Below are 57,671 nucleotides of genomic sequence, written 5' to 3'. Positions count from 1 at the left end.
GTATGTATTCAGTTAGTGGTGAATATGCTTATGATAGACCATTTTTATGGGGTTCAAAAAGAACTGGACCTGATTTATTGCGTATAGGTAATTTTAGAACTACAGATTGGCATGAAAATCACATGTGGGATCCAGTTTCAGTTGTTCCTGGTTCTATTATGCCAGCTTACAAACATATGTTTAGCAATAATGCAAATATAGAAACAGCTTATGCAGAAGCACTAACTGTAAAAAAAGTTTTCAATGTTCCTTATGATGTTGAAAATGGTACAAAACTTGGTACTTGGGAAGAAGCTCAAGCAGAAGTTAAAGCAGAAGCCCAAGCTATAGTAGATCAAATGAAAAATCAAGATGTTAAAGATGCGTTTGCTAGAGGTGAAATTAGAGAAATTGTCGCTTTGATTGCGTATCTTAATAGCTTGAAATAGGAAAAACTATGGATTTAGAACTAATAAGAGAGTTGCAAGCTTATGGCTTTTTTGCTCTTGTAGTATTCTTAGTGGTAGTTTTGTATTCTTATTGGTTTCATTTGTATAGATCTGAAAAAACAGGTAGAAGAAACTATGAAAAATATGCTGATTTAGCATTACATGATGAAATTGGCGATCGTGTTTTAGAGCAAAATAAAAGGAGTGCTTAATGCAATGGTTGAACTTACAAGATAATGTTAATTTATTATCTTTTATTGGGGCAATTCTTATCATATTGATTACGCTTGTTGTGGTAGGAAAATTGTTTAAAAGTATGAAAGAAGAAAAAAGTCAGGGTGAGCTAAGTGAACATAGTTGGGATGGTATAGGTGAATATAAAAATCCTATACCATTTGGCTGGGCTGTGGTATTTTTCTTAGCTATAGTATGGTGTATATGGTATTTTCTTTGGGGGTATCCTTTAAATAGTTATTCTCAAATTGGTCAATATAATAAAGAAGTGCAAGCGCATAATGAGAAATTTGCACAAAAATTTGCAAATTTAAGCAATGAAGATAAGCAAGAAATGGGTAAAAATATCTTTTTAGTTCAATGCTCTTCTTGTCATGGTATTACAGGCGATGGTATCAATGGAAAAGCTCAAAATCTTAATGTTTGGGGTTCAGAAGAGGGACTTATAGAAGTAATTACTAAAGGTTCTAAGGGCTTAAATTATCCTATGGGTGAGATGTTAAGTGCAGCAGATAATGGTATAGATGAAGCTGATATTCCTGCAATTGCTGCTTATGTTGCTTTTGAAATTTCAGCAATTAAAAAAACTGAAAATCCTCAACTTGTAGCAAAAGGAAAAGAATTATTTGTCACTTGTACAGTATGCCATGGTGAAGATGGAAAAGGAACTATTGATGGTCAATTAGTGGCTCCAGATTTAACAAAATATGGTAGTGCAGAATTTGTAGTAGATGTTTTAAATCGTGGTAAAGCAGGTAGTATAGGTGTAATGCCTCATTTTAACAATGGCTTGTTAAATGAGCTTCAAAAAGAAGCAGTTGGCGAATATGTGATTTCTCTTTCAAGGGGCGAATAATGGAAAATTCAAACAGATGTGTATTTTCACTTTCAGGCGTTAGCGGAATGTTAATAGCAACTATTTTATTATTATCGATTTTAGCAGGATTAACTATTTTGGGTCTAAAAACACAACAAGATGTTATGCAAAAACCTTATAAAATAGAAAATGCAGAACAAATTAAAATGTTTGACTCTAAAAGAGAAGAACATATCATTATAAAGGAATGATTATGGCAAAAGTTCTTGAGTATTTAATCATAGCCGGTTTAGTTGTAGCGGCTGGAATCACTGCTTGGTCGGTTTTAACTGCAAATCATCTTTTTATAGGATGAAAAATATATTTAAAGGCGGTTTTTTAGCCGCCATTTTTATTTGTTTTGCTAATTTTTTACATGCTGAAATATTGTTAAATGATAATATCTTAAACACTGCGATAGAACAAAATATCACTACAAGTTCTAGACAAATTTATGAATTAACTGGAGTAAATATCGCTTTAGCATTAAGTAATAAAAAAGATTTTGAAAGTTTAAAAAATTATGAAGCTAATTTAAGTAAACCATATATTTTACTTGTATTTTCTAAAGCTTCACATAAGGTAGATATACTTGCAAGCGATGATGCTTTGGCTTTTTTTGATAAAGAAGGTGTTTTGAGTCCTTATCCTGAAAAAGGAACAATTCTACCTATACTTGCAAATCCTAAACAAAAAGATATTTATAATGCAGCTATTTTAAATGGTTATGCAGATATAGCCGATCAAGTAGCAAATTATTTTAATATAAAACCTTTTTATGGAAATTCAAATCGTGATACTTTAAATATCATGAGAATTTTAATCTATGGATTTTTATGTGTTGCAATTTTAATGCTAGTTCAAAGAAAAATCAAAAGGAGAAAATAAAAATGGAAAATAAGAAAACATTTTGGCCTTATGGTATTTTGATTTCTTTGGGGCTTATTGTTATAGCTTGTATTGTTACGATTTTTATTGCAAGTAAGGCTCCTGTGTATGAAGATAATTTTTATTTTGATTCTTATCAAAATGTAGAGTTAAATTATAATGAAATTCAAAACAGACAAAAGACTTTTGATAAAAATTTTAAGCTAAGCATTAAAGACAAAGAAAGCTTTATGCATAAGAAAAATCAAGTTTATTATATCAATGAAGGGCAAAATGAGCTTAGGATTGCAATTGAAAATTTAAAAGATTATGATTTAAGTAAGCTTCAAATCCAAACTTTACTTTCGCGTCCACATACAAATGTAAATGATGAGAATTTGCAAGTAAGATTAGAAGGAAGTGATTTGGTGTTTGATTTTAATATCAAAGAAAAAGGTGTTTGGCAAATACTTTTAAAAATCACTCAAGATGAAAATAGTGTAGGGTTTTTTAAATTCTTTTTGCAGACTAAATAATGAAACTTTTTGTATTTAGCTCACTAAGAGCTTTAAGAAAGTATTATGAGAAAAAACTACAGGTTGATAGTTTAGTAGAACCGGCTATGAGTATAGCCGAATTTATACAAAAGTTAGTTTTTTCTCCGCATTTTCAAGCAACACACTATGAGTGTTTACTTTTGATGAAAAAGGCTTGTGAGCAAACTAAAAATTTAGAGCAAAGCTTAAAAATACCGAGTAATTTTTTTGCTTTCTTAAAAAATAATGCTTATTTATTTAGTTTCTTTAAAGAGCTTAGTTTGGAAAAAAAAGATATCAACTCATTAAAATTTCATGATGCTTACGCTCAGTATGATGAACATTTGCAAATTTTAGAAGAACTTTTTAAAAATTATCTTACCTTGTTAAAAGAGCAAAATCTATATGATGATATTTCTTTGCCGCTAGATTATGAAATTAATAGTGATTTTTTAAAAAATTATGATGAGATTATTTTTGATTTTCAAGGTTTTTTAAATGCCTTTGAAGTAGAGCTTTTGTTAAAAGTTAAGGAAATACTTCCTCTTAAAGTGCAGTTTAATTGCACTAAATTTAATAAAGATTTTTTAAATACTCTTAGCTTTTTACAAGGACTTTCTCTTAAGGCAAATTATGCTTATTTGTTTGATTTAAATCAAAAAACAATTTTAAAAGAAGAGTGCTTTTTTAAAGAAAGTAAAATTAGTTATAAAAGTTTTCATTTAAGATCTTTGCAAGCTGCTTTTGTTTTTGAAAAAATTAATTCTTTTTTAAAATCCGGTATAAGCGCAAAAGATATTGTAGTGATTACACCTGATGAGAATTTTGTAGATATTTTAAGACTTTATGATAAAAACAATGTTTTAAATTATGCAAGTGGAGAAAGTATTAAAAATACACTTTTTTATCATAGATTAAAGTCTTTGTATGAAAGTGCTAAAGATGATGAGTTTGAGTATGAAGAAAATGAAGAATTTTATGAAAGGTGTAATTTAAACAAACATTTGTGTAATTTACATTTTTTTTCTTCTAGTGTTGATTTTACAGAGTTTAAAAAGCTTTTTGATGAAAATATTTCTTATGATTTTTTTGAGAATTTTATTTTTAATTTGCTAGAAGATAGTGATGAGGAGTTAAAAAATTATATACATCAAGAGCTTATTTTTATCAAAGAGCTTGTAAAAACACACGAGTTAAGCTTTGTGCAAATTTTAGAATTATTTTTCATGCAAATTGATGGTATAAAATTAAGCAGTGTTGGTGGTGGTGAAGTTACTGTAATGGGACTTTTAGAAAGTAGGGGACTTAGATATGACGGGGTAATTATAGTTGATTTTAATGATGAATTTATCCCAAAAAGAGTTTCAAGCGAGTTATTTTTAAACAATGAAATTCGCAAAAAAGCAGGACTTATCACTCATGCTCAAAGAGAAAATTTACAAAGACATTATTATTATACTTTAATAGCCAAGGCAAAATTAGTTGGAATTTCTTATGTGGAAAATGAAGAAAAAATCAAATCAAGATTTTTAAATGAACTTGAATTTCCACTTTATGAAGACAAGACTTATAGTAATAATGCTTATGTGAAATATTTCCAAACTTATCCATGTACTTTTAATCTTGAGCCTATTGTAAGTATTAAAGCAAAACACGATTATTTTCAAAGCGATCTTTCTTTTTCAAGATTTCATCTTCTTGTGCATTATGGTTTGGATTATTATTATAAGTATGTTTTAAGATTAAAAGAGCCAAAGACTTTAGATGATACACTTAGAGCAAATGAGTTGGGGAGTTTTATCCATAAGGCTTTAGAGCTTTATTATACACAAAAATCTAAAAATCATTTTGATTATGAAGTTTTTATGCAGGTGGTAAAAAGCATTAAGCAATACCGAGTTGATGTACTAAATTTAGCTTTAATACAAACTATATTTAAAGAATTCCAAACACTTGAAAATGAGCATTTTAAGCAAGGTTATGTGGTAGAAAAATGTGAATTTAATCCACCAAGAAAAGAATTTATTGCAGAAAATGGAGTGAAAATTCACGCCATAGGCTTTTTAGATAGAGTAGATAATAATGGTAATGAAAGATTGATTATAGATTATAAAAGTGGTAAGGCAGATGAAAAATCTTATCAACTTGCTTTTTATAAGTTTTTATTAGAAAATCAAAATACCTTATTAAATACAAAAGCTTGCTTTTATGATCTAAAAAATATCAAAATCATACATGAAAATGCTAAAAGTAAGAGCGTACAAGAACTTAAAGATTTGCTTAATGAGCTTGCTAAAGAACCTTTGGAAAAAGAATTTTTTAATCAAAAAAACGACAATACTTACAGCCCTTATACCATGCTTTATAAAAAGGAGTTTAAGCTTTGAGTTATCATTTTGAGCCTTTTTTAGCTTTGGAAGCTAGCGCAGGAAGTGGAAAAACTTTTGCATTAAGTGTGCGTTTTGTAGCTTTGGTTTTAATGGGAGCTAAGATTAATGAAATTTTAGCCCTTACTTTTACTAATAAAGCTACAAGCGAAATGAAAGAAAGAGTTTTTAAAACCTTTTTAGAATTTGATGTGCTTGAAAATGGGGAGAATAAAGCAGAGTGTAATGAGCTTATGAAAATGCTAGGTAAAAGTAAAAATGAGCTTATAGCTTTAAGAGAAAAATACAAAGATGAGTTTTTAAGATCTAAGCTTAATATCTACACTTTTGACAGCTTTTTTTCACAAATCATTCGTTCTTTTGCTTTAAATTTAGGTTTTATGAGTGATTTTGACATTATAGAAAGTCAAGATAGTTATAAAAATTTCATTTCTAAATTAGACGAAGAAGAATTAAGAGCTTTAGCTTATTACATTGTCCAAACAAAAAGTAAAAGTGATTTTTTGCAAAATCTTGAAAGCTTGTATGAAAGATCTTGTGAGATAAATTCTATACAAAATGCACATTTTCCAAATAAAACTTTTTTGGAAAAAAGCTTGAGTGAGTTTATAGCTTATGCAAGAAATTTAAGCACAGATAAAAACTATCAAAAAAATTTCGAATTTGAAAACATAGAAGATTTCTTTACTAAACCTATTATTTGTGATTTAGATAAAAAATATTTTGTAAAAGTCATCGATAGTGAATTTTTACAAAAAAGAGCAGAGTTTTTACAAAGCGCAAAAGAGTATTTTACTCAAATGGAAAATTATCGCATTAGTATGCTTGCAAAGCTTTTGAAGCATTTTAAAGAAGCAAGAAATGAAAACAATGCCAAGCAAAATGCACTGACTTTTTCAGATATAGCTTTAAAAACTCATGAGTTAATTAGTGATGAAACTAATAAAGATTTGATTTATTTTAGACTCGATGGTTATATTTCGCATTTATTAATCGATGAATTTCAAGATACTAATGTTTTGCAGTATCAAATTTTAAAACCCATCATTGCTGAGCTTGTTTCAGGCGAGGGAGTGAAAAAAAATAGAAGCTTTTTTTATGTGGGGGATAAAAAGCAAAGCATATATGGTTTTAGAGGGGGTAAAAAAGAGCTTTTTGATAAGCTTTTAAAAGATTTTCCACAAATTAAATTAGAGCATTTAGATACTAATTATCGTAGTAAAAAGATTATTGTTGATTATGTAAATGAAGTCTTTAAAGATAAATTTTTTGATAGCTTTTTAAATCCTAGCTTTACTTTGCAAAAAAGCATTAAAGAAGGTGGATATGTGGAAGTTTTACAAAACCATATCCCACCAAAAAGTTCTTTACATGAAGCAAGTGGCAAAGAAGTTTTAAAGATCATCCAAAAGCTTTTAGAAAAAGGCGTAAAGCTCAGTGAAATTTGTATTTTGGTATGGATTAACAAAGACGCTACTTTAATGAAAGAATTTCTTGAAGAAAATGACGTTAAAGCTTATACGCAAAGCAATGTAGCTTTGATGGATTGTATTAGCGTAAGAGTGCTTTTTGAGTATGCAAAGGCTTGTGTGCTTAAAGATGAGTTTAGCTTGTACTTTGCAAGTAGTATTTTAGAAAAAGAGCTTGAGTTTATCACGCTTGATTTAAACCGCAGTGTAGGTGAGATTTTAAAATACCTAGTACATGTTTTAAAACTTGACTTAAGCGATGTTAATCTCATCGCATATTTAGAGTATGCAAGTGCTTTTGATAATTTCTTTGATTTTTTATTTACTCCATGTGAGTTAAAGTCTTTACAAGTTCAAGATGATGGAGTAAGCATTATGACCGTGCATAAATCTAAGGGGCTTGAATTTGAAAATTTAATCGTACTTGATAGACTTAGTAAAAAAGCTCCGGATAATGAAACTTTAATGTTTGAGTATGATTTAGAGCAAGGTTGGGAAGTAAAATACAGGCATAGTGCTAGAAAATATCTTGAAGATCAAAATTACAATGCCTTTTTAGCTAAAAGAGAAAAACTTCAAGTAGAAGATGAGATAAATTGTCTATATGTAGCACTTACTAGAGCTAAAAATTCTCTTTTTATCATAAAAAACGATGAGAGTTTTAAAACCTTTAAGAGTTATTTTCAAGACTATGAAGAAAAACAAATAGGCATTATAGAAGAACAGCTTGTTAAAACAAAAGAGCCTTTAGAAAATTTAGAACAAATAGAAAACTTTGAAGAATTTCAAAAGGTAAATTTACAAGAAGTTAAAGTAAAAAGTCATCTTTCAAGCACGCAAATACACTTTGGTTTGGCTTTGCATGAGTTTTTGCAATATTTTGATTTTAACACTAAAAGCAATTTTGAATTTTGCAAGCAAATGGTGTATAAAAAATATCGTTTTTACTTAGATGATGAAAGTTTTAATGAGCTTTTTAAAAGACTTACTATGCTTTTAAAAGATGAGAGCTTTAACGCGCTTTTAGCGGGTAAAAAGCTACTAAAAGAGCAAATCATCACTTATAAAGGTGAGCAAAAACAGCTTGATATGCTTGCATTTGATGATAATGAAGCTATCATTATAGACTATAAAACGGGTTTAAATTTAAACGAGCATAAAAAGCAAGTTTTATTTTACAAAGAAGCCATAGAAAAAATCTTAGCCAAGACTTCCACTAAGGCTTTTTTGGTATATGTTTTAAAGGATAAAGTGGAAATAGTGGAGGTTTAATAATAATCTATATCATCAAATATAGGTTCTACTATAAAATTTCCATTTTTATCTATAAGTCCCCATTTTTCATTTAACTTGACTTTTGCAATTCCTTGGTTGAAACTATAAACTTTATCAAAAATAGGTTTTATTGCAAATTTTCCATTTTTATCTATAAAGCCATATTTTCCATTTAGTCTAACACTTGCCAAATCTTCTTTAAAATCCCAAGCCCAATCAAAATTAGCTTCTATTGCAAATTTTCCATTTTTATCTATAAAACCCCATTTTCCGTTTAAATTAACACTTGCTAGATTTTCCTTAAAATTAGAAATATTGTCAAATATAGGATTTATTATTATTTCCCCGTTTTTATCTATAAATCCCCATTTTCCATTTAATTTAGCTTGTATGGGCTTTTTATATTTAAGAGGATAGGAATCTAAGCACGCCTTAATATCCCCACTGTTGCACTTTTCTTTTAAAATTTCATATTTGTTATTTTGTTTGTTTGGGTTAGTTGTATGAATTTCACTTTTATTTGTATTATAATAAATATTAAAACCAAAAGCTAAAATAGGTAGTACAAAAGCAATAGCAAATTTTATTTTATGTTTAGCAAATAAATTTAACATTATTTCGCCTTATAAAGTAGTTTATATTACAATTGTAATATAAACTATTTAAGAATAAGTTACAATATAAAAAAGATATCATTTAAACTTTAAGTATTCTTAAATTAAGTACTAATTAAGCTAAAATAATTATAATCTCATTTTTAAAAAAATTTTTGGCAAAGGTAAGATGATGACAAAGATAACAAAGCCAAACGAAGTAAAACGCGAATGGATCGTTTTAGACGCTGAAGGAAAGCGTTTTGGTCGTCTTTTAACAGAAGTAGCGACTATTTTACGAGGTAAAAATAAACCTTGCTATACTCCAAATGTTGACTGTGGAGATTATGTAATCATTATCAATGCTTCTAAAGCAGTTTTCACAGGTGCAAATAAAGCAGAAGATAAACTATATCACAGACATTCAGGGTATTTTGGAAGCGTAAAAAGTGAAAAATTTGGTGATTTATTAGAAAAAAATCCAGTTAAATTATATAAATTAGCAGTTCGTGGTATGCTACCTAAAACAAACCTAGGTAGAGCTATGCTTAAAAAATTAAAAATTTATGCAGGTAGCGAACATCCTCATACTGCTCAAATTGCTAATAAAGGAAAATAATCATGGCAACAACATACGCAACAGGTAAAAGAAAAACCGCTGTAGCTAAAGTTTGGGTAAAAGCTGGTAGTGGTAAAATCATCGTTAATGGTATGGATTTAAATACTTGGCTTGGCGGACATGAAGCTATAAAATTAAAAGTAGTTCAGCCTTTATTAGTAACTAAACAAGAAACTTCTATGGACATTAAAGCAACAACTTTAGGCGGTGGTTACAGTGCTCAAGCTGAAGCTTTAAGACATGGTATTTCAAGAGCTTTAGCTGCTATGGATGCAGATTTTAGAGCATTATTAAAACCAAAAGGACTTCTTACTAGAGATAGTAGAACTGTTGAGCGTAAAAAATACGGTCGCAGAAAAGCAAGAAGAAGCCCACAATTCTCTAAACGCTAGTATTTTTTGGATCCATTTTGGATCCATTTTCTCTATTTTTTTAAAAAAAATCATATTTTTTCATATATTTTTATTTTATTTAAAATCAAAGGATTTTTTGTTTAGAATAAATATTTATAATTCCAAGGTCCGATCAGGGAAACCTCCTTTTTGTAGTAAATTTAAGCCCCTTACCCAAAGGGGCTTATTTTATTTTAATCTTCTTTTTTATATAATCGCTCAATTTATTTTATAAGGATTGTTATGAAAAAAATTATAAGCTTAGTTAGTTTAGCTAGTGTTTTATTTGCTTTTGATGCTAGCAAAATAGAAATAACCCCGACCTTTAACTATACAACACCAGAAGGAAATTTAGATCTTAAAAATTATGGTGGAGTTGGCTTAAGATTTGGCTATCACTATGATGATTTATGGATAGATCAAGCTGAACTTGGTTTAGAGTATTATGATAATGCAAAATATAATAATCCAAATGATAATACACATACAGATACTAGTGTTTCAAGATTTTATGTGAATGCTATTAAAGGAATTGATTTAGCTAATCATGTGTATTTATATGGATTATTAGGAACAGGTTATGAGTATTTAAGTCATGGGGCTTATGAAAATAAAAGTGGTATGTTTGCTCAATATGGTGCAGGTTTTAAATTCGCGCTTGGAGAAGATTTAGCTTTAAGACTTGAAGCAAGAGATCAAATTAAATTCAACAATGGCGAACATAATTTAATTTCTAGTGTTGGTTTAAGTTTTTATTTTGGCAATAAAGCTCCAAAAACTCCTAATGTTGAAACAAAACAAATTGAAGAAAAGCCACAAGTAAAACAAATCGATAAAACATGTTCAGAACCAAGAAAAGGTGCTTTGCTTGATCATATAGGTTGTGAAAAAACAATAGCCCTTGAGGGACATTTTGGTTTTGATCAGACTAATATAAATCCAGAATTTGCTCAAAAAATTCAAGAAGTAGGTAAGATCTTAGAAGAAAATCCTCAATACTATACTATTTTAGAAGGCCATACAGATAGTACAGGTCCTAAGGCTTATAATCAAAAATTATCATTAGAGCGTGCTAATGCCGTAGCGAAGGAACTTGAAAAAACAGGTGTTGCTAAAGAAAAAATTGTAACTAAAGGCTATGGTTTTGAAAAGCCAAAAGCAAGCAATGATACCAAAGAAGGTCGTGCGCAAAATAGACGCGTTGAAGCAAAATTTTTTATTAAAGAATAAACTTTGCTAAAAAAGACAATTTTATTTGATTTAGATGGCACTTTGATAGATTCTACAAGTGCCATTTTAGATGGATTTGATGCTGCTTTTAAAGCTTTTAATGAGCCTTTAAGAGATCATGAAGCTATTAAGGCTTTGATAGGTTTTCCTTTGGATGTAGCTTTTGAAAAGCTTGGTGTGGCAAAAGAGAAAACAAGTGAATATATTAATGCTTATAGAAATGTATATCAAAAAATCTATATAGAACAAACTTCTTTACTTCCTTTTGCAAAAGAAAGTGTATATGAGGCTAGTTTATTTGCTGATTTAGCTGTTGTTACGACTAAAAGTTCTAAATTTTCTAAACCTTTACTTGATCATTTAGGTATAGGAGAGCATTTTAAAGTTATTATAGGTAGAGACGATGTGACTTGTCCAAAGCCAGATGCTGAGCCTATTTTATTAGCTTTGAAGAAACTTTCTAAAAACAAAGAAAATGCTTTTATGGTAGGTGATACTCATTTAGATATAAAAGCTGCTCAAAATGCCAATATTATTCCTGTGGCTGTAAGTAGTGGTTATGAAAGTAAAGAAAGTTTAGCTAAATTTGAAATTCCGCTTTTTAAAAATACCTATGAAGCCATAAAATATATAAGAAATATCCGATAATTTCCCATTTAAACTCTATACCTATAAATAATAAAAAATTTTTATTATTGTTTAAGACAATTAAAGATAAAGTAGTTATTGACTTTAAGTAATTATTTAATTATTAAGGATAGATTAAATGAGTAAAATAATGAAAACGATGGATGGTAATGAAGCAGCAGCTTACGCTGCTTATGCATTTACAGAGGTTGCTGGAATTTATCCTATCACTCCAAGCTCTCCTATGGCTGATTATACTGATATATGGGCTTCTCAAGGCAAAAAAAATCTTTTTGGAGTGCCAGTTAAAGTTGTAGAAATGCAAAGTGAAGCAGGTGCAGCAGGGACAGTTCATGGGTCTTTGCAAGCAGGTTCTTTAACCACGACTTATACCGCTTCTCAAGGACTTTTGTTAAAAATACCAAATATGTATAAAATTGCAGGTCAACTTTTACCTGGAGTAATTCATGTGGCAGCTAGAGCTTTAGCATCTCAAGCGCTATCTATTTTTGGAGATCATCAAGATATTTATGCTGCAAGACAAACAGGTTTTGCTATGCTTTGTTCGCATTCTGTGCAAGAAAGTATGGATTTAGCAGGTGTTGCACACCTAGCAGCTATCAAAGGTAGAGTGCCTTTTATGCATTTTTTTGATGGTTTTAGAACCTCTCATGAAATCCAAAAAATTGAAGTAATAGATTATGCACATTTTGATCGCTTGCTGGATCGTAAGGCTTTATTGGAATTTAGAAATTCCTGTCTAAATCCAGAAAATCCAAAAACAAGAGGTACGGCTCAAAATGATGATATTTATTTTCAAACAAGAGAGTTGGCAAATAAATATTACGAAGCTGTTCCTGATATTGTTAATGAATATATGCAAGAAATTTCAAAAATTACAGGAAGAGAATACAGACCTTTTGTGTATTATGGGGATAAAAATGCAACGCGTGTTGTTGTAGCAATGGGTTCAGTGACTGAAGCTTTAAAAGAAGTTGTAGATTATTTGAATAGCAAAGGTGAAAAAGTAGGGGTTTTAAAAGTTCATTTATATAGACCATTTAGTTTAAAATATTTATTTGATGTAATGCCTCAAAGTGTTGAAAAAATAGCTGTTTTAGATAGAACTAAAGAGCCAGGAAGTTTAGGAGAGCCACTTTATTTAGATTTAAAAAGCGCATACTATGGAAAGGAAAAAGCACCTTTAATCGTTGGTGGTAGATATGGACTTTCTTCAAAAGATGTTGATCCTGCCCAACTTTTAGCTGTATTTGAAAATCTAAATCAAGCAAATCCAAAAGATGGTTTTACCATAGGAATTAATGATGATGTAACCTTTACCTCATTGCCTGTGGGAGAGAAAATTTCTTTGGGTGATGAAAGTACTATAGAGTGTTTATTTTATGGACTTGGTGCCGATGGCACTGTAGGTGCAAATAAAAACTCTATTAAAATTATAGGAGATAAAACAGATTTTTACGCGCAAGCTTATTTTGCTTATGATTCTAAAAAATCAGGTGGTTATACAAGAAGCCATTTAAGATTTTCTAAAAAACCTATTACTTCAACTTATTTAGTTTCTACGCCACATTTCGTAGCATGCTCAGTGGCTGCGTATTTAGAAATTTATGATGTTTTAGCAGGTATTAGAAAAGGAGGAACTTTCCTTTTAAATAGTATTTGGAGTGCGCAAGAAACTATTGAAAAAATTCCAAATGCAGTAAAAAGAGTTTTAGCACAAAAGGAAATTAATTTTTATATCATTAATGCTACAAAACTTGCTAGAGAGATAGGACTAGGTAGTAGAACAAACACGATTATGCAATCAGCATTTTTCAAACTTGCTAATATCATTCCTTTTGAAGATGCGCAAAAATATATGAAAGAATTAGCTTATAAATCATATAGTAAAAAAGGTGATGCTATAGTTGAAATGAATTATAAAGCTATTGATGTAGGTGCAGATGGACTTGTAAAAGTTGATATTGATCCTTCTTGGGTAAATTTAGCTAATGAAGCAAAAGAAGAAACTATAGCTTATAAAGGTACTGAGTTTGTTGAAAAAATCGCAAAACCTATGAATGCAGCTAAGGGTGATGATTTACCAGTTTCGGCATTTTTGGGCTATGAAGATGGTAGTTTTGAGCATGGTACTACTGAGTATGAAAAAAGAGGCGTTGGTGTTATGGTGCCAAGATGGATAGAAACTAATTGTATTCAGTGTAATCAATGTGCTTCAGTATGCCCTCATGCAGTTATCAGACCTTTCTTGATTGATGAAGAAGAATTAAACAATGCTCCATCAGGTGTAAAAGAGCACAGCTTAAATGCAAAAGGCGTGAAAGAACAAAAATTAAATTTCAAAATTCAAGTTTCGCCGCTTGATTGTACAGGTTGTGAGCTTTGTGTGCATGAGTGTCCTACCAAAGAAAAATCTTTAGTGATGGTACCACTAGGTGAAGAGCTTGATCATGGTGAGCAAGAAAATGCAGATTATTTATTCAAAAAAGTAAGTTATAAAGATAATATTTTAAATAGAGAAAATACCAAAGGCATCCAATTTGCTCAACCTTTATTTGAATTTCATGGAGCATGTCCAGGGTGTGGAGAAACTCCTTATATTACTTTAATTACTAGATTATTTGGTGAAAGAATGATTGTTGCTAATGCAACTGGTTGTAGTTCTATTTATGGTGGCTCAGCTCCTTCAACTCCATATAGAAAAAGCAATAAAAATGGTCATGGACCTGCTTGGGGCAATTCTTTATTTGAAGATAATGCTGAATTTGGTCTTGGTATGAAAATAGCAACTGAAACTACAAGACATAAAATAGAACACATAATGAATGAAAGTATGCAAGAAGTACCTAACGCACTTTCTGCATTATATAAAGAGTGGATTGCAAATAAAGAAGATTCTAAAGTTTCTTTGGAATTAAGAGATAAATTAGTTCCATTGTTAGAAGAAAATAAGCAAATCAAAGCAGTTAATGATATTTTAGAACTTAAAAGCTATTTAAGTAAAAAATCACATTGGATTTTTGGTGGTGATGGCTGGGCTTATGATATAGGTTATGGTGGACTTGATCATGTTTTGGCAAGCGGTGAGAATGTAAATATTTTAGTGCTTGATACTGAAGTGTATTCTAACACAGGCGGTCAGAGCTCAAAATCTTCAAGAACAGGTTCAGTAGCACAGTTTGCTGCAGCAGGTAAGCCAGTACAGAAAAAAGATCTTGGTCAAATTGCTATGACTTATGGTTATATTTTTGTGGCTCAAGTAAATTCTAATGCAAATTATGCACAATTGTTAAAAGCTGTAATGGCGGCAGAAGCTTATGATGGACCTTCTTTGATTATTGCTTATTCTCCTTGTATAGCTCATGGTATTAAAGGTGGACTTGGAAATTCAGGAAATCAAGCAGAGTTAGCTACAAAATGTGGATATTGGCCAACTTATATTTATGATCCGCGTTTAGAAGCTGAAGGTAAAAATCCTTTAACAATTTCTTCAAAAGAACCTGATTGGGATTTATATGAAAGCTTTTTAATGAATGAAGTTCGTTATAATTCTTTGAAAAAATCAAATCCTGAGCAAGCAAAAGAATTATTTGAAAAAAATAAAGCAGAGGCACAACGTCGTTACAGACAGCTTAAGCGTTTAGCAAGTGCTGATTTTAGCAATGAAAATTAATTTTGTTTCGAATTTTTATTCTTGTTTTATGGGTAATTAATGCTTTTGGTGTTAATTATCCATTTTTAAATCAAAATTGTTATGTTGATAATTTAATTTCAATTCAAGATCCTTTTTTTAAAAAGACTACAAATATAAAATCTAATTTTTCTTTGCAAGCTATTGTTTCAAATAAGATTAAGATTAATGATAAGTGGTATGCTTTAAATGATTATATTGATGGTTTTAAAATAGTTGAAATTAGAAATTCTCAAGTTGTATTGAAAAAGGAAGAAAAAATAATGGTTGTAAATTTGTATGAAAAAAATAGTATTTTTATGTATTAATTTTTTGTTTTTTACAAATGTATTTGCCATGCAGTGTAATCAGCATTTTTTTAATATAAGAGTAGAAAACAAAACTTCTTTGCTTGAAATTTTAAATGAACTCGGAAGAGAGTGTGATTTTAGTATTATTATCAAAGATATTTTTGCGCAAGAAAAATTAATGCATGCTCAAAATTATTTACATATAAAGAAAATGTCTTTAAGAGAGATTTTTAAGCTTTTATTGGTGGAAAACAATCTTGCTTATGAATACGATAAAAATGCTTTAAAAATTTATGGAAAACAAGTTAAAACTTTTAAAGTGCATTATATAAGTTCTATTAGAGAAGGACAAAGTATTACTAAAGCTTCAGTGGATTCTAGACCAAAACAAGGAGATTATGATAATTATAAAGAAGTAGATAATTTAGTTATTAGTACTGATAAATTTGATTTTTGGGAGAAAATTTCAGAAGAAATTCAAGCTTTGTTGGATGAAAATACAACTAAACCTATTGTCAATACTAATGCAGGAATTATTACTTTAAATGCAACTCCATATGAACTTGCAAGAGTTGGAAAATATTTAGATGACTTAAATAAAAGACTTAAAAAACAAGTTTTAATTGATGTAAGTATTGTTGCTGTGCATTTAAACAAAAATCATTCAAGTGGAATTAATTGGCAAGAACTTGCTTTTAAACTTAATGGTGATGATAATGATTTTATAATTAATAAAGATGGTATTAGAAATATTAACTTAAAAGCAAATATTGAAACTAAAGCTATTTTAAATTTATTACAAGAAAATGGTAAAACAACTATACTTTCTAACCCAAAACTTATGGCTTTAAACAATCAGCAAGCTATTATTTCTATAGGCGATACAATAAATTATCAAGTAAAAGAAAGTTCTAAAGGAACAGAAAATGGTACAATAGTTAGTGAAATATATAATAATTATTCTATTTTTGTAGGAATTTTACTTAATATATTGCCTGAGATTTCAGATGATCATAAAATTATGCTTAGGATTAATCCAAGCTTGAGTGATTTTAAATATAGTTTTGATAATCATAGACAAAGCAAACCAAGAAATATAGCGCCAGATACTATACAAAAAAAGCTTTCTACTGTAGTTGAGGTTGATGATGGACAAACTTTAATTTTAGGCGGATTGATTAGTAAAAATACCATTAATAATCATAATGAAATAAGCATTTTATCTAAAATTCCACTTTTTGGAGCTTTATTTCAAGGAAAACAAAATTATGAAGATATTAGCGAAATAGTTTTTATTATCAAACCAAGTTTAGTAAAAACTAATAATAAAATTTTAAGTTTAAAAGACCTAGGTTTTCAGCATGAAGATGATATGTTTTAAAATCTTAATATGTTTTTCTTTTTTAAATGCTATAGAAATTCAAAACAATAGTTTCGATCAAAACATATTTTATGAAAAATTCATTAATCAACCAAACTATGAAAATGCTTTAAATTTAGCAAAATATTTTTATCAAAATAAAGAATACAAACAAGCAGTTTTTTGGGCTATAGAAGCTAATGATTTTGATTTATTGCAAAAAGAAGCTTGGCTTGTTTTTATTAATGCTAAAATAAAACTCGGAAGATATGAAGATGCTTTAATAGCTAAAAAAGAATACGAAAAGCTTTTGGAGATTTATTTTGAGTGATACACATCAAAAATTAAAAAACTTAAGTGAGTATTCTTTAAAAGAAATTGCTTCTCAATATAAAATGGAATTTTTAAATTTAAATCAAACTTTTGATTTTGAAAAATATCTTCACATTTTGCCTTTTTCTTTAATAGAACAACATGATATTTTTTGTTTTTATGAAGATGATGAAAAAATCCATATAGCTTCCTTTAAACCATTAGAAGAGAATGTTTTGGAAAAAATACAAAATTTATATCGTTTTAAAACTATCAAGATTTTTCTTTGTGTTTTTACACAATTTGAATTTTTGCTAGAAAGAGTTAAATTTTTAATTAAATTTCAAAATCATCTTAATAGATTAGAGCTTAGTTTGAAAAGTGATGAAAATAAAGATGAATTTTTATTAGAGCAGTTTTTGAATTTAATTTTAACTTATGCTTGTTTTTTAAGAGCAAGTGATATCCATTTAGAGCCTTTAGAAAATGAAGTATATATAAGATTTAGAATAGATGGGGAGTTAAAATATATATATAGTTTTGATGCAAAATCATACCAAGCCTTATTGTTGCATGTAAAAATTATTGCTTTGCTTAATGTAGCTGAACAAAGACAAGCTCAAGATGGGAGTTTTTCTAAAATCATTTTAGAACAAAAATATGATTTTAGAGTTTCAATTATGCCTTTATTATTTGGACAAAGCGTAGTGTTTAGAATTTTAAAACAAGATGGATATGTTTTAAAACTTGATAAACTTTTTATCAAAGAAGAAAATTTAATTCAGCTGAAAAAACACACGAATGCACCTTATGGTCTGATTTTGTTTTGTGGGCCAACAGGGAGTGGTAAAAGTACTTTTATGCATGCTATTTTAAATGAAATTGAACAAAGTAAAAAAATCATCACTCTAGAAGATCCTATAGAATATAAACTTAAATATGCTCAACAAATTCTTTTAAATTCTAAAGCCGGATTTGATTTTCACAAAGCTTTAAGAGCAGTTTTAAGACACGATCCTGATGTGATTATGATAGGTGAAATTAGAGATGAGGATAGTTTGGATATAGTTTTAAAAGCTTCTTTAAGCGGACATTTAGTTTTAAGTACCCTACACACTAATGGCGCTATAGAAGCTATTTTTAGAATGAAGCATATGGGTGCAAGAGAATACTTAATAGCTCATTCTCTTAATTTAATTATAGCTCAACGATTAGTAAGAAAACTATGTGAATGTAAAGAACCTAACAAGGAAAAATTTTACTTTCAAAATCAAGTTTTTGAAGGAAAATTTTACAAAGCAAAAGGTTGTGTTGAGTGTATGTATAGTGGATATAAAGGGCGTTTGATGGTAGCTGAATTTTTGTTTTTAGATCATAATTTAAAAAATATGATAGAAAATAATGCAAATTATGAAAATATTTTAACATACGCTTTAAAAAAAGGTTTTTTGACTTTAGGTATGGATGCTTTAGAAAAGGCAAAACTTGGCTTAACAAGTATAGATGAGTTAAGAAAGATTAGTTTTTGAAAAAATTTGTTATTTTTTATGTATTAAATAAAGAGCAAAAACAATATATAATAAGGGCTAGAAATTTATATGAAGCTAGAAATTTTGCGTTAAAGTCATTTGTAAATATTATTAGTGTTGAAGAATATTTCAAACCGATAAAACATAAAATCAAAGAAGAAGAGCTTATTTTCATTCTTAAGGATTTAAATATGATCTTAAAGGCAGGATTAAGCTTACAGGAAGCAATTTTAGAATTTTTAAAATCAAGCTATGAAAAACAAAATATTAAAATTTTTAATACAATTTATAATAAACTCAATAATGGAAGTTCTTATAATGAAGCCTTTAAAGATATTTTAAATTCTAGAGAATGTGCTATTTTAAAAATTTGTGATGGCAGAGAAGATTTACATAGGGCTCTTGATATTATTATTAGTTTAAAAGAAAAAAATCTTCATAGTTTTAAGCAGTTAAAAAAGGCTATAGCTTATCCACTTTTCGTTTTTATGTGTATTATTTTTGCTTTTTTTATTCTTATAACTTTAGTTTTGCCTGAATTTAAAACTTTATTTTTACAACTTGAATTGGATTTGCCAAAAATCACTCAAATTTTTTTTATTATAGCTGATTTTTTTAGTCATTTTTATATGATTATTTTATTAAATATAGGATTTTTTATAATACTTACTTATTCTTTTAGGAAGTCTTTGTTTTTTCATAGAATTCTTTTTTATTTTCCCATTTTTGGAAAAATAATATTTTATCAAGATAAATTTTGTTTTTTCTTAATTTTTTCATATTTATTAAAAGCAGGGGTGGATATAAAAAGAGCTTTTGAACTTGCTTGTGAAGGTATAGAAAATCAATTCTTTAAAAACAAAATGTTTATTATAAAGACTTCATTTGAATCAGGACTTGATTTAGCTCAAGCTTTTTCTAACACAAAGCTTTTTGAGCCTTTTGTGATAAGAATGTTAAATTTAGCTTTAAAAAGTTCTAAATTAGATGAAAGTACTTATGAGCTTGCTTTGTTTTATGAGTATAAAAAAGAAAATTATACTCAAAAGCTTTTGAGTGTTTTGGAGCCTTTGATGACAATTTTTATGGCGAGTTTGATTTTAGTTTTAGCCTTGGGTGTATTTTTACCTATGTGGCAAATTAGTCAAGAAATTTAAGCAAGATAATCATAAGCAACCTTAGCTATAGTTAAAGCAACCATAATCAAAAAGAGTTTTTTGATAAAAGTTCCTTGTGTTTTTAAGACTAGTTTTGATCCTATAAAAGCACCTAAAATTTGGCCTATACCCATTAAAATACCAACTTTCCAAAGCACCTCATAAGAGTATAAAAATACCCCTAAAGCTACTACATTGCTAGTAAAATTTAAGATTTTAGTATTAATGCTTGCATTTTTCATGCTAAAACCAAGAAATATCACGCAAGCAAAAATCCAAAAAGATCCAGTACCAGGTCCTAAAAAACCATCATAAAAACCAAGTAGCAAGCCAAAGATAATTTGAAAGCTTGTAGTGCGCATTTTAGCTTTATTATGTACATGGCCTAAATCAGGCTTGAAAATAGTGTAAAAAAAGATTAAAACAAGGCAAATTAATACAATGATTTTAACAGCATTTTGATCTATTAGTAAGACTGCATAAGTTCCAATGGCAGCTCCAATAGCAGTAAATAAAATTCCCAAAGCTATCTTTTCTATATGCATAGATTTTCTATAAGCTAAAACCGCAGTGAGTGATCCAAAGGTGCTTTGAAGTTTATTAGTAGCTAGGGCTAAATGAGGAGGAATACCACAAGCAAATAAAGCAGGTATGGTAATAAGCCCACCACCACCTACAATCGCATCAACACAACCTGCAAAAGCAGCAACAAAGAATAAAATCACATAATAAGTTAATTCAAGCTCCATAAGCTTTCCTTGTTTTGTCCGATTCTATATAGAGCAAAATCATATTTTATAGGATCAGTAGGATCGAATTTTTTAAGACTTTGCGTAAGTTCTAAAACACTTTTAAAATCATAAATCTTACGCTTTAAAAGCTTAAGTTTTAATGAAACTTTATGAGTATGAGTATCTAAGGGTATGAGTAAGTCTTTTTTATCGATATTTTTAAACAAACCTAAATCTAATTCATCTTTTCTTACCATCCACCTAAGATACATATTGTATCTTTTTAAAGGACCTTTTGGAATGTTAAATTCTTTTGAAAAGAAAAATTCATAACCATAACTTTTATAAGGATTAAGCTTGTAAATTGTTTCTATGAAAGCTTTTATCGCTTGTGTTATGTTTTGTTCTTTTTGATAAGTTTTGGTAAAAATATTTTCTATACTATCTTCATTTTTTAAGCGCTTGAGTGTGATGAAAATTTGAGCTATATCTTGAGAGTTTTGAAAGCGGTATTTTAGATTTTTACATTCTTTTTTAATAATCTCATCGCTTTTCTCAAGCAAGGAAAAATCAAGTTTATTTAAAAAATTTACAATATTTTTAGCATTTCCATAGGCAAATAAAGCACAAAGCAAGGCTATATTTTCATCTTTATAAACACTTGCAATTTGTAAAGGATCAGGATGAGAGAAAAGCTCTTTTTGAGTGTTTTTGCTTAAAATTGCTTCATCTAAAAGAGCTTTAATTTGCATTAAGATTTTAAACCAAGTAAGGTTTCAAGCATTTGATCAACGGTAGTTACGATTTTAGCTGCAGCGCCATAACTTGCTTGATATTGTATGAGTGCTGCTAATTCTTCATTGGTATTTACACCACTTTTTGATTGATATTCTGCATAAGCTGTATTAAATACCGTCATATTAGTTGCATGCGCAAAGCCATTGCTTTCAGCATCTGAAGCAATTTGGCCTGTAAATTTTCTATAATATCCATCTAAAGTCATAGTATCTACTGTACCATCTTTATTATAAAAATTTACTTTTTGATTTTGAAGTTGCAACATAGCATTAGCTACATCGTTATTTCCATCAACTCCGTTTGAACTAGCTTTTAAGCTATTTGGATCATTTCTAATGCTTGAATTTACATTAATGCTACTTGCATCTTGACCATTGAAAAATGAAGATACATTTAAAGCGCCTGGGAAATTTGTGCCATTATCCTTAAAAGCTATTTTATAACCTTTTTTTAAGCCATTGATTTGGAAATTTCCACTATCACTTTTTCCATCATAATGATAAAAGGCTTGAAAATAATCATTTAAATCATTACCGCTAACACCATCTTTATTATCATCAACATCTGCATTGATTTGTTTAATAACATCTTCTATAGTGGTATTGACATCTATTTTTATAGTTCTAGTAGCTACTGCATTACCTTTTTCATCATAAACTGTGATGTCAAAGCTTCCTGCTTGGATGTTTTTATCATAACTCATTAAAGAAGTATCAGATTTTAAACCTTTTAAATCATCTGAATTTACTTTATCGGTTGCTGCTTGAGCATAGACATTATTAGTTTGAGTTATGAGTGTTTTTGTAAAGGTATTGAGCATATCTTTATACTCTTGTAATTTTCCATCGCTGTAAGTATCATGATTGCCATCATAATTTCTACCTCTAAGATCAAGTTGAGCACCAAGCTGCCCACCTGAAATTTTGCTTGTTAAATCATAGCGGTTTTCATCATTTACTTCATAATAAATTTGATAAAAACCATTAGGGTTGTTATTATCTAATTTTAAAGGGTGAAAGCTAGAGCCATTTACTATACTAAAGCCTTGAATGCTTAAATCATAATATCTTCCAGAATCAGTCATGGTAGATTCTAAAGTACTATCTTGAGAGCTTGTTCCTTTCCAAGCAACAGCATTAACTAACTTTGAAAGTCTAAGTTCAAGTTCATCTCTTTTATCTCTTAGTTGATTTGCATTATCGGTAGGTAAAACTTCTTCATTTTCAAGTTGTTTATTAATATTTGCAATTTCTTGACCAATGTTATTAATCTCATCTACGGTTTGTTGAATTTGCTCATTAACTGTTTGTTGCATTTTGCTAAGATCTTGTAATGTTTTTTGTATGTTTTGAGCTAATGTGTTTGCGCTATTAACAAGATCTATTTTACTTGCTCCATCGCTTGGGTTGGAAGCAAAGTTATTCCACGCATCATAGTAATTTTTATAATCTTGTAAAATACCAGTTCCTTGCATATCAGGAAATCTTTGACTTGCTTCTTGTAAAATTTGTCCTAAATAATTTGTATAGTTTTGTTGAGTAGTGGCGTTTTTTAGCTCATAATAAGAATGCTCATCATGCAATCTTTTAATAGTATCAATTTGCGTACCTGTTCCTAAGTGTAAGCCACCTCTATCAAGAGACATACCTGAACTTTGCACCGCTCTTTGTCTAGTATAAAATACTGCATTTGCATTAGAGATATTGTTACCTGTGGTATTGATTTGAAGTTCAGCAGCTCTTATACCACTAACCCCTGTATATAAACTATCAAAAATTCCCATGACTTAGCCTTTAAACATTGATCTTAAATAATGAATCTGGAATTGTCTTATTATCCCCATAAGCATTATTTGTTCCATTTTGTTCAAACATTGTATTTAAAAGATTGTCGTAAAAATTTTTAATAATAAGAGCCAATTTAGCATATTCTTTATTTTTTTGATGTAAGGTGTTTAAATTTTGCTTTAAAAGAGCAAGTTTTTCTTTATCTTCATCATCTAAAAGTTCGTCTAAACCTTTATTGTTTCCTTGATTACTAAGTTCTACTAAAGCCTTATCAAGATTTTTTTTAGCAATTTGAAAATCATTTACAAGTTTAGTTTTTTCTTCTACGCTTTTGCTAACATGTTGGTGATTAGCAGCTTGAATTTGAGCTATATCTTCTAAAGTAAGATTGATGAGTTTTTCTAAAATAGAATTTGTTTTGTCTAAGTGTTGTTTAACCATTTTTATCCTTTCTTAGGCACTAACCCAAAAAAGGATAAAAATTATAATAAAGAATCTACTATTGCTTTTGAAGTGGCTTGCAAGTCTATTTTATACTCGCCATTCTTTATTTGTGAAGCAATAAAAGATGCCTTATTTTCTTCTACCTTTTGAGTTTCTTTTGCCTTGTTATTTTCTTTGTTTTCTGTTTTATTTATATCGCTAGTAGCAACTTGAGCCACATAGCTTTGATGTATAGGGTTTATCATTTTAAGCCTCCAGTTCTATTGAAAAACTCTAAGAACCATATCGACACTTAAAAAAATAACTTAACGCCTTTCTTTTAAATAATCAAATAATAATTTTGAAAAACCTAAACCACCACTTAATGCTTTACTCATAGTATCATTATACATAGATGAATAAATTTCATCACTTGCATCTTTTCCAAATAAAGAATTTTCTTGTTTTAAAGAAATATCCAAAACACTTTTAATTAAGAAAGCTTCAAAAGCATCGGTTTGTTCTTTTAAAGCTTTATCTTCATCATTTAATGCTTGTATATGAGTTAAATCATTTTTAAAAGCACTATCTGCATAGTTTTTAGCAGCCTTATAGCTATTATTATGCTTGGTAATGTTTTCATAAAGCTCACTGCTGTAATTTTTGCTCGCTAAATAATTATCAACTCTCATCATATCACCTCTAATTCAGCACTGATTGCACCAGCTCTTTTTAGATTTTGCATAATAGCTATGATATCATTTGGTGCTGCTCCAAGTTTATTTAACATTCTAGCTATGTTTGCTACTGTTGTTTTATTGTTTGTGATTTTTAAAGTATTAGATACAGGGTCTAAAATACCACCATCTTTCATATCGATTTCATTTTGTCCTAAAGCTACGGTATTGTTTGGATCAATTTTTATAGTAATATCTTTATGAGTAATTAATATAGGTTCAACTTCTATATTTACTCCCGCTACGATAGTTCCTGTTCTTTCATCAATAATCACTTTGCTTTCTGGGGTATAAGCTATATCTTGTTCTAATACTCTTGCCATAAATTCAACATGAGAAAATTCTTCAGGTTTTGTTAATTTTATAGTTCTAGAATCTAAAGCTTTTGCTATATCTGTGTCAAAAATAGTATTTAAAACTCTTTCTATATTATTAGCTGTTTTAAAATCTGCTTCTTTTAAGCTTAAAATCAAATCTTCACTTTGGCTAAAGTTTTGTGGAATTTCTCTTTCTACTACAGCGCCATTAATAACATTTGCTGAGGTTGAGTGTGTTCCTGCTGCACCCGGTCTTGGGCTAAGTCCACCTATAGCTAATGAACCTTGAGCTACTGCATAAATCTCTCCATCAACTCCTTTTAGAGCTGTCATAAGTAAGGTTCCACCTTGTAAAGATTTTGCATCACCTAAAGAAGCCACACTTACATCAAGCTTATCCCCACTTCTTGCAAAAGCAGGAAGCTTTGCTGTTACCATTACTGCTGCTGTATTTTTTGATTTTATATCGCCTGGGCTAACTTTTACATTCATACCCTGAAGCATATTTGAAATAGATTGTAGAGTAAATTCACTACTTGTACCATCTCCGCTTCCGTTTAAGCCAACAACCAAACCATATCCTATAAGTTGGTTATCTCTAACACCTACTACATTAGTAAGTTCTTTAATAGTAGCTGCAAAAACGCTTAGATTTAATACCAAGCAAAATAGTAATATTCTCATCGATTCTTCCTTTAATCTATGCTATTTTCATAAAATTAAAGCAAAAAAAGTTCCAAATTTATATAAAGGAGTAAAAACTTAGAGTAGTTGAGCCAAATTTTTTTTCTTTAGTTTTTTCGTAATCTTGTATTTTAGTTGGAGTTTTAAAAGTGCTGTGGTGTTCTATGATAATGATTTTTACATTTGAATTTTGTATATTTTCTATCAATTTTAAAGTTTTTTCATAAATATCAAAAAAACCTTCTCTAATATCAAATGGAGGATCAAGATATAAAATAATATCTTCTTTGGAATTTTGAATAATTTGAGGAGTTTTTTTAAAAGTATCATCATTAAAACAAAGGGTATTTTGATCAACACCAGAAGCGTTTTTTAAAGCTATTTCATAAGCCTTTTTATCTTTTTCTATGGCATAACTTTTTAAACAACCATTGCTTCTTGCTTCTAATGCCATCAAAGCACTTCCTCCAAAGGCTTCTATAAAAACCTTATCTTGTAAAGAAAAACGCAAAACATTAAAAACACATGATTTTACTATGCTTTTAGTGCTTCTTGTGGTATCTAGGCTAGGAAGTAAAATTTTTTTACCCTTATAAATTCCACTTTCTATGGTGGTGTAAATTTTTTGAGCTTGTTTTTTTGAGCTTGTTTTTTTATCCTCTTTGTAATTTTTTAAAAAATTTCTTACGCTTTGATATTCTTGTGTTTTATGCATTATTATTTTCTTCTTTGATAAGATTTTTTAACTCTGTTTTATAAAGATCAAATATTGCATCGATTTTTTCATGACTTTCTTGGCGTAGTTGTTCTAAAATGGCTTCACATTTTTGATTCATAATTTTTTTCTCACGCATTGCTATTTTATAGGCAATATTTTGCAAGCTTGCATTGAAATCATTTAAAGCACATAGCAACTCTTCTATGTTAAAAGGGTGAGTTAAGAAATTTGATTTTTTGTTGATGATAAATTGTGGCTTTTGTGTGTTGATTTTTTCATCACAGACTAAAAAATCACAATCTTTTTTTAAAACTAAAAAATCTTTTAAAGCAATTTCTAAAGTTTTTTCTAAAATTAAATCCTTGCATTCAAGAGCGATTTTCATTGACTAAACTCACTTTTAATTTGTGTTTTTTTAAAGTGTATGGTACTATACCTAGAGCTAAATTTGCAAGCTCTGCGAAACTTAAAATATAAAAATCTTCAAAATTTCTATTTGAAATTGCTTGTAATTCTTTAGAACACTTATCAAACATGTAAAAAGAATAAAAATCTTCTACAACTAAAAAATCACAACCACTATCATAAGCATCTAAAATGATTGCTGCTGCGCTTTTATAAGCTAATTGCGCATTTAAACTTAAGAACCCATAGCCACAACTCTTATATTTTCTTTCAAAATCAATTATATTTGCTTTAAGAATCTTAGCAAGTTCTAAAGAGCAATTAGCATGGGAAAATCCTTGATATACACCTATGTTAAATTTATCAAAAAAATATTTAATGTGTTCTGTTTTTAAGTATTTTAAAAAAAACTCTGGAGCGTATTTAATCTTATCGATTTTACTCATAATTTCATAAGAGCTATATTCGCAAGCTAAGATATTATTCTCATCCATCATTCTAGAATATTCATCTAAAATATCTTTAGGATCATAGTCAATAATAAAATAATTTTTACCCAAAGGTTTTTCACATAATGTGCTTTCAACACCGACTATATCTAAGACATTTTTGATAATATCAAAATAACAAAATAAATCATTATTGCTATTGGTGTAAATTTTATACATTTTAATTCCTTAAAAAATACTTCTTGCAAGACCTGATTTTACAAGCATAACTTTTAATTCTTTGATGTAAGATTCATAGTCAAGCTCATTAGATGAAATAAAATTTTTGAATTTAGTATGATAATAAATTCCTTTTTCTTCATCTGCTATCAATTTTAAAAATTGTGGAGTTTTTTCTGGATATTTAAGTAGCATTTTATAGGCAAATATAAAGAAACTATCTCCTAAATATTCAGGTAGAAATTCTCTTACTTCGCTTGTATAATATAAAAAGTCATATTGCTTGTAAAGCTCTATATCATGTATGTCAATAAGTCCTTTAAAAAGTTCAAGTTTTTCTAAAAAATCACTCTTATCCATGATCAAGTCTTTAATAGCTCTTTTAGTATCGAGTGGTTCTATGATGAGTTCTTTTCCAAATCTTTCAATAATATTACTTAAATCTCTTCTTTGTCTAATGGTAACTTGATTAACTTTAATACAACTTTCTGGGTTTTCTTCAAAATCAAAATATATATCATCTTTTTTAATCTGACTTAAAATATCATAAACACTTTTAAAATTTTTACTATCATAAACATATGGTTTATAATAAGCTAAATAATCACTATCTTTATCAAAACGAAAAATTCTTAAAGTTATTTGCATTTTTTATCCTTGGTATTATTTTTGATTATATACATTTTAAACTTATAAAAATTTGATTATTATATAAAATTAAAAGCTTTTTGTATAAAATATTCACATGGATAAAGAAAAATTTATTATAAATGCTTTTGCAAATTCTATCAACGGAGATGATGGAGCAATCATCGATGGATATTGTTATTCTAAAGATTTATTTTGTGAGGATGTGCATTTTAAACGATCTTGGATGAGTTTAGAGCAAATTGGCGCAAAAGCTATGCTCGTTAATATTTCTGATGCAATTGCTATGAATGCTACACCAAAATACGCTCTTTTGGGGCTTTCTTTACCAAAATGTTTAGAAATGAAACAAGTTAAAGCTTTGCAAAAAGGCTTGCTAGATAGCGCAAAAGAATTTGGGGTGCAAATTATAGGCGGAGATACTATAGCAGATAGGAAAATTAATATTAGTATAACTATTATTTCTAAAGTGAATAAAAGGGCTATTTTTAGAAAAGGTTTAAAAAAGGGAGATTTGCTTGCTTTTAGTGGGAAATTAGGTGAGAGTTTAAAAGGTTTAAATATACTATTTCGCGGTGGAAAATTGCATTCTAAACATCGTTTTATAAAACCGAATTTAAGGCAGAAATTTTTTTATGATATAGCAAAAAAAGTCAGAGTGAGTATGGATATTTCAGATGGTTTAAATAAGGATCTATCGAGAATACTCTTTATAAATCAACTTGGTATAAAATTTCTTAAAAAATTAGATAAATTTAGCTTAAATAGTGCAGAAGAGTATGAAATTTTATTTGCTTTTGATAAAAAACATAAAGTATTTATACAAAATATGGCTAAAAAACATAGAATTAAACTAAATATTTTTGCAAAAACAACAACAGGAAGGTATAAATTTTATGGAAGAGAACATCATTTTTAAGCCCTTATATACTTTAAAACACAGCCCGATAAATGTGTATTTTTCAAAAAATAGTAATGATTTTGTAGTAAGAGAAAAGCCTTTGTATGAATTTAGTGGTAAAGGTGAACATCTTATTTTACATATACAAAAAAAAGATCTAAGCACCAGTGAAGCTTTGAGAATTTTAAGTGAGCAAAGCGGTGTTAAAATGAGAGATTTTGGTTATAGTGGTTTAAAAGATAAACAAGGCTTAACTTTTCAATATATTTCTATGCCTAAAAAATTTGAAGAGGGCTTAAAAAATTTTAAACATGATAAGATGAAAATTTTAGAAAGTTTTTATCATGATAATAAACTTAGAATAGGGCATTTAAAAGGAAATTCATTTTTTATAAGATTAAAAAAAGTTTCAAAAGTAGATGCTTTAAAAATAGAACAAGCTTTCAAAAATATCCAAGAACAAGGTTTTGCTAATTATTTTGGATATCAGCGTTTTGGTAAATTTCAAGATAATTTTTTACAAGGACTAGAAATTTTAAAAGGTAAAAAAATCAAAAATAAAAAAATACAAGAATTTTTAATTTCTGCCTTTCAAAGCGAACTTTTTAACAGATATTTGAGTAAAAGGGTGGAATTATCACATTTTATCAATGATTTTAGTGAAAAAGAAATAAAACAAATTTATGATTTAGATAAAGATGAAATTAAAAGTTTAAAAAATCAAAAGCAGTTTTTTAAGATTTTAAAAGGTGAAGTTTTAGGGCATTATCCTTTTGGTAAATGCTTTGTATGTGAAGATTTGCCAAGTGAAGTAGAAAGATTTAATCAAAAAGATATTAGTTCTATGGGACTTTTAATAGGCTCTAAAGCTTATGAAACAAATGAAGGTCTAGCTAAAAAATTAGAAGATGAGATTTTTTCTTTTGCATATGAGTTTAAAGATAAAATGCAAGGTTCAAGACGCTTTATGTGGTCTTATTTGCAAGATTGTAAAAGTTATTATGATGAAGAAAAAGCTCATTTTACTTTAGAATTTTTCTTGCAAAAAGGTTCATATGCTACAGTGGTTTTAGAAGAGATTTTACACGCAGATATTTTTGATCAAACCTATAATACATAATTTTAAAAATTGATATTGAGTATCAGTTAAAATTTATCTTTTATAAATTATAATAACAATTATCATTTTTATAAAAGGAAAGCTCAATGTCAGTTTTGGTTATAGGTGCAGATGAAATTACTCCAATTAAGGCAGTTTTGACAAATTTAGGCGCAAAAAGTATAGAGCATTGGGATGCTAGAAATGAAAATAGGGTAAATAGAAAACCCATTCCACAAAATACTGAATGCATAGTTATGCTTACTAGTTTTTTAAATCACAACACCATGAAAAAAATTAAAACAGAGGCAAAAAAACGCAATATACCTTTGGTTTGTGCTAAACGCAGTGTGAGTTGTGTATATTGCGAATATTGCAAGGTTTTTGGTCTTGAACAAACTTATGAATGTACAAAAAAGGCATAATATGTTTGGTTTTAATAACAAAGAGGATTTGGTACCTAAAATATTTAGAGATTTAGAACAAGAAAATATTAATTTTATTTTTTTAAATTTGTATAATTCTTTGGTGGAAAATGATCTAAAAATACCTTATATTTATGCAAAAAAAGCTACTAGTTTAAGAAATATTTTTGAGTTAAAAATCCAAAATATGATCACAGAAAGGGTTTTGAAATTTAGTAAAATAAAACAATTTTGTCCATATTCTCATAAAATCATCAAAGCATATAAAGAAGGAAATTTAAATAAATTACAGCTTGAAGCAAAGATGCCAAAATATGCTTTAGCTAGATTAATACAAAATGTTTTTATGTCATCAAATTTTATCTTAGATCCACAGGTGGCTTTTGAGTCTTTTGTATATGATAAAATTTGTAAAAGCAATGTAAAGGCTAGGGTAGATATTCAAGAAAATATCATTATTATCAATGATAAAATGGCTATTATGCCTTCTTTTTTTGAAGATAATAAAAAGGATATAAATTTAGCTTTGCAAATTATCAAAAAAAATGTTTTTGAAATATTTTATATTGTGTATCCAAGAAATAAAAATTTTACTCAACATAAAGAAATAAGACATAATTTATGTGAAAATAACAAAACTTTGCTAAAATTAGTTCCCTATACTATTAATAATCAAATTTTAAGGAGATGTTAAATGTCAGTAGCAGTAATTTATGGTAGCTCTATGGGAAATACCGAAGGTGCGGCAAATATGATCGCTCAAAAATTAGGAATTTCAGATGTGTTAAATATTGCAGATATTAATGCAGAAAAAATCAATTCTTATGATAAATTAATCTGCGGAACTTCTACTTGGGGAAGTGGAGATTTTCAAGATGATTGGGATAGTTTTGATTTTTCAGCTTTAAATCTTAGTGGAAAAACCGTTGCAGTTTTTGGTATGGGAGATAGTGAAAGCTACTCAGATACATATTGTAGCGCTATGGGAAAACTTGCTCAGGCTTTAAAAGCAGCAGGTGCAAATTTAGTAGGTTCAGTTTCTACAGGTGGTTATACTTTTGAATCAAGTGATGCGGTAGAAGGAGATAAATTTGTAGGGCTTGCATTAGATAATGATAACCATGAGGATTTAACCGAAAGTAGAATTGATGCTTGGATAGAACAAATTAAACCTTCTTTTTCTTAAATCTAGATGCCAAAAAGGCATCTTTTAAAATTTTCTTTTTTTTGTTTCACTTAATATATCTTGTGCTAAAGAATCTACTTCATTTGCAATAGCATTTGTATGTATTGCTGTTTGAGAATTTTGTTGTGTAAGTTTTTCTATAGTAGCCACTGACTCATTAATTTGGCTAATATCATTAGCTTCTTCCTTTATAGCTTCACCCATATCATTTATAGACTGGGCTAAGATATTAGTATTAGCTTCAATCTCACCTAAAGACTTTTGAGTTCTTTCTGCTAAGTTTCTAACTTCATCAGCAACAACAGCAAAGCCACGACCATGTTCTCCTGCACGAGCTGCTTCAATAGCAGCATTTAATGCAAGTAGATTAATTTGATCAGCAATATCTGAAATCATAGTGGTAACACTTTTAATATCATTACTTTGTTTAACTACATCTTGTGCTTTGATAGAAATTTCACTCATAGTTGAATTCATTTGCTCTAAAGCTCTTGCACTTTCTTGTAATGATGAGGTTTGATGTGTGGCATCATTTGTAAGTTCATACATACTTTGTTTGAGTGCTTCGGCTTTTTGATTTAATAACTCACCTTGGTTTAGTGATTTTGAAAGCATGTTTTTAATTTCATTCCCAAGGGCATTGATTGCTTTTTCAACATCGCCTTTTGGGGTATTAATAGCTGCAGTAAAATCTAATTGTTTATAACTATCAAATACCGCTTGAATTTCGTTTAAATTATTACCAATTTTTTGTTGTAAAGTATCAAGCATTTTATTTAAAACATCTATGAGTTCTTGAATTTGTGGATTGTTAGCATGAGAGCTAATGTGTAAATTAAGCTCACCTGTTTCTATTTTTCTAGCAACATTTACAGATTCTTCAATAGCTTTTGCATCTTTACTTAAAGCCTCTTTGATAATATTAATATTTTCATTAATCTCATCAGCCATTTTCCCAAATTCATCTTGAGTTTTTAGTTTAATAGGGTGTGAATGAATGTCTTTATGATTTAAATAGTTAAAGAAATTATGCAAGCCTGAAGATATAATAGCAATTGGCTTAAGATTATAAGAAATGATTATTCTAATAAAAATCAAAGTAATAAAAATAGCAATTAAGGAAATAATAATTTGTTCCATCAATGTTTGTTTAGCTGTATCGCTGTAAAAATCATAATCAGCTATAGAGCAAATAGTATATTTTGGATTGATACTACCATTACAAATTAAAGCTTTGATCCCTTCTTCTTTAGTTTGAATTTTGAAAATATCCCTAGAAAGACCTTTGTTTGCACCTTCAGTTGTTTTAAAATAATTTGAAATAATATCTTTACTAATATTAGTTGAGGTTAAGATTTTGGAAGAATCGGTATGAAAAAGATAAGTTCCATCATCAGCTAAAACAGCAGCATGTGAATAAGGTGTTTTACCTATAGCCAAAACTTCTTCTGAGAATTTTTTCAAATCATAATCAGCAGCAACTACACCTATAATTTCTCCATTGTCTATAATAGGACTAGCATAAGAAATGGTTGGTTTTTGCATACTAGATGATATGTAAGGATCTGTGACAATTAACTCTCTTTTTTCCTTGGCTTCTTTATACCATCCTCTAGATCTAGGATCATAACCACTTTCTGGAGTTTGATTATTGCCATTTGATCTAAATATAGTTCCATCTTCAAAACCCACATAGGTTAAATCAAAACCCAAAGAATTTCCTATAGAATTTAATAAACTAGTATATTGTGTTGAATTTAGATTATTTTTATTTTCTTTGATGTATTTTGTTAAAGAATTGATCACATTGCGTCTATCGCTTGCGTATAAATCAAATCTTTTACTCACATCAAAAGCAACCTTTTGTTGAAACTGAACTAACAGTGTATGGCTATTGGATTTAGATTTAACATAATTAAAAAAACCTAAAACACATAGCAAAACTACAACAAAAATACAAACTAAGAAAGCTATTTTGTTGGAAAAATTACCTAGTAGGTATTTCTTAATAGAAGAGAGCATTTTTTCTCCTTGACAAAGTCAATATTTGACTTTATGATTATGATAGTTTGTATGATTTTATTAAAAAAATATTTAAAAAATTATAAAAAAATTAATTTTTATTAAAAAATATTATATTTTTAGGATATTTTTAAATAAAAAATTCTAATTTTTTAGAAAGTAGAATTTTATTATCGGTATATTTTGCCCATTGTATATTTAGAGCAAAAATACAAGCTTTTGCAAGTTTTGCAAAGGGAAATTTTTCATAATATATTTTTTCTTGTTCTGCGGTAGCTTTTCTAAAAATAGCTTTAATTTGTACTCCTTTAATAAGATTGATAATATTTGTATCTAGTGCTATATTAACTCCTACTTTTGGATTTTTATAAGAAAGCTGAATGTGTCTAGTATGTTCTTCGCTAGCAAAAATCAATGCAAGATTTTTATCATCAAAAGTATAATAGCAACTTGCGCAATATATTTCATCATTATCTTGCACGCTCAAGGTTAAGAGTTTTTGAGAATAAATGAATTTTTTAATTCTCTCATCCATTATTTTTAGCTTCTAAATTTAAGATCTTTTGGTAACTTAAATGAGTTAAAAAAATTACATAAAATACTTGTAAAAATAGTCCAAGTAAAGGAATGCTTGATAAAATAAAAAATATTAAAGTACTTATTTTAAAGTTCAAAGGTGAAGAGTTCTTATAAAAATTATCAAAAGAATTTTTATCCAAGACATTGCTTAATACATCTAAGAGTAAAAGTTTATGAAATAAATAATAAAAAACTCCATAATAAATCACAATACTTATAAAAGGTATGATTAGTAAAAAAGTAGCGATTATAAATAATACGCAAAAAGTCAATATAAATTTAAATGTTTTGAGTAAAACTTCTAAAGAATTTACTTCTTTTTGTATGAAATAGTTGTAGTATTTTTGATTTATTTTTTTTACTATATAAGGCGTTAAAAAAGAAATAATTAGCATGGATAAAAATACTGAGGCAAAAACTACTATGAAAAATCCACCTATGGCACTCAAAAATGTAAGTGAAAATTGTACTATGGAAAAGCTAAAAAACCAAGCCATGAAAGTTCCGCTAATGACATCTTCAATATAAGAAAAAAAGATATCATAGGTGTAGAATACAAGCAAGGCTAAAATAATTAAACTAACAAAAAAAGGCAAAAAAGAAAATTTTAAAAAAGGTTTACTAAAAAAATTTTGCAAGCTTAGATATAAAATATTCATTTTAATTCATCGTAATAATTTTGAAGTTTTTTGTAAATTTCTTTATAATCTAAGGTTTCTTTTAAAATTTGATTTAAAACTTCATTATCTTCTACACCATTCCATGTTTTTTTATATGTGCCTTCTTTATAGCCATTTTCTTGTCTGAATTGATTTAAAATATTTTTTCCAATATATGTTTTGTAAAGTTTAAAGAAATTTAAGCCACATTTTCTAGCTAGAATAAAATAGACACTTAAAAGCTCACCTAAATCATAATCAAATCCACTGCATTTATGGATAATAAGCTCAATATCATTTAAAATTCCATAAATATCTGCTTCGTTTGGATTAGAAGTTTCTTTGCAAAAATCATCAAAAAAACTTACAGAAGAAACTTCTTCTGCTATGAAATTTTTATCATTAATTTGTTTTTCTTTGTATTCTTCTAAAATTAAACTCAAGATAAAATGCCATATATCTACTATTTCAATACATACATTATCCCAGTTTGCAGGAGTGTGTATACTTTTCCAATGCTTCCAAGCAAAAGAATCAATAAGTTCAGCACACTCCATATAAATGCATCTTCTAAAGCTAATTAATTTACCTTCTTTGGTATAGCCATTTTCCCATCCTATACCATTAGTATCATCATTTAATTTTTGCTGGAGTTCTAGCATGCTTTTTAAAATATCTTTTACTTGCATTTATTTTCCTTCTTAAGCGTAAAATCCAAATTCTTTATTATTTTCTTCTTCTTTTTTCTTTTCTTGATTATTATATTGCTTCCAAATTTCTTCTAATAATTTAGCACTATCTTGGAAAATCTGTTTTTTAATATCTTCAAGATCAGTTTTTGTCATTTCTTTATTTAAACTTTTATCCATAATATTAAATAACTCATGCAAGGTTGCTTTTTTATGCTCTTCATTTTTTGGTATAGGCAGAGCATCGCCAATTTTCATCGCAGTGGTGATAAGCTCTTTTGGCTTTAAGGTTCCTACTCTTGAGTTTTTCATAAATTCATCAATTTGAGGCTGTATTTTGGCTACTGCTTCTTTAATTTCTTCAATTTCTTCTTGTGAAAGTTTTGTGCCACTATATGAAAACGAAAAACCAAATTGATTTCTTAAACTCAAAGATGCTGAATTTCCATCTTTATCTAATTTTGCTTCTTTTTTATCGTACATAGAAAAAGAAAGATGATTGCCGTTTTTTGTTTTTATATCCATAGAAAAATTTTGAGAGTTGTAGCTAGAAATTTGCATAATGTTCCTTTCAAATCAAGATAAAGTTATATCGTCAAAATAACTAAATCTTAAATAAATTTGCAAAGTTTTTAAGCTTTGCAAATTTCAAATACTAGGGAGATAAATATTTTATCATTAAGTCTTTAAACACTCGTTAAATCCCAAAATAATTTTAGTATTTTTTCATTATTTGAGTGTATTAAAATTTGTTTTTTGTTATGTATATTTTTACATGCTTTTAAAGCCTGTTTTAAATTTTCTTTTAAAGAAAAAATCAATCCAAAAGCAATAGCTTCTTTATCTAAACCACCTAAAATATAAATCAAAGGCATACGCATTGACTTAGAAATATCAAGCTTTGCTTGTTCATTAATGGTAGTTTTAAAATCAAATTTGCTAGGATGTTTGAACTTATAAGCTAAAGCAAGATCTAAAAACTCATCTAAATGGCTTAATTTTTTTCCGCTAATAAAAGGATATATAAAATAAAATAAATCTAAGATGTTATTGCTAATTTTGCCTTCATTATTATAATTTTCTTGTATAAAATTATAATATGTTTTAAATTGCTCTTGGTAATTTTGCACTAAAGTCATAGCCATTTTAGTTTTTGCAAAATTATTTAAAAAAACTTTAGGATTAGCTTCAAAACTAAAGTCTAAAAAATTAATCTTTGTGTCATTTTGATAAAAAATTCCACTAATATCGCTTTCTAAATCTAACAAAATATTATCTGAATTAAGCTCATTATTAGAGCTATTATGGACTATTTTATTATCCAATATAATAGAAAAATTATTATAAGCAAATTCATTGCTCATAGGTTTTTCATAAAAACCAAAATCATCCCAAAAATTCTCTTCACTACAGGCAATACAGCCATGTCCTGCAGCTACTGGCCAAGAGGTTTTGGAGTTAAATTTAACCTTAGGGCAATTATTATAAGCATAAGGTCCTTTACAACCTACTTTAAAAAGACAATAACCTTGTTTTATATTTTCATCGTTAAAACTTTGAGCAAAATTGCCTGCTTCAAATTTAGCTTTTCTTTCACATAAATCATGCAAACATTTACCATAAAAAGCCAAAGGTCTATTTTGTTCATCTAAAGCCATGTCTTGCTCAAATAATATATAAAAGCAAAGCGCTGCGATGATATTTACATCACTTGGAGGACAACCTGGTATATTGATTACTTTTTTTTCCAAGACTTTAGAAATTCCTATGCTTTTGGTAGGGTTTGGATGTGCAGCTTGAATTCCTCCATAGCTTGAGCAAGTTCCCATAGCAAAGATTGTTTTAGCATTTTTGGCACATTTTTGTAAAATTTCATATCCATTTTCACCATGTGCTCCTATAGTTAGATAAAAAGGATCTATAGCACAAACCCCGCCTTCAACGGCCAAAAGAAAATCTTTTTTTTCTAAAACTTCTTCTAAATGCGATTCTGCCTGGTGTCCGCTTGCACTCATAAAGGTTTCATGATATTCTAAAGAAATGAAATCAAAAATCAGATCTAAAAAGTCAGGCAATGAAGTTCTAAGCAAACTCTCACTACATCCTGTGCATTCACTTAAATGAAGCCATATGAGACTAGGTGGGGTGTGAAGTTGAAAATATCTATGTGCTAAAGGGCTAAAATCATTTGGCAAACCTAAAGTTTTAATGATAGAATTTACGGCTTCTAATGAGATATTTTTCTCTTCTTTATGCGAGTTTTCTAATAGAGCAATTTTATGCTCTAATATGCTTTTTAATTCTTCATTGCTTAAAGACATTTTTTAACCTTTGGCTATTTGTATCATATTTAAAAAATCATTTGCAATTAATGCGGCTGAACCTATTAATACTCCATCACAATTTTTTAAAGCACAAATTTCTTTAATATTGTTTTGATTGACACTTCCACCATATAAAAGCTTAGCGTTAGTAAATTCTCTTAAAAAATTAAGTATGGTATTAATATCATCAAGATTAGCACTAACTCCTGTGCCTATAGAATAAATAGGCTCATATGCTATGATAAGTTTTTTATAAGATAAATCAATATTTTCAATTTGTTTTTTTAAAAAATCTAAGCTTTTATTAGTATTTTTGGTTTCTAAACTTTCGCCTATACAATAAATGATATTAAAATCAAGATTTTTTGCAAAATCAAATTTAGCTTTTAAAAAGCTTTCATTTTCATTTAAAGCTCTTCTTTCAGAATGACCTATTAAAACACTTTTGATATTAAATTCTTCTAAGTGAATTTTACCAATTTCTCCGGTATAGGCTCCATTTTCGCAAGGGTAGAAATTCTGCGCGCCTTGCTGAAATGAAAAATTGTCTTTTAAAAAAGCTATGCTAGGTGGGAAGATGAAAATTTCATCTTCTTTGTTTAAATTTTGATTTAATTCTTGAGCATAAAGTTCAAAGCTTGATCTTGTATGATTGCACTTTAAATTTGCTGCAAAAATCATTCATTATCCTTTATAGTCAAAGGTTTTACACCAGGAAGTTCTTTTCCTTCTATAAGTTCTAATGATGCTCCACCGCCAGTTGAAATGAAAGTCATCTCATCAGCATCACCAGCTCTTGCTACAACATCAGCAGTATCGCCACCACCTATTACAGTTGTTGCGTGAGATTCACTAATATAATGGCTCATTTTAATGCTACCTTTTGAGAATTTATCGATTTCAAAAACCCCCATAGGCCCATTCCACCATATAGTTTGAGCATCAGAAAGTGCCTCTTTGAATAATCTTACACTAGCAGGACCTATATCAAGCCCCATCCAACCTGCAGGAATTTCTTGCACAGGAGTGTATTTCATCACTGCTTCTTGAGAGCAAGTTTGCGCTGCTGTAACATCCACAGGAAGATAAATTTTTACACCTAGATTTTTACCTTTGAGTAAGATTTTATTTGCTTCTTCAATTAAATCTTCTTCTAAAAGAGAATTTCCTATATCATAACCTTGAGCTTTTAAGAAAGTAAAGGCCATACCTCCGCCTATGATTAATTTATCTACTTTTGGAAGTAAGTTAGTCAAAGCTTGTAATTTCCCACTTACTTTAGAACCACCTACTACGGCCACAAAAGGACGCGCAGGGTGTTTGATAAGATTGCTTGCAAACTCAATTTCTTTTTGGAGTAAAAATCCCGCACCCTTGTTTGTATTATCAAAGTATTTTGTAATAGCTTCAACGCTAGCATGGGCTCTATGACAAACCCCAAAAGCATCATTAATATAAACATCAGCCATAGAAGCAAGTTCTTTGGCTAAATTTTCATCATTCTTAGTTTCACCCTTTTCAAAGCGTAAATTTTCTAAAAGTAAGATTTCACTTGATTTTAATTCGCTAGCTTTTTTCTTTGCATCTTCACCTATAACATCTTTAGCCATGATGACTTCTTTAGCCATTAAGCGTGCAAGTCTTTTTGCAACTGGTTCTAAAGAGTATTTTGAAGCTATTTCTTTTGGACGCCCTAAATGTGAAGCTAAAATAACTGCACAGCCATTATCTAAACAATACCTTATAGTAGGGATGGCCGAGCGAATACGACGATCGTCGGTGATATTTAAAAACTCATCTTGAGGAACATTAAAATCACATCTTATAAATACTTTTTTCTTTGCAAGATCAATATCTTTAATCGATAAAATACTACTCATCTTAAGCCTTTGCTATAAATACTGCCATATCTACTAAACGAGAAGAATAACCCCATTCATTATCATACCAAGCAACCACTTTAACAAAATCATCACAAATAACTTGAGTTAAATCACTTGCTACAATTGCACCATAAGAACAAGTTATAAAATCACTTGAAACTCTTTCTTCATCATCAACTAATAATATGCCTTTTAAATTACTAGCAGCTGCTTTTCTAAAGGCTTCATTGATTTCTTCTTTACTTACTTTTTTCTTTAAAGTTGCAGTTAAATCTACAGTTGATACATCAGCTACAGGCACACGCATGCTTTGACCATGTAATTTTCCATCAAGTTCAGGCATAACAAGCTTCATAGCTTTTGCTGCACCGGTAGAAGTAGGGATGATATTTTGTGCAGCAGCGCGTGATCTTCTTTTATCTCTTGCTTTTGCATCGATAATGCTTTGACCATTGGTGTAAGCATGTATAGTAGTCATTAAACCTTTTTCTATGCCAAAATTATCTTGTAAAACTCTACAAATTGGTCCTAGACAGTTAGTGGTACAACTTGCATTTGAGATGATATTTTCGCCTTTGTATTCATGTGCATTTACTCCTAAAACATAGGTTGGAGTTTTATCTTTTGCAGGTGCACTCATGATGACTTTTTGCACTCCATGATCTAAAAATCCTTGACATTTTTCCATAGTTAAGTGTGCACCGGTACATTCTAAAACAATTTGTGCGCCATATTTTGCAAAGTCTAAATCTGCTACATTTCTACTTTTTAAAACTTTTATTTTTTTATTATCAATTATTAAATCATCATTTTCATTTTCAACACTACCATCATATGTCCCATGAACGGTGTCGTATTTAAAAAGATATTTTGTGAGTTCAATATCAGTAGTATCATTAATCGCTACAAGTTTTATATCATCGCGTTTCATGATAATTCTTGCAACACATCTTCCAATGCGTCCAAAGCCATTTATTGCAACTTTTACAGCCATTTTCATTTCCTTTTTATGATTAAGTAGATAAAATTCTACTAAAAAAAGGTTAAATTTTAATGAAAATCGCACTTTTTGGCGGTAGTTTTGATCCGCCTCATTTAGGTCATAATGCTATAGTCTTAAATGCATTAGAAAATTTAGAGCTTGATAAGCTCATTATTATGCCTACTTTTATTAGTCTTTTTAAACAAGAATTTACTGCAGATGAACAAAGACGCTTAAAATGGTGCAAGGAAATTTGGGGAAGCTTAATAAAAGTTGAAATTTGTGATTTTGAAATAAAAAAGCAAAGACCTGTGCCTAGTATAGAAAGTGTTGAATTTTTATATAAGCAATATGAAATTTCAAAATTTTATCTTATTTTAGGAGCTGATCATTTGCAAAGTCTTGAAAAATGGCATGAATTTGAAAGATTGCAAAATTTGGTAGAATTTGTTATAGCTAAAAGAGATGATATTTTTATACCAAAGCATTTTAAAACTTTAGATACTAAAGTAAATATCTCTTCATCTTTTATAAGACAAACTTTACAAACAACGCAAGTTTGTGAGCAAATCAAAGAAGAAGTTAAGCTTTATTATTCTAAATTTAAAAATATTTAACAAAAGGAAAACAATGCAAGAAAGAATTAATAATATAGTGCAGATTTTAGATGATAAAAAGGCAGATTTAATAGAAAGCTTTGATATGCAAGATAAGGATTATTTTGTTAAATTTGTAGTGATTGCTACTACTATGGGGGAAAGACACGCGCTTTCTTTGATTGATGATTTAAAAACTAATCTTAAAAGCAAGGGTGAGGAGTTTTTAAATATAGAAAGTAGTGAAGAATGGACTGTGCTTGATTTAGGAGATATTTTGATTCACTTAATGAGTGAAACTTATAGAACAAAATATAATATAGAAGAATTTTTGAAAAGTTTAAATAAAGAAAATCAAAACTAGGGTTAAGATTTAGATAATTTAATTACTGAGTTATCAGATTTAGCTAAAGAATATTTTGAAAATTCAGAATTTGAAAAATGTGATGAAGTTTTAAGCGAGCGTATTGTTTTTGGAAGCTTATCATAATAGAGCATTTTGTGGATTTAATTGTTTGAAATTTCAAGAAGTACTTTTGGCTTTCAATAAAACCATGTACTAGATAATATATATTATTTAGTATATTTTAACAGAGCTAGAGTTTATATACTTTTAGATAAGCAAATAAAAGCCTTAAAAAAATTGTAAACTTATATTGATCTAGCTCTTGTTTAAGAAGCGACTTTGAGAATTTGGAAGATTATCAAAAGGCTATAGAACTTTTTAATAAAATGATTGAGTAAACAAGTTTTAGAATATACCAAAGAATTATCAAAGCTTGATGGAGAAAATGAGTTTGCATTAAAAAATCAAAATATTTTAATGCAAAAATTAAAGCAGCAAAATAAAAAATGGTGGCAAATTTGGAATTAAATTAGAGTTTGTTGATATATTCTTCAATCTCTTTTTTGATTTTGTCTTTTTTGTCTTTTAAAGCTTGTTTTTTGTTTTTATACTCTGTTTTACTCATATAATCTTTTTGTTTTTTTAATTCTTTTAACTCTTGTTCGATTTTTTCTATCTCTTGTTCTTTAAGTTTTTTAGCCTCTAATTTTTTATCATAAAAAAGAGGATCTTTTGCACAATCTGCTTGAACTTCTTTTAAGGCTAATTCTAAACTTAAAGCTTTTTCTTGATGATTGTAATTTTTAGCATAAGCTATTTCTTTTTGAATTTGCTTTATTTTAACCTCACATTGCGTGGAAAATGCAAGTGAGCAAAGTGTAAGTAAAAATAACAATTGCTTCATAGTTTAAACCTTTCTTTTTTCAAATTTTAGTTTATTATATTAAATAATTTATTTGCTGTTTTTAATAAAAACATGAGTTTTAAAAAAAGTTATTTGACCTTTTATAAAAATAAAGATGAATTATTATCAAGCTTATAGTTTGATTTTCTCATATTTTAAACTTATATGATTTTTGTACTAAAATAATCCTAAGTAGATAATGTAATAGGACTTGATAACTAGAATTAATAAATTTTTAAACATGAATATTATTTATTTTTTTAAGTAAAATTGATACAAATCCTTCAAAATCAGGCAATTTTAAATCCTTAATTTCTCTTTGTTGTTTTCCCCACATGCATTCAGGAAAAAACCCATCTTCTTTAAAGCGTGCCATAACATGAAAATGCACTCTTGGCACATAGTTTGCAAAGGAAGCTATGTTGATTTTTTCTGGGTTGTAGTATTCTCTAAGGCTTAATTCGCAAGCTAAAACATACTGAAAAAGCATATTTTGTAAAAAGGATGGACAATCACTTAATTCTCTGTAATTTTCTTTAGTAAAAATTTTTACCCAAGGAATTTGAGAATCTTCTTTTTCTATAAATAAAAAATCATTTTCATAAATCATCTAAATCCTTAAAAAGACTAGGAATAATCCTAGTCTTTTGATTATTTTTTTACTCCTATCATTTTTGTAGGATCTACAAATTTAGCAAAGTCTTCTTCGCTTACTAAGCTAAGTTCCATAGCACTTTCTTTTAAAGAAATACCTTTTTTATGAGCATTTTTTGCTACTTTAGCTGCATTTTCATAGCCAATGTGTGGATTTAGTGCAGTTACTAGCATTAAAGAATTATGCAAGTTAAAATCAATTTTTTCTTTATTTGGCTCTATACCAACAGCACAATGGATATTAAATGAATGCATAGCATCAGCTAATAAATCAAGGCTTTGCAAGAAGTTATAAATAATCACAGGCTTGAAAACATTAAGCTCGAAATTTCCTTGGCTTGCTGCAAAGCCAATAGCTGCATCATTTCCCATAACTTGCACTGCAACCATAGTTAAAGCTTCGCATTGAGTAGGATTAACCTTGCCTGGCATGATAGAACTTCCTGGTTCGTTTTCAGGTATGTTTAACTCTCCAAGACCACATCTAGGGCCACTTGCTAGCCATCTAATATCATTTGCTATTTTCATTAAATTTGCAGCTAAGCCTTTCATGGCCCCATGAGTAAAATTAATTGCATCATGGCTTGTTAGGGCATGGAATTTATTTGGACTTGAAATAAATTTAGTGCCTATTAACTTGCTTAATTCTTCGCTTACTTTTTCACTAAGTTCTGGATGCGCATTCAATCCTGTACCAACAGCTGTCCCACCTATTGCAAGTTCTCTTAATGTAGGTAAAGAAGCGATGATTTGCTCTTTTGAGTGAAGTAACATAGAAAGATATCCGCTAAATTCTTGAGCTAGGGTAAGTGGTGTAGCATCTTGAAGGTGAGTTCTTCCTATTTTAATAATTCCTTCAAATTCTTTTACTTTTTTTTCAAAAGTTGCAATAAGCTCATCTAAAGCAGGGATAAGTTTTTTCTCTACTTGCTCTACCGAAACTATACTCATAGCAGTTGGAAAAGTATCATTTGAACTTTGACTCATATTTACATGATCATTTGGATGAACAAGCTTTTCTTTTCTAAAATCTCCACCCATAATTTCAGTTGCACGGTTTGCTATAACTTCATTCATATTCATATTGCTTTGAGTGCCTGAACCTGTTTGCCATATTGCTAGTGGGAAATTATCGTCAAATTTTCCTGCTACAATTTCATCGCAAGCTTGCACGATAGCATTTTTTTTAGCATCATCTAATTTACCAAGTTTATTATTTACCAAAGCCAAAGATTTTTTAAGATTTGCAAAAGCATAAATTAAAACTTTTGGCATTTTCTCACAACCAATTTTAAAATTTTCAAAACTTCTTTCAGTTTGTGCTCCCCAATATTTATCATTAGGAACTTTTATCTCTCCCATAGTATCGTGTTCGATTCTGTATTCCATGGCCTTTCCTTGTAATAAAATAAGTTGTGATATTTAAACTAAATAAACCCTAAAGTTTGCTTATAATTTAAGAAGTATTTATAAAATTTTTGAAGAAAGGTGTAGTTTTTTTCAAAACTACACAAATACTATTCTACTGTAACACTTTTTGCTAGATTTCTTGGCATATCCACATCATTGCCAAGTCTTATAGAAACTTCTAAAGCTAGAAGCTGTAAGATTACCATCATTTCGAAAAATTCGCACATATAGTGCTCTTGTTTTGAAGTTTTTATAAAATCATCACTTAAATCAAAATCAAGTGGAGAGATAGCAAGTAAAGTAGAATCCCTTGCAGCTAATTCTTCTACATTTGATTTTGTTTTTTCATAAAGACAATTTTGCGGCATTAATGCAACGGTAAAAAGCTCACTATCTGCTAGAGCAATAGGCCCATGTTTCATCTCTCCTGCTGGATAGCCTTCTGCATGTAAGTATGAAATTTCTTTAAGTTTTAAAGCTCCTTCTAGTGCTAATGGATAAAACACATCTCTTCCTATAAAGAAAAAGCCATGGCCATGTAGGTATCTTTTTGAAATTCTATGTACTTTTTCATGCAAGTTTTGTTCAACTTTAACTATACTTGGTAAACTTCTTAGAGCTTTGATTTCTTTACTCATATCTAAATTTGCTTTTTGTGCAAGATAGATTGCAAGCATCCATAAAGTTGCTACTTGAGTGGCAAATGCTTTAGTTGAAGCTACGCCTTTTTCAATACCCGCTCTAGTAAGTAAAGATATATCAGCCAAACGCACGATGTTAGAATTATCCACATTGCATATTGCTAAAGTTTTAACTCCTTGTGTTTTTGCTATTTTTAAAGCTTCTAGTGTATCAGCTGTTTCGCCGCTTTGAGAGATTACTATAAAAAGAGTATTTTTACCTATAATGGCTTCTCTGTATCTAAATTCACTTGCTACTTCAACTTTAGTTTTAATTTTTGCAAGTCTTTCAAGTAAATAAGCCCCACTTAATGCTGCATGATAGCTTGTACCACAAGCACAAAGTGTGATTTCATCTATGTTTTGTAAAAGAGTTTCATTTATATCTTCAAAAACAATCTGCTCACCTTGTAATCGTCCCATTAAAACTTCGCCTAAAACTCTACTTTGCTCATAAATTTCTTTTTCCATGAAAAACCTATAACCATCTTTTTGAGCATAACTTTTATCTTGACTTAAAGCCACAAAAGTAGGTTGTATACAAGCTTGATCATGACAAATTTTGCATTCATTTAAATTAACATATCCATAATCTCCATCTTCAAGATAAGCTACTTTATCCACTAAAGAAACTAAAGGTGCATCACTTGATGCAAAATAATATTCATTTTCATCGCCATTTTTTCCGATGATGAGTGGCACAGCATTTTTAGCAAAATAAATTGTATTAGGATCTTTTTTACTCACAAGCAAGATTGCAAAAGCACCTTTTAGTTCAGCTATGGTCTTTTTAAAAGCTTCAAATGGTTCTAAATTACTCGCATGATATTCAAATAAATGTACAATAACTTCAGTGTCAGTTTGACTTAGAAAATTAATACCTTCTTGTGTGAGTTTTGTTTTTAATTCTTGGTAATTTTCTATGATTCCATTATGTATTACACAAGAGTATTGTCCTAAATGTGGATGCGCATTTATTTCGGTTGGTTTTCCATGAGTTGCCCAACGCGTATGGCCTATAGCAAGCCCAAATCCATCACTATTAAAATTAGCAGTTTTGTTAGCTAAATTTTCTAATTTTCCAACTGCTTTAAAAAAGTCTAATTCTCCATCTTTCATTACTGCTATACCGGCGCTATCGTAGCCTCTGTATTCAAGCTCTTTTAAACCTTCTAATATGATTTTTTTCTTTTCTTTAGTTCCTATATAACCTACTATTCCACACATCTTTTACTCGCTTATTAGTGATTTAAGAATTTGATCTTTATGATCTTGCAAGCTTTCATTTTTATGCAAAATCAAAACATTTCGCGTTCTTTCTTTTATGGTTTGAATTTTTGCTGCACTTAAGATAATATCATATCTTGCAAGTACATCCATTACATAAGCCATTAAACCTTTTTGATCTTTTGTGTTTAAGGTTATTTTGGCATAGCTTTTGGAATAATTCATGTCTAATTTTAATTCATCTTTTTTAATGTTTGGTTTTTTTGCCTTTTTTTGTACTTTTAAATGCAATTTAGAATTAAGTAAATTTTCTAAACTTTGTTTTTGATTATCACTTACTATATCTGAATATTCAAATTTCAGATAAACTTTTTCATCAAATAATTCAAAAAAACTCATAAAGACTAAATTTAAAGAACTTAAAGTGTTGAGTATATTTTCAAGATTATTTTTTCTATTCATTATAAGCTCTAGAGTAAAATTATCTTGATTGTCAAGCCAAAAAGTAAAATTTTCTTTTTGCGCAATCTGTGTTATTTTAATAATTTTTTCAAAGCTATTTTTTATAAAAAAGAGATTAGATTTAATATGAGTGATATTGTTTTGAGTTTGCTCATCAAGATCTAAAAAAGCCTTGCTTCTTTTTAGAGTTTGTTCTTTTTTTACCCTTCTTTGACTCTCATCAATTAAATTTTCATCCTCAAAACCTTCTAGTGCATTTTGAAACAATCTTTCTAAACTTTTATAATAAAAATGATTTTCTATACCCAAAGCTTTAGCATTGCAAAAAGATAAAAGATGTAAGGTTTTTAGGGTATGAGTATCATTTAATTTGGAAATAAAATTTAATACAATAGTAGAATTATAAATATCTTCTTTTTCTATAATATCTTTAAAAGCATTGAAATTTTTAAATAATCTTAAGCCAAAATCTAAAAGTTCATTATCAACTTGGAATTTTCCAACATAAGCTCTGTAAATATTAGCTAAAGAAATTTCATTTTCTTCATGAATAGCACTTAAAAGTATGGTAAGCTTTATTATTAGAAGTGTTTTTTTATCAAATTTGCAATCTTTTTCTTCAAAGTATTTTAAGCAAAGTAATGCTCTATCTAATGCACTATAAATACCTTCTTCTTCGAGTAAAAATTTACTTTGAATTAATGGTTTGCAAAAATCTTTTAAAATGTTTGCATTGTTTAGTAGTTTTAAAATACTAAAAGAATGTTTTTTTTCTAATATACCTTTAAATAACTCCAAATTTTCATCATTATTTTTTGCTCTTTTTAATGCAAAAATTAGTTTAATATCAAAAATAAAATCCTCATCTTCTAGTTTTAAAAGTCGATTGAGTATTAAATTTAAATTTTCATTTTCATCTGAATGAGTAAAAAAGTTATCTTGTATTTCATAAAGTTTATTTTCTTTATAATGTTTTTCCTGGATGCATCTTGCTAAAAAATGTGTATAAATTCCACAAATTTGCATACTTTGCATTGCTTTTTGAATGAGTATGGATTTAAGATCTAAATTTTTCTTTTCTTTTTTATGCATTAAGTTGGCAAGTTCTTGTGAATTTTGTATTAAAAATAAATTTGTGTTTTTACCTTCTAAAAGATTCATTGCACATTTAAGTGAAAATAAAAAATCACTCGCAAGCTTAAATTCGCTAAATTCTTTTTCATTGATAAAATTAAGCATATAATTTTTGGGAGAATCTTTAAATAAAATATTTAAATTTTCTATATTAAGTTGCTCATCTAAACCGCCAAAATTTTTATTAATATCAAATTCTTGCTTGATTAAAGGTTGATAATAAGGGTTAAATTCTTGCAAGATTTTTAGAGCAAATTCTTCTTTTAACTCATCTTGAGCTTGGGAAATTTTTTCTTTGATTTGTTTAAATAAAATCTTAGAGCCACTAATATAGCGGTATTGTAAAATATTTTGTTTAAGCTCATTTTTAGCTATATTATAAAGTCCATTTATTTCACAAATTTGATAGTTAATGCTTAAACCAATATCGTTTAAAAAAGTAATAAATGCTTTCATTAAAGGCTTAATATTATAAGCTTTTATATCTTTATAAATGAGCAATAAATCAATACTTTCTTTTATGCTTAAATTCATTTTAGCATATTGTTTAATGGCGATAATACAAAAAGGAATTTTGTCATTATGTGGAAAAAAATCATCAAAAAAATCATTTAAAACAAGTTCATAAATATCTTCTATAAAACGATCAATCTCTTTAGAATGGTAAAAGCTAAAAGAGCCTTGCTTTAAAAAAAGTCTAGAACAATATGCCTCATAGTCTTTTAAAGAATTTTTTAATTTTTGAATTTTTTGCATATCCATTTTTGAAAATTATTCCTTGCTTTAAATTTTTGTTAAAATCATACCAAAAAATACTTTGTATTAAATTTTAAGTAAGTTAAAATTATAATTGTAGTTTAAAATTAAAAATATGGTAAGAATATGCAAACAATTATAGAAAAATTAGAAAATCAAGAAAGATTAAACGAAGAAGAGGCTAATAAACTTTGGGATTTAGAGCTTTTTACTCTAGCTAAATATGCACAAAAAATTCGTACTAATTTGCATGGCAAAAAGGTTTATTTTAATATCAATCGACATATTAATCCTACAAATATATGTGCAGATACTTGTAAATTTTGTGCTTTTTCAGCACATAGGAAAAATCCTAATCCTTACACTATGACACATGAAGAGATAATGAAAATAGTTGATGAGACAGTTTTAAGAGATACGAAAGAAATTCATATTGTTTCAGCGCACAATAAAAATACATCATGGCAGTGGTATTTAGAAATTTTTAAAATGATTAAAGAAAAATATCCATTTTTACACATTAAAGCTCTAACTGCTGCTGAGGTTGATTTTTTAAGTAGAGCTTTTGATATGAGTTATGAAGAAGTAATAGAAAAAATGCTTGAGTATGGTGTTGATTCTATGCCAGGCGGTGGAGCTGAAATTTTTGATGAAGAAGTTAGAAAAAGAATTTGTCATGGTAAGGTAAGTAGTGAAAATTGGCTAAAAATTCACAAACTTTGGCATGAAAAAGGTAAACAAAGTAATGCTACTATGTTATTTGGGCATATAGAAAGTAGAGAAAATAGAATTAATCACATGATAAGATTAAGAAATCTCCAAGATCAAACAAGCGGGTTTAATGCTTTTATTCCTTTAGTTTGGCAACAAGATAATAGTTTTATTACAGGTAAAAAGCCACTTGGCTCGGTGGAAATTTTAAAAACTTTAGCTATAGCAAGAATAGTACTTGATAATATTAAAAATATCAAAGCTTATTGGGCAACTATGGGTATAAATTTAGCTATGGTGGCTCAAGATTTTGGCGCAAATGATTTAGATGGTACCATAGAAAAAGAAAGCATACAAAGTGCAGGTGGAGCAAAAAGTTCAAATGGCTTAAGTTTAAAAACCTTCATAGAGATGATTCAAAGTTCAGGTTATATAGCAATAGAGCGAGATAGTTTATATAATGAACTAAAAATTTATTAAGGATTAAAATGGATTTTTTTAAACTTAAAGAGCATAATAGCGATGTAAAAACTGAAATTTATGCAGGTATTGCTACCTTTTTAGCAATGATTTATATTATACCAGTTAATGCTAATACAATGAGTAATTCAGGTATGCCACTAGAAGCTTTAATCGTAGCAACCGCTTTGGTAACTATTATAGCTACTACCTTAAGTGCTTTTTTTTCTAATACTCCTGTGGCTATGAGTGTAGGCATGGGATTAAATGCGTATTTTACTTTTAGCGTGTGTAATACTTATCAAATTCCTTGGCAAAGTGCTTTGGGGGCTGTTTTTTTATCAGGTATTGTTTTTACTTTATTATCTTTTACTAATTTTAGAATTTGGGTTATAAAAAGCATACCAAATGATCTAAGAAAAGCTATATCAGCGGGTATTGGAACTTTTATAGCTTTTATGGGACTTGTGCAAATGGGAATTATCACCAAAAGTGAAGCAACTTTAGTAGGCTTGGGAGATTTTTCAAGCACTAAAGTACTTTTTGGATTATTTGGTTTGTTTTTAGTTTTTGTTTTTTGGGCTTGGAGGATTAAAGCTGCTTTTATCTTAGCTGTTTTTGTAAGTGCTTTGTGTGCTTGGATTTTTGGTATTGATGGAGCTAGGTTTCCAGAACAACTTTTATCGATGCCAGTTATAAACGGAGATAATGGCTTAAGTGCAATATTTGGTAAGCTTGATATTAAAGGAGCTTTAGAGCTTAGTATGATTCCTATAGTGCTTACTTTTTTTGTTACTCAGCTTTTTGATAGCGTAGGGACAATCACAGGCGTAGGCTCAAGAGGAAAAATATTTGATGATCCAAAACAAGGTGATAAAAAACTAGGAAAAACTTTAGGAGTAGATGCTGTTAGTTCAGCTATGGGAGCAGTTGTTGGTACCTCTACTGTAACGGCATTTGTGGAGAGTTCAGCAGGAGTTGAAGCAGGCGGTAGAACAGGTCTTACAGCTTTAGTTACTGCTATATGTTTTGTTTTCACTTTATTTTTACTACCGGTATTTAAAGCTATTCCTGCAAATTCTATTTATCCTGTATTGGTTCTTGTTGGAGTTTTAATGTTTATGGAAGTTGCAAATATTAATTTTAAAGATAAAGCAATAGCTGTGAGTGCGTTTTTTATTATTATTATGATGCCGCTGACTTATTCTATTACAACAGGTTTTGCTTTTGGTTTTATTGCGTATTTATTTATACGTATTATGCAAAAAGAATTTGATAAAATTAATCTTGGAATTATCATTTTAAGTGCAATTTCATTATTGGTATTTTTATTACAATTTTTATAGGAAGTGATTATGTATTATTATGCTTATGAAGAATTTCAAAAAGAAATTATCCCTTTTACGCGCAAAATAAAAGAGGAATTTAATCCCGATGTTTTACTTGCTATAGCAAGAGGTGGTATGACTTTAGGCCATTTTTTAGCAGAAGGTATGGGTAATAGAAATTTATTTTCTTTAAATTCTATCCATTATGAAGATACTCAAAAATTAGATACGATTAAAATTTTTAATATTCCTGATCTTAGTTCATATAAAAAAGTTCTTTTGGTAGATGATATCATAGATAGTGGCGAAACTATGATAGAAATTAAGAGAGTCTTAAGTCAAAAGTTTCCTCATTTAGAGCTTAAAGTAGCAAGTGTTTTTTACAAAACTTCAGCATTATTAATCCCTGAATTTTATATTAAAGAAGCTAAAGAATGGATTGATTTTTTCTGGAGTATTAAAATTTAGTTTATTATTAGCTATAAATAATACAATATAATTAAATACTAAACTAAAAGGAAGGACAAACATGAGTTTAACAAGAAGAAAATTCTTAAAAGGTCTTGCTGCAACTTCAGCAGTTGCTTCCGTTAATCCTTTAATGGCAGCACAAACAAAATTTTACGATACTAAAAAAATTCCTCATGCAACTCACTTTGGTGCTTTTTGGGCTGAAGTAAATTCAGAAGGAAAAATAGTAAAAGTTACTCCACAAAAATCTGATAAACATCCTTCAGTAATAACTGATGCCATTATCGATAGAACTTATTCAGACACTAGGGTAAAGTATCCTTGTGTTAGAAAAAGCTTTTTAGAAGGTAAAAAAAGACCTAAATTAAGAGGTAAAGAACCTTTTGTAAGAGTAAGTTGGGAGAAAGCTTTAGAGCTTGTATTGGAAAAATTAAAAGAAACCCCTATTGAAAATTTATTTAATGCAAGTTATGGTGCATGGGGACATGTAGGTTTATTGCACAATTGTAACTCAGTAGCAGGAAGATTTTTTAATACCGCTTTAGGTGGCCATATTGGCACTGATGGTGAGTATAGTAATGGTGCTGCTGGTAAAGTAAATGCTAGCATAGTAGGAGATTTGGAAGTTTATTCTTTACAAACTTCTCATGAAGTTATTTTGGAAAACACTCAGGTTTATGTTTTATGGGGAGCTGATCTTTATAAATGCAATCAAATTGATTTTAAAGTTGCAAATCGTGGTAATGATGATTATTATAAAAAATACAGCAAATCAAAAATTAAATTTATAACTATCGATCCTCAATATACTCAAACAGCAGAAATTTTAAATGCTCAGTGGATTAAGATTCGTCCAAATACTGATGTTGCTTTAATGCTTGGTATGATGAATTATTTATATAAAAGTGGAAAATATGATAAAAAATTCATTGAAAAATACACTGATGGTTTTGACAAATTCTTACCTTATCTGCTTGGAAAAACTGATGGTATTGATAAAACTCCAGCTTGGGCTGCAAATATTACCGGCGTTGAAGAAAAAGTTATTACCGCATTGGCAGATACTTTTGTAAAAAATAGAACCTTTTTAGCAGGTAACTGGGCTATGCAAAGAGCACACCATGGTGAGCAAGCTGATTGGACTTTAATGGTTTTAGCTTCAATGATAGGTCAAGTAGGCTTACCTGGTGGTGGATTTGGTTTTTCTATGCATTATTCAGGTGGTGGTCAAGCATTTTCAGGTGTAAGATTACCAGTAGGTTTACCACAAGGTAAAAATAATCTTGATACTAATATTCCTGCAAGTAGAGTTTCAGAAGCTATTTTAAATCCAGGTAAAACAGTTAAATTTAAAGGTAAAGAAATCACTTATCCTAAAATTAAACTCATGTATGTAGTGGGCGCTTCTGTATTGGGCCATCATCCAAATACAAATGAACTTATCAAAGCTTTAAGAACACTTGATACATTAATTGTACATGAGCCTTGGTGGACTCCTATGGCAAAAATGGCAGATATTGTATTACCTTCAACTACAACTTTAGAAAGAGATGATATTAGCTTTGGTGGCTCTTATTCTCAAGATTATGTTTATGCTATGAAAAAAGTAATTGAGCCTTATTTTGAAAGTAGAAATGACTATGATATTTTCGAAGAATTAGCAAAAAGAATTGGCGAGAGAGAGCATAAAAAATTTACAGGTAATAAAACAAAACAACAATGGCTTGAAGGTTTTTATGGAAGAAGTGATTGTCCTTATTATATGGAATTTGCTGACTTTTGGAAACAAGGTTTTATCCATTTTGAACCACCAAAAGAAGCTTATAATTTTGTAAGACACTCTGAATTTAGAGCCGATCCTGTGGCAAATAAACTTGCAACAGAAAGTGGAAAAATCCAAATTTATTCTCCAAAATTTGAAAAATACAATTTAGATGATTTTAAAGCACATCCAATATGGTTTGAGCCTGCAGAGTGGCTGGGTAATGAAAAATTAGTTAAAAAATTTCCTTTCCATTTAGTAAGTCCACATCCAAGATATAGAGTGCATTCTCAACTTGATAATACTTGGGTGAGAGATTTGTATAAAATTCAAGGTAGAGAACCTGTGATGATTAATACAAATGATGCCAAAAAACTTGGTATTACCCACGGAGAAGTTGTAGAAGTATATAACGATCGTGGATCACTTTTAGCAGGTGCTTTTGTAACAGATAATATCATGGAAGGAGTTGTTAGTATCCAAGAAGGTGCTTGGTATGACCCTGAAGATGTAAGCGATAGCAAGCCAAGATGTAATGCAGGTCATGTAAATGTTTTAACAAGCTCAAGACCAACTTCAACTATGGCTCAAGCAACTAGTGTAAATACTTGCTTAGTGGGTATTAAAAAGCTAAAAGAAGTTATAAAACCTTATAATTCAACTACACCACCAGAAATCATAGGAGCTTAAAATGAAGAAAATTATATTGACATTAACTTTTTTAGCTAGTGCTTTGTTTGCTAAAGATATGTTTATTTTTAATGAAAAAGTAGATCTTTTAGATAGTGCTAGTAAAAAAGTAGTAGGACAAATTTATGAAGGCTCTAAAGTGGAGCTTATAAAAGAAGAAGGTGAATACTCTTTAATTAAAGTCAAAGGTGAGGTTGTGGAGTCAAATCCAAAAAGCCTTGCTTATACCAAAGATGGAATTTATCTTTTACTTACTTTAAATGGTAAAAATGCAAGTAATGAAATGGAATTTTTAGTTAAAAGTAAAGATTTGACCGATCAAGAAATTCTTGCTTGGGATGAGATAGAATTAACTTATTATGATACTTGCACAAGTTGTCACGCAGCACATAAACCAAAAGAACATTTAATGGAAGAATGGGATGCATATTTATCTGCTATGCAAGGTTTTGCTAAAATCACTGATGCGGAAAAAGATAGAATTTTAAGATTTTTACAATCTCACGCAAGTAATGGGCCTGTAAAACTTGACTAATCAAAAATGAAAAGGTATTTATTAGCCGTTTTATTTTTTGATTTTTGTGCTTTATTATATGGTGTAAGCACTTTATCTATCAGCTACAATGAAGCACAAATTTATTTTTACGATCATAGCTTAATTGCTATGATTGCTAGATTTGGTACTGCTCTTCTTGGACAAAATGATTTTGGATTAAGACTTCCGTTTGTTTTGTTGCATTCTTTAAGTTGTATTTTGTTGTATATTTTGGCTTTAAGATACACCAAAACTTCTTTTGATGCTTTTATTTCTGTTGTGCTTTTTATATTGCTTCCTGGTAGTGTAGCCAGCGCTTTGCTTATCAATGAATCTAGCATAGTAATATTTTTTACGCTTTTGATTTTGGTGCTGTTTGAATATAAAAAATTCTTTTTATTTTATATCTTGTTTTTTTTAGTTCTTTTTGTAGATGGAAATTTTGTAATTTTATATTTATCTTTTTTCTTTTTTGCTATATATAAAAAAGATAAATTACTTATTGCATGCTCTTTGATTTTATTTGCTATTGCAATGAGTATTTATGGTTTTGATGCAAGTGGAAAACCTAAAGGATATTTTTTAGATACTTTAGGTATTTTTGCAGCTTGCTTTTCACCTTTAATTTTTCTTTATTTTTTTTATGTTATTTATAGAATTCTTTTACAAGATGATAAACCTCTTTTATGGTTTATTAGTGCAACTACTTTCGTTTTTTGTTTGATTTTTTCTATAAGACAAAGACTTTTTTTAGAAGACTTTTTACCTTTTTGTGTAGTTTGTACTCCATTATTAGTTCGTTATTTAATGTCTTCTTATCGCTCAAGAATGCCACAATTACGCCTAAAACATAAAATTTTTATAGAATGCTCTTTAGTTTTTTTACTATTTTTTTATCTTGGTATTATTTTTAATCAAAGTTTTTATTATTTATTAAAAGATCCAAAAAAACATTTTGCTTATGATTATCATATTGCTAAAGAATTGTCTTCAAAGTTAAAACAAAGAAATTTTACACATATTTTCACTAAAGATAAAGAGTTAGCTTTAAGACTTAAATTTTATGGTATTTCCAAAGGTAAATTAGAACTTCATTCTAGTAAAAAAACTAGTAAGATATATGTTAGTTTAGGTAGGCATAAAATTTATTATTATATAAAATGAAACAAGCTTTTACTTTAATGGAATTAGTTTTTGTTTGTATTATATTATCTTTATTGTTTTCTATGGGGTATTTTTATTACAAACCTGACTATTTGCGTTTAGGGGCTGAACAAATTTTAAATGATATTAAATACACAAGACATTTAGCATTAATACAAAATGATTTTAGAGTAAAAGAATTTAATATTGCTAAACGAGAGTGGTTTAAAGCTAAATGGCAATTATATTTCATACGCTCAAAGTCAGCTACAAATAATGAACAAACTTATACTATTTTTTTAGATAAAAATGGTGATGGTAATGCAAATATAGGTAAAAACATGATTAATAAAGACAGAGAAATAGCTGTTGATTTAATTAATCCAAACTTATTGATGAACTCAGGACAAAGCGGAGTAATAAATCAAAATGATTCTAAGGCGAATTTAAAATATAATATAGAAAAAACATATGGTATTTCAAAAGTTTTGTTTGAAGGTGCTTGCAAGGGAAGTACGCGTTTAATTTTTGATGATTATGGTCGCTTATATACACCTTTGAAAAATGCTATGCGTCCTTATGATAAACTCTCATCTTTTAATAATAACTGCATTATAAGATTATCTAATAAACAAGATCAGCATATATGTATAGTTATAAATCCTATCAGCGGTTATGCTTATATACCTAATTTTTCTTCACTAAACCAGCAGAGTATTATTTTAAATAATAAACAAATATTTTGTCATAATATATAATTTTTATTAAAATTTATTATTTTTTTGATAAAATATATTTACTAAAATACTTCAATTTAAATACAAAAAAGGAGATATATGAATGTAAATACACAAATGAGTGTGAAAAATAAATTGTCCATTGTTGTTGGTGTTATTGTCTTTTTAGCTTTATCAATAATCACTATAATGGCATTTGTTTCTAGTAGAAATAATTTAATTTCAAACAGTAAACAAGCGAATGAAGATTATTTATTGATCACAGAAACTCAAGTGGAAGGATATGTTGATGGCTATATAGATATTTTACTTGCCATAAAAAAATACATTGATTCTTTGGGAAAAAATCAAGTTTTAAATTTTGATTCTATGGAGCAAATACTAGGAGATGATTTAAAAATTTTTAAAGATGGATCAAATACTTTAGCTGTCTATGTTGGTTTTCCCGATGGAACTATGCTTGTAAGCGATACTGTTTCTGATAAAAAAGGAGTTAATTTTAGAAAAAGAGGTGGTGGAGTTTCTTCTTATGATGATCCAAGTTACGATGCTACTTCTAGAGACTGGTATAAAGGGGCTATTGCAAATGATGGAGTGTTCATAAGCGATGTTTATGAAGATTCTGTTACAAAATTACCTAGTTTTACTTATTCTACCCCGATTAAGAAAAACGGTAAGTTGATAGGTGTTTTAGGTGTTGATTTACTGCTAACATCTTTGCAAAAGACCTTTGAAAAACTTCCAGGAAATGTTTTTGTTTTTGATACAACAAGCTCTATTCCTTTTGCATCAAATAATAAATCACTAATCTTAACTCAACATCCAAGTATAGAAGAGATAAAAAAATATCATCAGCAATTTGGAGATTATAAAACATTTGAATATATAAGCGTTGATACACAAGAAGAAAGATTTGGAATTTGCGCTAATATAGATAATTCAAAAGCTAAAGTAAGCTATATTGCTTGTGCAACTCAAAAGCAAGATGAGTTGGAAATGTTGGTTTTAAAAGACGCATATAAGCAAATTATTTTTTCTATTATTATATTGTTTATTTCATGTTTTGCTATTTACTTTTTTTCTTCAAAATTACTATCCCCTTTACAAGCAATCCAAAAAGGTATCAAT

The 57,671-nt window shown here is 28.8% G+C and carries 60 protein-coding genes and 1 pseudogene (1 of these 61 running past the window's edge); 34 read left to right on the top strand and 27 right to left on the bottom strand.

Annotated features, from left to right (window positions below):
* The 8 genes from ccoO to L8W64_RS03225 form a co-directional block, all read left to right on the top strand.
* Positions 1–428, top strand: the 3' portion of a protein-coding gene (gene ccoO, locus L8W64_RS03265; protein WP_087700416.1) for a cytochrome-c oxidase, cbb3-type subunit II. The gene continues 238 nt to the left of window position 1, outside the view; 428 of the gene's 666 nt are visible here — the last part of the coding sequence; its start codon lies beyond the left edge, outside the window; the stop codon is at positions 426–428.
* A gap of 8 nt (positions 429–436) precedes the next feature.
* The gene (locus L8W64_RS03260; protein WP_133319395.1) at positions 437–640 is read left to right on the top strand and encodes a cytochrome c oxidase, cbb3-type, CcoQ subunit; all 204 of its coding nucleotides are present in this window, start codon (positions 437–439) and stop codon (positions 638–640) included.
* Positions 640–1,518, top strand: a complete 879-nt coding sequence (gene ccoP / locus L8W64_RS03255; protein WP_263671006.1) for a cytochrome-c oxidase, cbb3-type subunit III — start codon at positions 640–642, stop codon at positions 1,516–1,518. The genes L8W64_RS03260 and ccoP overlap by 1 nt, the downstream gene beginning before the upstream one ends.
* Positions 1,518–1,730, top strand: a complete 213-nt coding sequence (locus L8W64_RS03250; protein WP_133319393.1) for a DUF4006 family protein — start codon at positions 1,518–1,520, stop codon at positions 1,728–1,730. Before ccoP ends, L8W64_RS03250 begins: the two co-directional genes overlap by 1 nt.
* Positions 1,731–1,830: 100 nt before the next feature.
* Positions 1,831–2,406 carry a hypothetical protein gene (locus tag L8W64_RS03240; protein WP_220566438.1) on the top strand — a complete coding sequence of 192 codons (576 nt, stop codon included), beginning with the start codon at positions 1,831–1,833 and terminating at the stop codon, positions 2,404–2,406.
* A gap of 2 nt (positions 2,407–2,408) precedes the next feature.
* The gene (locus L8W64_RS03235) at positions 2,409–2,921 is read left to right on the top strand and encodes a FixH family protein (RefSeq protein WP_220566439.1); all 513 of its coding nucleotides are present in this window, start codon (positions 2,409–2,411) and stop codon (positions 2,919–2,921) included.
* Entirely contained in the window at positions 2,921–5,308 is a 2,388-nt protein-coding gene (locus L8W64_RS03230; protein WP_263672851.1) for a PD-(D/E)XK nuclease family protein, read from the top strand. Before L8W64_RS03235 ends, L8W64_RS03230 begins: the two co-directional genes overlap by 1 nt.
* A complete protein-coding gene (locus tag L8W64_RS03225; RefSeq protein ID WP_263672850.1) occupies positions 5,305–8,049 on the top strand; it encodes a RecB-like helicase in 2,745 nt (914 codons plus the stop codon). The genes L8W64_RS03230 and L8W64_RS03225 overlap by 4 nt, the downstream gene beginning before the upstream one ends.
* On the opposite strand, the gene L8W64_RS03220 is transcribed toward L8W64_RS03225, so the two are convergent.
* The gene (locus L8W64_RS03220; protein WP_263672849.1) at positions 8,046–8,666 is read right to left on the bottom strand and encodes a WG repeat-containing protein; all 621 of its coding nucleotides are present in this window, start codon (positions 8,664–8,666) and stop codon (positions 8,046–8,048) included. The genes L8W64_RS03225 and L8W64_RS03220 overlap by 4 nt on opposite strands.
* 172 nt (positions 8,667–8,838) lie before the next feature.
* On the opposite strand from L8W64_RS03220, the gene rplM reads away from it, so the two are divergent.
* From rplM to L8W64_RS03170, 10 genes are all read left to right on the top strand, one after another.
* Entirely contained in the window at positions 8,839–9,264 is a 426-nt protein-coding gene (gene rplM / locus L8W64_RS03215) for a 50S ribosomal protein L13 (RefSeq protein WP_039617653.1), read from the top strand.
* A 2-nt stretch (positions 9,265–9,266) separates the two neighbouring features.
* On the top strand, positions 9,267–9,656 hold the full coding sequence (rpsI, locus tag L8W64_RS03210; RefSeq protein WP_039617655.1) for a 30S ribosomal protein S9: 390 nt from the start codon (positions 9,267–9,269) through the stop codon (positions 9,654–9,656).
* A gap of 243 nt (positions 9,657–9,899) precedes the next feature.
* Positions 9,900–10,886 (top strand): OmpA family protein, encoded by a 987-nt coding sequence (locus L8W64_RS03205; protein ID WP_263672848.1) that lies wholly within the window; start codon positions 9,900–9,902, stop codon positions 10,884–10,886.
* Positions 10,887–10,889: 3 nt separating this feature from the next.
* Positions 10,890–11,534: an HAD family hydrolase gene (locus L8W64_RS03200; RefSeq protein ID WP_263659498.1), complete on the top strand. Its 645-nt coding sequence runs from the start codon at positions 10,890–10,892 to the stop codon at positions 11,532–11,534.
* A 118-nt stretch (positions 11,535–11,652) separates the two neighbouring features.
* Positions 11,653–15,207 (top strand): pyruvate:ferredoxin (flavodoxin) oxidoreductase, encoded by a 3,555-nt coding sequence (nifJ, locus tag L8W64_RS03195; RefSeq protein ID WP_263672847.1) that lies wholly within the window; start codon positions 11,653–11,655, stop codon positions 15,205–15,207.
* A 2-nt stretch (positions 15,208–15,209) separates the two neighbouring features.
* The gene (locus tag L8W64_RS03190; protein WP_263672846.1) at positions 15,210–15,533 is read left to right on the top strand and encodes a hypothetical protein; all 324 of its coding nucleotides are present in this window, start codon (positions 15,210–15,212) and stop codon (positions 15,531–15,533) included.
* On the top strand, positions 15,505–16,896 hold the full coding sequence (mshL, locus tag L8W64_RS03185) for a pilus (MSHA type) biogenesis protein MshL (protein WP_263672845.1): 1,392 nt from the start codon (positions 15,505–15,507) through the stop codon (positions 16,894–16,896). Before L8W64_RS03190 ends, mshL begins: the two co-directional genes overlap by 29 nt.
* On the top strand, positions 16,877–17,206 hold the full coding sequence (locus L8W64_RS03180) for a CDC27 family protein (protein WP_133319381.1): 330 nt from the start codon (positions 16,877–16,879) through the stop codon (positions 17,204–17,206). The genes mshL and L8W64_RS03180 overlap by 20 nt, the downstream gene beginning before the upstream one ends.
* Complete coding sequence (locus L8W64_RS03175; protein WP_263666254.1) at positions 17,199–18,716, top strand: GspE/PulE family protein; 1,518 nt, start codon at positions 17,199–17,201, stop codon at positions 18,714–18,716. The genes L8W64_RS03180 and L8W64_RS03175 overlap by 8 nt, the downstream gene beginning before the upstream one ends.
* Positions 18,713–19,873, top strand: a complete 1,161-nt coding sequence (locus L8W64_RS03170; RefSeq protein WP_263672844.1) for a type II secretion system F family protein — start codon at positions 18,713–18,715, stop codon at positions 19,871–19,873. Before L8W64_RS03175 ends, L8W64_RS03170 begins: the two co-directional genes overlap by 4 nt.
* Here L8W64_RS03170 and L8W64_RS03165 read toward each other — a convergent pair.
* From L8W64_RS03165 to L8W64_RS03115, 11 genes are read right to left on the bottom strand one after another with little or no spacing between them, the layout of a single operon-like run.
* Positions 19,870–20,622 (bottom strand): TSUP family transporter, encoded by a 753-nt coding sequence (locus L8W64_RS03165; protein ID WP_263664623.1) that lies wholly within the window; start codon positions 20,620–20,622, stop codon positions 19,870–19,872. The two genes, L8W64_RS03170 and L8W64_RS03165, sit on opposite strands and share 4 nt — an antisense overlap.
* Positions 20,607–21,356 carry a TIGR02757 family protein gene (locus tag L8W64_RS03160; RefSeq protein WP_133319377.1) on the bottom strand — a complete coding sequence of 250 codons (750 nt, stop codon included), beginning with the start codon at positions 21,354–21,356 and terminating at the stop codon, positions 20,607–20,609. Before L8W64_RS03160 ends, L8W64_RS03165 begins: the two co-directional genes overlap by 16 nt.
* On the bottom strand, positions 21,356–23,185 hold the full coding sequence (gene flgK / locus L8W64_RS03155; protein WP_263659835.1) for a flagellar hook-associated protein FlgK: 1,830 nt from the start codon (positions 23,183–23,185) through the stop codon (positions 21,356–21,358). The genes L8W64_RS03160 and flgK overlap by 1 nt, the downstream gene beginning before the upstream one ends.
* Positions 23,186–23,195: 10 nt before the next feature.
* Entirely contained in the window at positions 23,196–23,630 is a 435-nt protein-coding gene (gene flgN, locus L8W64_RS03150; protein WP_133319375.1) for a flagellar export chaperone FlgN, read from the bottom strand.
* A 41-nt stretch (positions 23,631–23,671) separates the two neighbouring features.
* Complete coding sequence (locus L8W64_RS03145) at positions 23,672–23,878, bottom strand: flagellar biosynthesis anti-sigma factor FlgM (RefSeq protein WP_133319374.1); 207 nt, start codon at positions 23,876–23,878, stop codon at positions 23,672–23,674.
* 60 nt (positions 23,879–23,938) lie between these two features.
* Positions 23,939–24,304 carry a rod-binding protein gene (locus L8W64_RS03140; protein WP_207921002.1) on the bottom strand — a complete coding sequence of 122 codons (366 nt, stop codon included), beginning with the start codon at positions 24,302–24,304 and terminating at the stop codon, positions 23,939–23,941.
* Entirely contained in the window at positions 24,304–25,350 is a 1,047-nt protein-coding gene (locus L8W64_RS03135) for a flagellar basal body P-ring protein FlgI (protein WP_263660510.1), read from the bottom strand. Before L8W64_RS03135 ends, L8W64_RS03140 begins: the two co-directional genes overlap by 1 nt.
* A 58-nt stretch (positions 25,351–25,408) precedes the next feature.
* Positions 25,409–26,065 carry an RsmD family RNA methyltransferase gene (locus tag L8W64_RS03130; RefSeq protein WP_263672843.1) on the bottom strand — a complete coding sequence of 219 codons (657 nt, stop codon included), beginning with the start codon at positions 26,063–26,065 and terminating at the stop codon, positions 25,409–25,411.
* A complete protein-coding gene (locus L8W64_RS03125) occupies positions 26,058–26,453 on the bottom strand; it encodes a hypothetical protein (RefSeq protein ID WP_263659833.1) in 396 nt (131 codons plus the stop codon). The genes L8W64_RS03130 and L8W64_RS03125 overlap by 8 nt, the downstream gene beginning before the upstream one ends.
* Positions 26,437–27,141, bottom strand: a complete 705-nt coding sequence (locus tag L8W64_RS03120; RefSeq protein WP_263672842.1) for a hypothetical protein — start codon at positions 27,139–27,141, stop codon at positions 26,437–26,439. Before L8W64_RS03120 ends, L8W64_RS03125 begins: the two co-directional genes overlap by 17 nt.
* Positions 27,142–27,150: 9 nt before the next feature.
* Entirely contained in the window at positions 27,151–27,789 is a 639-nt protein-coding gene (locus L8W64_RS03115; RefSeq protein ID WP_133319369.1) for a DUF5644 domain-containing protein, read from the bottom strand.
* A 97-nt stretch (positions 27,790–27,886) separates the two neighbouring features.
* On the opposite strand from L8W64_RS03115, the gene L8W64_RS03110 reads away from it, so the two are divergent.
* From L8W64_RS03110 to fldA, 5 genes are all read left to right on the top strand, one after another.
* Positions 27,887–28,708 (top strand): thiamine-phosphate kinase, encoded by an 822-nt coding sequence (locus tag L8W64_RS03110; RefSeq protein ID WP_263661058.1) that lies wholly within the window; start codon positions 27,887–27,889, stop codon positions 28,706–28,708.
* Positions 28,677–29,810 carry a tRNA pseudouridine(13) synthase TruD gene (truD, locus tag L8W64_RS03105; protein ID WP_263662845.1) on the top strand — a complete coding sequence of 378 codons (1,134 nt, stop codon included), beginning with the start codon at positions 28,677–28,679 and terminating at the stop codon, positions 29,808–29,810. The genes L8W64_RS03110 and truD overlap by 32 nt, the downstream gene beginning before the upstream one ends.
* 86 nt (positions 29,811–29,896) lie before the next feature.
* Positions 29,897–30,214: a DUF2325 domain-containing protein gene (locus tag L8W64_RS03100; protein WP_133319367.1), complete on the top strand. Its 318-nt coding sequence runs from the start codon at positions 29,897–29,899 to the stop codon at positions 30,212–30,214.
* 1 nt (position 30,215) lies between these two features.
* The gene (locus L8W64_RS03095) at positions 30,216–30,908 is read left to right on the top strand and encodes a hypothetical protein (RefSeq protein WP_133319366.1); all 693 of its coding nucleotides are present in this window, start codon (positions 30,216–30,218) and stop codon (positions 30,906–30,908) included.
* The gene (fldA, locus tag L8W64_RS03090) at positions 30,909–31,400 is read left to right on the top strand and encodes a flavodoxin FldA (protein ID WP_263672841.1); all 492 of its coding nucleotides are present in this window, start codon (positions 30,909–30,911) and stop codon (positions 31,398–31,400) included.
* 24 nt (positions 31,401–31,424) lie between these two features.
* Here the strand turns inward: fldA and L8W64_RS08975 are convergent, their stop codons facing one another.
* From L8W64_RS08975 to gap, 10 genes and pseudogenes are all read right to left on the bottom strand, one after another.
* Positions 31,425–31,949 (bottom strand): methyl-accepting chemotaxis protein, encoded by a 525-nt coding sequence (locus tag L8W64_RS08975; RefSeq protein WP_412175211.1) that lies wholly within the window; start codon positions 31,947–31,949, stop codon positions 31,425–31,427.
* An 804-nt stretch (positions 31,950–32,753) separates the two neighbouring features.
* Positions 32,754–33,422: pseudogene (locus tag L8W64_RS08970) on the bottom strand (cache domain-containing protein); the annotation flags it as partial.
* A gap of 130 nt (positions 33,423–33,552) precedes the next feature.
* Positions 33,553–33,957, bottom strand: a complete 405-nt coding sequence (locus tag L8W64_RS03080) for a hypothetical protein (protein WP_263672839.1) — start codon at positions 33,955–33,957, stop codon at positions 33,553–33,555.
* A complete protein-coding gene (locus tag L8W64_RS03075) occupies positions 33,950–34,660 on the bottom strand; it encodes an EI24 domain-containing protein (protein ID WP_220566306.1) in 711 nt (236 codons plus the stop codon). The genes L8W64_RS03080 and L8W64_RS03075 overlap by 8 nt, the downstream gene beginning before the upstream one ends.
* Positions 34,657–35,349, bottom strand: coding sequence for a dUTP diphosphatase (locus L8W64_RS03070; protein ID WP_133319361.1), 693 nt, complete (start codon positions 35,347–35,349; stop codon positions 34,657–34,659). The genes L8W64_RS03075 and L8W64_RS03070 overlap by 4 nt, the downstream gene beginning before the upstream one ends.
* Before the next feature lie 12 nt (positions 35,350–35,361).
* Positions 35,362–35,910 carry an ATP-binding protein gene (locus L8W64_RS03065; RefSeq protein ID WP_220566304.1) on the bottom strand — a complete coding sequence of 183 codons (549 nt, stop codon included), beginning with the start codon at positions 35,908–35,910 and terminating at the stop codon, positions 35,362–35,364.
* A 125-nt stretch (positions 35,911–36,035) separates the two neighbouring features.
* The gene (locus L8W64_RS03060; RefSeq protein WP_263672838.1) at positions 36,036–37,670 is read right to left on the bottom strand and encodes a hydrogenase small subunit; all 1,635 of its coding nucleotides are present in this window, start codon (positions 37,668–37,670) and stop codon (positions 36,036–36,038) included.
* A gap of 3 nt (positions 37,671–37,673) precedes the next feature.
* Entirely contained in the window at positions 37,674–38,354 is a 681-nt protein-coding gene (locus tag L8W64_RS03055) for a triose-phosphate isomerase (RefSeq protein ID WP_220566302.1), read from the bottom strand.
* Complete coding sequence (locus tag L8W64_RS03050; RefSeq protein ID WP_263659824.1) at positions 38,351–39,553, bottom strand: phosphoglycerate kinase; 1,203 nt, start codon at positions 39,551–39,553, stop codon at positions 38,351–38,353. The genes L8W64_RS03055 and L8W64_RS03050 overlap by 4 nt, the downstream gene beginning before the upstream one ends.
* A 1-nt stretch (position 39,554) precedes the next feature.
* Positions 39,555–40,550: a type I glyceraldehyde-3-phosphate dehydrogenase gene (gap, locus tag L8W64_RS03045; protein ID WP_263672837.1), complete on the bottom strand. Its 996-nt coding sequence runs from the start codon at positions 40,548–40,550 to the stop codon at positions 39,555–39,557.
* A gap of 59 nt (positions 40,551–40,609) precedes the next feature.
* On the opposite strand from gap, the gene nadD reads away from it, so the two are divergent.
* The 3 genes from nadD (at position 40,610) to L8W64_RS03030 (ending at position 42,008) form a co-directional block, all read left to right on the top strand.
* Positions 40,610–41,155, top strand: a complete 546-nt coding sequence (gene nadD / locus L8W64_RS03040; protein WP_220566299.1) for a nicotinate (nicotinamide) nucleotide adenylyltransferase — start codon at positions 40,610–40,612, stop codon at positions 41,153–41,155.
* A gap of 13 nt (positions 41,156–41,168) precedes the next feature.
* Positions 41,169–41,498, top strand: a complete 330-nt coding sequence (gene rsfS / locus L8W64_RS03035) for a ribosome silencing factor (protein WP_133319354.1) — start codon at positions 41,169–41,171, stop codon at positions 41,496–41,498.
* 372 nt (positions 41,499–41,870) lie between these two features.
* Positions 41,871–42,008: a hypothetical protein gene (locus L8W64_RS03030; RefSeq protein ID WP_220566298.1), complete on the top strand. Its 138-nt coding sequence runs from the start codon at positions 41,871–41,873 to the stop codon at positions 42,006–42,008.
* Between the two features lies 1 nt (position 42,009).
* Here L8W64_RS03030 and L8W64_RS03025 read toward each other — a convergent pair whose 3' ends face one another.
* From L8W64_RS03025 to L8W64_RS03005, 5 genes are all read right to left on the bottom strand, one after another.
* Complete coding sequence (locus L8W64_RS03025; RefSeq protein WP_220566297.1) at positions 42,010–42,384, bottom strand: DUF1090 family protein; 375 nt, start codon at positions 42,382–42,384, stop codon at positions 42,010–42,012.
* 235 nt (positions 42,385–42,619) lie between these two features.
* Entirely contained in the window at positions 42,620–42,994 is a 375-nt protein-coding gene (locus L8W64_RS03020) for an HIT family protein (protein ID WP_220566296.1), read from the bottom strand.
* 41 nt (positions 42,995–43,035) lie between these two features.
* Positions 43,036–44,427 (bottom strand): class II fumarate hydratase, encoded by a 1,392-nt coding sequence (fumC, locus tag L8W64_RS03015; RefSeq protein ID WP_263659823.1) that lies wholly within the window; start codon positions 44,425–44,427, stop codon positions 43,036–43,038.
* 128 nt (positions 44,428–44,555) lie between these two features.
* Entirely contained in the window at positions 44,556–46,355 is a 1,800-nt protein-coding gene (gene glmS / locus L8W64_RS03010; protein WP_263662841.1) for a glutamine--fructose-6-phosphate transaminase (isomerizing), read from the bottom strand.
* A gap of 3 nt (positions 46,356–46,358) precedes the next feature.
* Positions 46,359–48,713 carry a nucleotidyltransferase gene (locus tag L8W64_RS03005; RefSeq protein WP_263672836.1) on the bottom strand — a complete coding sequence of 785 codons (2,355 nt, stop codon included), beginning with the start codon at positions 48,711–48,713 and terminating at the stop codon, positions 46,359–46,361.
* Positions 48,714–48,833: 120 nt separating this feature from the next.
* Here L8W64_RS03005 and mqnE point away from each other — a divergent pair, with 120 nt between their 5' ends.
* The 8 genes from mqnE to L8W64_RS02965 form a co-directional block, all read left to right on the top strand.
* Positions 48,834–49,898, top strand: coding sequence for an aminofutalosine synthase MqnE (gene mqnE, locus L8W64_RS03000; RefSeq protein ID WP_133319349.1), 1,065 nt, complete (start codon positions 48,834–48,836; stop codon positions 49,896–49,898).
* 8 nt (positions 49,899–49,906) lie between these two features.
* A complete protein-coding gene (locus L8W64_RS02995) occupies positions 49,907–51,223 on the top strand; it encodes an NCS2 family permease (protein WP_263672835.1) in 1,317 nt (438 codons plus the stop codon).
* A gap of 9 nt (positions 51,224–51,232) precedes the next feature.
* Entirely contained in the window at positions 51,233–51,673 is a 441-nt protein-coding gene (locus tag L8W64_RS02990) for a phosphoribosyltransferase (protein ID WP_133319347.1), read from the top strand.
* A gap of 61 nt (positions 51,674–51,734) precedes the next feature.
* Positions 51,735–54,128, top strand: a complete 2,394-nt coding sequence (locus tag L8W64_RS02985) for a molybdopterin-dependent oxidoreductase (protein WP_263672834.1) — start codon at positions 51,735–51,737, stop codon at positions 54,126–54,128.
* Position 54,129: 1 nt separating this feature from the next.
* Positions 54,130–54,663 carry a hypothetical protein gene (locus L8W64_RS02980; protein WP_133319345.1) on the top strand — a complete coding sequence of 178 codons (534 nt, stop codon included), beginning with the start codon at positions 54,130–54,132 and terminating at the stop codon, positions 54,661–54,663.
* A gap of 6 nt (positions 54,664–54,669) precedes the next feature.
* The gene (locus L8W64_RS02975) at positions 54,670–55,827 is read left to right on the top strand and encodes a hypothetical protein (RefSeq protein ID WP_263672833.1); all 1,158 of its coding nucleotides are present in this window, start codon (positions 54,670–54,672) and stop codon (positions 55,825–55,827) included.
* Positions 55,824–56,564: a Tfp pilus assembly protein FimT/FimU gene (locus L8W64_RS02970; protein WP_263661044.1), complete on the top strand. Its 741-nt coding sequence runs from the start codon at positions 55,824–55,826 to the stop codon at positions 56,562–56,564. Before L8W64_RS02975 ends, L8W64_RS02970 begins: the two co-directional genes overlap by 4 nt.
* A gap of 78 nt (positions 56,565–56,642) precedes the next feature.
* On the top strand, positions 56,643–57,671 hold a 1,029-nt coding region (locus tag L8W64_RS02965; protein ID WP_263659815.1), incomplete at its 3' end, for a cache domain-containing protein.

The sequence above is a fragment of the Campylobacter sp. IFREMER_LSEM_CL1097 genome (assembly GCF_025772225.1).
Taxonomy (GTDB): Bacteria; Campylobacterota; Campylobacteria; order Campylobacterales; family Campylobacteraceae; genus Campylobacter_D; species Campylobacter_D lari_D.
This window is presented reverse-complemented; position numbering and strand designations above follow the sequence as displayed.

Bases quoted from the DNA above. Each gene is read 5' to 3' on its own strand.
- L8W64_RS03260 (WP_133319395.1), top strand. From the start codon at position 437: ATGGATTTAGAACTAATAAGAGAGTTGCAAGCTTATGGCTTTTTTGCT.
- ccoP (WP_263671006.1), top strand. From the start codon at position 640: ATGCAATGGTTGAACTTACAAGATAATGTTAATTTATTATCTTTTATT.
- L8W64_RS03250 (WP_133319393.1), top strand. From the start codon at position 1,518: ATGGAAAATTCAAACAGATGTGTATTTTCACTTTCAGGCGTTAGCGGA.
- L8W64_RS03240 (WP_220566438.1), top strand. From the start codon at position 1,831: ATGAAAAATATATTTAAAGGCGGTTTTTTAGCCGCCATTTTTATTTGT.
- L8W64_RS03235 (WP_220566439.1), top strand. From the start codon at position 2,409: ATGGAAAATAAGAAAACATTTTGGCCTTATGGTATTTTGATTTCTTTG.
- L8W64_RS03230 (WP_263672851.1), top strand. From the start codon at position 2,921: ATGAAACTTTTTGTATTTAGCTCACTAAGAGCTTTAAGAAAGTATTAT.
- L8W64_RS03220 (WP_263672849.1), bottom strand. From the start codon at position 8,666: ATGTTAAATTTATTTGCTAAACATAAAATAAAATTTGCTATTGCTTTT.
- rplM (WP_039617653.1), top strand. From the start codon at position 8,839: ATGACAAAGATAACAAAGCCAAACGAAGTAAAACGCGAATGGATCGTT.
- rpsI (WP_039617655.1), top strand. From the start codon at position 9,267: ATGGCAACAACATACGCAACAGGTAAAAGAAAAACCGCTGTAGCTAAA.
- L8W64_RS03205 (WP_263672848.1), top strand. From the start codon at position 9,900: ATGAAAAAAATTATAAGCTTAGTTAGTTTAGCTAGTGTTTTATTTGCT.
- nifJ (WP_263672847.1), top strand. From the start codon at position 11,653: ATGAGTAAAATAATGAAAACGATGGATGGTAATGAAGCAGCAGCTTAC.
- mshL (WP_263672845.1), top strand. From the start codon at position 15,505: ATGAAAAAAATAGTATTTTTATGTATTAATTTTTTGTTTTTTACAAAT.
- L8W64_RS03180 (WP_133319381.1), top strand. From the start codon at position 16,877: ATGAAGATGATATGTTTTAAAATCTTAATATGTTTTTCTTTTTTAAAT.
- L8W64_RS03165 (WP_263664623.1), bottom strand. From the start codon at position 20,622: ATGGAGCTTGAATTAACTTATTATGTGATTTTATTCTTTGTTGCTGCT.
- L8W64_RS03160 (WP_133319377.1), bottom strand. From the start codon at position 21,356: ATGCAAATTAAAGCTCTTTTAGATGAAGCAATTTTAAGCAAAAACACT.
- flgK (WP_263659835.1), bottom strand. From the start codon at position 23,185: ATGGGAATTTTTGATAGTTTATATACAGGGGTTAGTGGTATAAGAGCT.
- flgN (WP_133319375.1), bottom strand. From the start codon at position 23,630: ATGGTTAAACAACACTTAGACAAAACAAATTCTATTTTAGAAAAACTC.
- L8W64_RS03145 (WP_133319374.1), bottom strand. From the start codon at position 23,878: ATGATAAACCCTATACATCAAAGCTATGTGGCTCAAGTTGCTACTAGC.
- L8W64_RS03140 (WP_207921002.1), bottom strand. From the start codon at position 24,304: ATGAGAGTTGATAATTATTTAGCGAGCAAAAATTACAGCAGTGAGCTT.
- L8W64_RS03135 (WP_263660510.1), bottom strand. From the start codon at position 25,350: ATGAGAATATTACTATTTTGCTTGGTATTAAATCTAAGCGTTTTTGCA.
- L8W64_RS03130 (WP_263672843.1), bottom strand. From the start codon at position 26,065: ATGCATAAAACACAAGAATATCAAAGCGTAAGAAATTTTTTAAAAAAT.
- L8W64_RS03125 (WP_263659833.1), bottom strand. From the start codon at position 26,453: ATGAAAATCGCTCTTGAATGCAAGGATTTAATTTTAGAAAAAACTTTA.
- L8W64_RS03120 (WP_263672842.1), bottom strand. From the start codon at position 27,141: ATGTATAAAATTTACACCAATAGCAATAATGATTTATTTTGTTATTTT.
- L8W64_RS03115 (WP_133319369.1), bottom strand. From the start codon at position 27,789: ATGCAAATAACTTTAAGAATTTTTCGTTTTGATAAAGATAGTGATTAT.
- L8W64_RS03110 (WP_263661058.1), top strand. From the start codon at position 27,887: ATGGATAAAGAAAAATTTATTATAAATGCTTTTGCAAATTCTATCAAC.
- L8W64_RS03100 (WP_133319367.1), top strand. From the start codon at position 29,897: ATGTCAGTTTTGGTTATAGGTGCAGATGAAATTACTCCAATTAAGGCA.
- L8W64_RS03095 (WP_133319366.1), top strand. From the start codon at position 30,216: ATGTTTGGTTTTAATAACAAAGAGGATTTGGTACCTAAAATATTTAGA.
- fldA (WP_263672841.1), top strand. From the start codon at position 30,909: ATGTCAGTAGCAGTAATTTATGGTAGCTCTATGGGAAATACCGAAGGT.
- L8W64_RS08975 (WP_412175211.1), bottom strand. From the start codon at position 31,949: ATGTATGAACTTACAAATGATGCCACACATCAAACCTCATCATTACAA.
- L8W64_RS03080 (WP_263672839.1), bottom strand. From the start codon at position 33,957: ATGGATGAGAGAATTAAAAAATTCATTTATTCTCAAAAACTCTTAACC.
- L8W64_RS03075 (WP_220566306.1), bottom strand. From the start codon at position 34,660: ATGAATATTTTATATCTAAGCTTGCAAAATTTTTTTAGTAAACCTTTT.
- L8W64_RS03070 (WP_133319361.1), bottom strand. From the start codon at position 35,349: ATGCAAGTAAAAGATATTTTAAAAAGCATGCTAGAACTCCAGCAAAAA.
- L8W64_RS03065 (WP_220566304.1), bottom strand. From the start codon at position 35,910: ATGCAAATTTCTAGCTACAACTCTCAAAATTTTTCTATGGATATAAAA.
- L8W64_RS03060 (WP_263672838.1), bottom strand. From the start codon at position 37,670: ATGTCTTTAAGCAATGAAGAATTAAAAAGCATATTAGAGCATAAAATT.
- L8W64_RS03055 (WP_220566302.1), bottom strand. From the start codon at position 38,354: ATGATTTTTGCAGCAAATTTAAAGTGCAATCATACAAGATCAAGCTTT.
- L8W64_RS03050 (WP_263659824.1), bottom strand. From the start codon at position 39,553: ATGAGTAGTATTTTATCGATTAAAGATATTGATCTTGCAAAGAAAAAA.
- gap (WP_263672837.1), bottom strand. From the start codon at position 40,550: ATGGCTGTAAAAGTTGCAATAAATGGCTTTGGACGCATTGGAAGATGT.
- nadD (WP_220566299.1), top strand. From the start codon at position 40,610: ATGAAAATCGCACTTTTTGGCGGTAGTTTTGATCCGCCTCATTTAGGT.
- rsfS (WP_133319354.1), top strand. From the start codon at position 41,169: ATGCAAGAAAGAATTAATAATATAGTGCAGATTTTAGATGATAAAAAG.
- L8W64_RS03025 (WP_220566297.1), bottom strand. From the start codon at position 42,384: ATGAAGCAATTGTTATTTTTACTTACACTTTGCTCACTTGCATTTTCC.
- L8W64_RS03020 (WP_220566296.1), bottom strand. From the start codon at position 42,994: ATGATTTATGAAAATGATTTTTTATTTATAGAAAAAGAAGATTCTCAA.
- fumC (WP_263659823.1), bottom strand. From the start codon at position 44,427: ATGGAATACAGAATCGAACACGATACTATGGGAGAGATAAAAGTTCCT.
- glmS (WP_263662841.1), bottom strand. From the start codon at position 46,355: ATGTGTGGAATAGTAGGTTATATAGGAACTAAAGAAAAGAAAAAAATC.
- L8W64_RS03005 (WP_263672836.1), bottom strand. From the start codon at position 48,713: ATGGATATGCAAAAAATTCAAAAATTAAAAAATTCTTTAAAAGACTAT.
- mqnE (WP_133319349.1), top strand. From the start codon at position 48,834: ATGCAAACAATTATAGAAAAATTAGAAAATCAAGAAAGATTAAACGAA.
- L8W64_RS02995 (WP_263672835.1), top strand. From the start codon at position 49,907: ATGGATTTTTTTAAACTTAAAGAGCATAATAGCGATGTAAAAACTGAA.
- L8W64_RS02990 (WP_133319347.1), top strand. From the start codon at position 51,233: ATGTATTATTATGCTTATGAAGAATTTCAAAAAGAAATTATCCCTTTT.
- L8W64_RS02985 (WP_263672834.1), top strand. From the start codon at position 51,735: ATGAGTTTAACAAGAAGAAAATTCTTAAAAGGTCTTGCTGCAACTTCA.
- L8W64_RS02980 (WP_133319345.1), top strand. From the start codon at position 54,130: ATGAAGAAAATTATATTGACATTAACTTTTTTAGCTAGTGCTTTGTTT.
- L8W64_RS02975 (WP_263672833.1), top strand. From the start codon at position 54,670: ATGAAAAGGTATTTATTAGCCGTTTTATTTTTTGATTTTTGTGCTTTA.
- L8W64_RS02970 (WP_263661044.1), top strand. From the start codon at position 55,824: ATGAAACAAGCTTTTACTTTAATGGAATTAGTTTTTGTTTGTATTATA.